This is a genomic window from Prosthecochloris sp. (assembly GCA_015482705.2).
Lineage (GTDB): Bacteria > Bacteroidota > Chlorobiia > Chlorobiales > Chlorobiaceae > Prosthecochloris.
Genome location: JADMLA020000018.1, coordinates 1 through 57671, shown reverse-complemented (window position 1 = coordinate 57671; position 57671 = coordinate 1). Strand labels below are relative to the sequence as shown.

At 46.3% G+C, this 57671-nt stretch carries 58 protein-coding genes, 1 tRNA gene and 1 other RNA gene (1 of these 60 running past the window's edge); 36 read left to right on the top strand and 24 right to left on the bottom strand.

Features of this window, described 5'->3' with window-relative positions:
• The 4 genes in view from QZ209_RS03355 to QZ209_RS03340 are tightly spaced (at most 57 nt apart) and all read left to right on the top strand, a layout consistent with a single transcriptional unit that may run on beyond the window.
• Positions 1-139, top strand: the 3' end of a protein-coding gene (locus tag QZ209_RS03355) for a hypothetical protein (protein ID WP_294344675.1). 155 nt of this gene lie to the left of the window's left edge; 139 of the gene's 294 nt are visible here — the last part of the coding sequence; its start codon lies off the left edge, out of view; it ends in the stop codon at positions 137-139.
• A gap of 57 nt (positions 140-196) precedes the next feature.
• On the top strand, positions 197-499 hold the full coding sequence (locus QZ209_RS03350; RefSeq protein WP_294344673.1) for a hypothetical protein: 303 nt from the start codon (positions 197-199) through the stop codon (positions 497-499).
• A complete protein-coding gene (locus tag QZ209_RS03345) occupies positions 492-1052 on the top strand; it encodes a glycosyl hydrolase 108 family protein (protein WP_294344672.1) in 561 nt (186 codons plus the stop codon). Before QZ209_RS03350 ends, QZ209_RS03345 begins: the two co-directional genes overlap by 8 nt.
• Positions 1049-1432, top strand: a complete 384-nt coding sequence (locus QZ209_RS03340; RefSeq protein WP_294344670.1) for a hypothetical protein — start codon at positions 1049-1051, stop codon at positions 1430-1432. The genes QZ209_RS03345 and QZ209_RS03340 overlap by 4 nt, the downstream gene beginning before the upstream one ends.
• A 136-nt stretch (positions 1433-1568) precedes the next feature.
• On the opposite strand, the gene lysS is transcribed toward QZ209_RS03340, so the two are convergent.
• Together lysS and QZ209_RS03330 are read right to left on the bottom strand one after the other, a co-directional pair.
• Positions 1569-3116, bottom strand: coding sequence for a lysine--tRNA ligase (gene lysS, locus QZ209_RS03335; RefSeq protein ID WP_294344668.1), 1548 nt, complete (start codon positions 3114-3116; stop codon positions 1569-1571).
• Between the two features lie 59 nt (positions 3117-3175).
• Positions 3176-4108, bottom strand: coding sequence for a phytoene/squalene synthase family protein (locus tag QZ209_RS03330; RefSeq protein WP_294344666.1), 933 nt, complete (start codon positions 4106-4108; stop codon positions 3176-3178).
• A gap of 202 nt (positions 4109-4310) precedes the next feature.
• On the opposite strand from QZ209_RS03330, the gene hflX reads away from it, so the two are divergent.
• The 4 genes from hflX (at position 4311) to QZ209_RS03310 (ending at position 6850) form a co-directional block, all read left to right on the top strand.
• Positions 4311-5612, top strand: a complete 1302-nt coding sequence (gene hflX / locus QZ209_RS03325) for a GTPase HflX (RefSeq protein ID WP_294344665.1) — start codon at positions 4311-4313, stop codon at positions 5610-5612.
• Positions 5602-6021: an rRNA maturation RNase YbeY gene (gene ybeY, locus QZ209_RS03320; RefSeq protein ID WP_294344664.1), complete on the top strand. Its 420-nt coding sequence runs from the start codon at positions 5602-5604 to the stop codon at positions 6019-6021. Before hflX ends, ybeY begins: the two co-directional genes overlap by 11 nt.
• A 77-nt stretch (positions 6022-6098) precedes the next feature.
• Positions 6099-6341 carry a hypothetical protein gene (locus QZ209_RS03315; protein ID WP_294344663.1) on the top strand — a complete coding sequence of 81 codons (243 nt, stop codon included), beginning with the start codon at positions 6099-6101 and terminating at the stop codon, positions 6339-6341.
• A gap of 23 nt (positions 6342-6364) precedes the next feature.
• The gene (locus QZ209_RS03310) at positions 6365-6850 is read left to right on the top strand and encodes a DUF456 domain-containing protein (RefSeq protein ID WP_294344660.1); all 486 of its coding nucleotides are present in this window, start codon (positions 6365-6367) and stop codon (positions 6848-6850) included.
• A 4-nt stretch (positions 6851-6854) separates the two neighbouring features.
• Here QZ209_RS03310 and rnpB read toward each other — a convergent pair.
• The 4 genes from rnpB to rpmG all read right to left on the bottom strand — a co-directional run bounded on the left by rnpB (position 6855) and on the right by rpmG (position 8682).
• An RNA gene (gene rnpB, locus QZ209_RS03305) (RNase P RNA component class A) lies at positions 6855-7328 on the bottom strand.
• 64 nt (positions 7329-7392) lie between these two features.
• Positions 7393-8199, bottom strand: a complete 807-nt coding sequence (locus QZ209_RS03300) for a hypothetical protein (protein WP_294344658.1) — start codon at positions 8197-8199, stop codon at positions 7393-7395.
• Positions 8200-8354: 155 nt separating this feature from the next.
• Positions 8355-8436, bottom strand: a tRNA-Leu gene (locus QZ209_RS03295).
• A 66-nt stretch (positions 8437-8502) separates the two neighbouring features.
• Entirely contained in the window at positions 8503-8682 is a 180-nt protein-coding gene (rpmG, locus tag QZ209_RS03290; RefSeq protein WP_294344656.1) for a 50S ribosomal protein L33, read from the bottom strand.
• Between the two features lie 234 nt (positions 8683-8916).
• Here rpmG and lysA point away from each other — a divergent pair, with 234 nt between their 5' ends.
• Positions 8917-10170 carry a diaminopimelate decarboxylase gene (lysA, locus tag QZ209_RS03285; protein WP_294344655.1) on the top strand — a complete coding sequence of 418 codons (1254 nt, stop codon included), beginning with the start codon at positions 8917-8919 and terminating at the stop codon, positions 10168-10170.
• 93 nt (positions 10171-10263) lie between these two features.
• Here the strand turns inward: lysA and metF are convergent, their stop codons facing one another.
• On the bottom strand, positions 10264-11145 hold the full coding sequence (metF, locus tag QZ209_RS03280; protein WP_294344653.1) for a methylenetetrahydrofolate reductase [NAD(P)H]: 882 nt from the start codon (positions 11143-11145) through the stop codon (positions 10264-10266).
• Between the two features lie 98 nt (positions 11146-11243).
• On the opposite strand from metF, the gene QZ209_RS03275 reads away from it, so the two are divergent.
• The 5 genes from QZ209_RS03275 to QZ209_RS03255 all read left to right on the top strand — a co-directional run bounded on the left by QZ209_RS03275 (position 11244) and on the right by QZ209_RS03255 (position 17803).
• Complete coding sequence (locus QZ209_RS03275) at positions 11244-13421, top strand: ComEC/Rec2 family competence protein (protein ID WP_294344652.1); 2178 nt, start codon at positions 11244-11246, stop codon at positions 13419-13421.
• A 569-nt stretch (positions 13422-13990) separates the two neighbouring features.
• The gene (locus QZ209_RS03270; RefSeq protein ID WP_294344650.1) at positions 13991-15607 is read left to right on the top strand and encodes a radical SAM protein; all 1617 of its coding nucleotides are present in this window, start codon (positions 13991-13993) and stop codon (positions 15605-15607) included.
• Between the two features lie 176 nt (positions 15608-15783).
• Positions 15784-16572 (top strand): HAD-IIB family hydrolase, encoded by a 789-nt coding sequence (locus QZ209_RS03265; protein WP_294344648.1) that lies wholly within the window; start codon positions 15784-15786, stop codon positions 16570-16572.
• Positions 16573-16614: 42 nt separating this feature from the next.
• Complete coding sequence (locus tag QZ209_RS03260; RefSeq protein WP_294344646.1) at positions 16615-17445, top strand: DNA-formamidopyrimidine glycosylase family protein; 831 nt, start codon at positions 16615-16617, stop codon at positions 17443-17445.
• 40 nt (positions 17446-17485) lie between these two features.
• Entirely contained in the window at positions 17486-17803 is a 318-nt protein-coding gene (locus QZ209_RS03255) for a cupin domain-containing protein (RefSeq protein WP_294344644.1), read from the top strand.
• A 17-nt stretch (positions 17804-17820) separates the two neighbouring features.
• Here QZ209_RS03255 and QZ209_RS03250 read toward each other — a convergent pair whose 3' ends face one another.
• From QZ209_RS03250 to QZ209_RS03230, 5 genes are all read right to left on the bottom strand, one after another.
• A complete protein-coding gene (locus QZ209_RS03250) occupies positions 17821-18105 on the bottom strand; it encodes a hypothetical protein (RefSeq protein ID WP_294344643.1) in 285 nt (94 codons plus the stop codon).
• Between the two features lie 14 nt (positions 18106-18119).
• Complete coding sequence (locus QZ209_RS03245; RefSeq protein WP_294344641.1) at positions 18120-18692, bottom strand: NUDIX hydrolase; 573 nt, start codon at positions 18690-18692, stop codon at positions 18120-18122.
• A 3-nt stretch (positions 18693-18695) separates the two neighbouring features.
• Positions 18696-20105 (bottom strand): ABC transporter permease, encoded by a 1410-nt coding sequence (locus QZ209_RS03240; RefSeq protein ID WP_294344719.1) that lies wholly within the window; start codon positions 20103-20105, stop codon positions 18696-18698.
• A gap of 207 nt (positions 20106-20312) precedes the next feature.
• Positions 20313-20930 carry a 50S ribosomal protein L25/general stress protein Ctc gene (locus tag QZ209_RS03235; protein WP_294344639.1) on the bottom strand — a complete coding sequence of 206 codons (618 nt, stop codon included), beginning with the start codon at positions 20928-20930 and terminating at the stop codon, positions 20313-20315.
• Between the two features lies 1 nt (position 20931).
• Complete coding sequence (locus tag QZ209_RS03230) at positions 20932-21927, bottom strand: ribose-phosphate pyrophosphokinase (RefSeq protein ID WP_294344638.1); 996 nt, start codon at positions 21925-21927, stop codon at positions 20932-20934.
• A gap of 139 nt (positions 21928-22066) precedes the next feature.
• Between QZ209_RS03230 and lpxD the strand changes: the two genes are divergently transcribed.
• Positions 22067-23149 carry a UDP-3-O-(3-hydroxymyristoyl)glucosamine N-acyltransferase gene (gene lpxD / locus QZ209_RS03225; RefSeq protein ID WP_294344636.1) on the top strand — a complete coding sequence of 361 codons (1083 nt, stop codon included), beginning with the start codon at positions 22067-22069 and terminating at the stop codon, positions 23147-23149.
• A 110-nt stretch (positions 23150-23259) separates the two neighbouring features.
• Here the strand turns inward: lpxD and QZ209_RS03220 are convergent, their stop codons facing one another.
• On the bottom strand, positions 23260-25920 hold the full coding sequence (locus tag QZ209_RS03220) for a glycoside hydrolase family 15 protein (RefSeq protein ID WP_294344634.1): 2661 nt from the start codon (positions 25918-25920) through the stop codon (positions 23260-23262).
• 255 nt (positions 25921-26175) lie between these two features.
• Between QZ209_RS03220 and QZ209_RS03215 the strand changes: the two genes are divergently transcribed.
• The 6 genes from QZ209_RS03215 (at position 26176) to QZ209_RS03190 (ending at position 30716) form a co-directional block, all read left to right on the top strand.
• Positions 26176-26538 (top strand): NirD/YgiW/YdeI family stress tolerance protein, encoded by a 363-nt coding sequence (locus QZ209_RS03215; protein ID WP_294344632.1) that lies wholly within the window; start codon positions 26176-26178, stop codon positions 26536-26538.
• 60 nt (positions 26539-26598) lie between these two features.
• Complete coding sequence (locus QZ209_RS03210) at positions 26599-27084, top strand: DUF4405 domain-containing protein (RefSeq protein ID WP_294344630.1); 486 nt, start codon at positions 26599-26601, stop codon at positions 27082-27084.
• A 9-nt stretch (positions 27085-27093) separates the two neighbouring features.
• The gene (locus tag QZ209_RS03205; protein WP_294344629.1) at positions 27094-27762 is read left to right on the top strand and encodes a response regulator transcription factor; all 669 of its coding nucleotides are present in this window, start codon (positions 27094-27096) and stop codon (positions 27760-27762) included.
• A gap of 5 nt (positions 27763-27767) precedes the next feature.
• Positions 27768-29204 carry a HAMP domain-containing sensor histidine kinase gene (locus QZ209_RS03200; RefSeq protein WP_294344627.1) on the top strand — a complete coding sequence of 479 codons (1437 nt, stop codon included), beginning with the start codon at positions 27768-27770 and terminating at the stop codon, positions 29202-29204.
• Positions 29205-29271: 67 nt separating this feature from the next.
• Positions 29272-29814 carry a hypothetical protein gene (locus QZ209_RS03195; protein ID WP_294344625.1) on the top strand — a complete coding sequence of 181 codons (543 nt, stop codon included), beginning with the start codon at positions 29272-29274 and terminating at the stop codon, positions 29812-29814.
• A 5-nt stretch (positions 29815-29819) separates the two neighbouring features.
• Complete coding sequence (locus tag QZ209_RS03190) at positions 29820-30716, top strand: hypothetical protein (RefSeq protein ID WP_294344624.1); 897 nt, start codon at positions 29820-29822, stop codon at positions 30714-30716.
• Positions 30717-30932: 216 nt separating this feature from the next.
• On the opposite strand, the gene QZ209_RS03185 is transcribed toward QZ209_RS03190, so the two are convergent.
• Entirely contained in the window at positions 30933-31622 is a 690-nt protein-coding gene (locus QZ209_RS03185) for an OmpA family protein (protein WP_294344622.1), read from the bottom strand.
• A gap of 254 nt (positions 31623-31876) precedes the next feature.
• Between QZ209_RS03185 and QZ209_RS03180 the strand changes: the two genes are divergently transcribed.
• Positions 31877-32785, top strand: a complete 909-nt coding sequence (locus QZ209_RS03180) for a hypothetical protein (protein WP_294344620.1) — start codon at positions 31877-31879, stop codon at positions 32783-32785.
• A gap of 43 nt (positions 32786-32828) precedes the next feature.
• Here QZ209_RS03180 and QZ209_RS03175 read toward each other — a convergent pair whose 3' ends face one another.
• From QZ209_RS03175 to QZ209_RS03135, 9 genes are all read right to left on the bottom strand, one after another.
• Entirely contained in the window at positions 32829-33317 is a 489-nt protein-coding gene (locus tag QZ209_RS03175) for a phosphate-starvation-inducible PsiE family protein (protein WP_294344619.1), read from the bottom strand.
• A 69-nt stretch (positions 33318-33386) separates the two neighbouring features.
• Entirely contained in the window at positions 33387-34619 is a 1233-nt protein-coding gene (locus QZ209_RS03170) for an ABC transporter permease (RefSeq protein ID WP_294344615.1), read from the bottom strand.
• A 91-nt stretch (positions 34620-34710) separates the two neighbouring features.
• Positions 34711-35964 (bottom strand): ABC transporter permease, encoded by a 1254-nt coding sequence (locus QZ209_RS03165; RefSeq protein ID WP_294344614.1) that lies wholly within the window; start codon positions 35962-35964, stop codon positions 34711-34713.
• A 6-nt stretch (positions 35965-35970) separates the two neighbouring features.
• Complete coding sequence (locus QZ209_RS03160) at positions 35971-36657, bottom strand: ABC transporter ATP-binding protein (protein WP_294344612.1); 687 nt, start codon at positions 36655-36657, stop codon at positions 35971-35973.
• 6 nt (positions 36658-36663) lie between these two features.
• Entirely contained in the window at positions 36664-37920 is a 1257-nt protein-coding gene (locus QZ209_RS03155; RefSeq protein ID WP_294344718.1) for an efflux RND transporter periplasmic adaptor subunit, read from the bottom strand.
• 15 nt (positions 37921-37935) lie between these two features.
• A complete protein-coding gene (locus QZ209_RS03150; protein ID WP_294344611.1) occupies positions 37936-39297 on the bottom strand; it encodes a TolC family protein in 1362 nt (453 codons plus the stop codon).
• A gap of 386 nt (positions 39298-39683) precedes the next feature.
• Positions 39684-40238: a hypothetical protein gene (locus QZ209_RS03145; RefSeq protein ID WP_294344609.1), complete on the bottom strand. Its 555-nt coding sequence runs from the start codon at positions 40236-40238 to the stop codon at positions 39684-39686.
• A gap of 68 nt (positions 40239-40306) precedes the next feature.
• A complete protein-coding gene (locus QZ209_RS03140; RefSeq protein WP_294344607.1) occupies positions 40307-41389 on the bottom strand; it encodes a D-alanine--D-alanine ligase family protein in 1083 nt (360 codons plus the stop codon).
• A gap of 279 nt (positions 41390-41668) precedes the next feature.
• Positions 41669-42076 carry a CoA-binding protein gene (locus tag QZ209_RS03135; RefSeq protein WP_294344605.1) on the bottom strand — a complete coding sequence of 136 codons (408 nt, stop codon included), beginning with the start codon at positions 42074-42076 and terminating at the stop codon, positions 41669-41671.
• Between the two features lie 197 nt (positions 42077-42273).
• Between QZ209_RS03135 and QZ209_RS03130 the strand changes: the two genes are divergently transcribed.
• Positions 42274-42861, top strand: coding sequence for a DUF4136 domain-containing protein (locus QZ209_RS03130; protein ID WP_294344603.1), 588 nt, complete (start codon positions 42274-42276; stop codon positions 42859-42861).
• Positions 42862-42895: 34 nt separating this feature from the next.
• On the opposite strand, the gene QZ209_RS03125 is transcribed toward QZ209_RS03130, so the two are convergent.
• Positions 42896-43684: a biotin/lipoate A/B protein ligase family protein gene (locus tag QZ209_RS03125; RefSeq protein ID WP_294344602.1), complete on the bottom strand. Its 789-nt coding sequence runs from the start codon at positions 43682-43684 to the stop codon at positions 42896-42898.
• A 173-nt stretch (positions 43685-43857) separates the two neighbouring features.
• Between QZ209_RS03125 and panB the strand changes: the two genes are divergently transcribed.
• The 13 genes from panB to QZ209_RS03060 all read left to right on the top strand — a co-directional run.
• Positions 43858-44694 carry a 3-methyl-2-oxobutanoate hydroxymethyltransferase gene (panB, locus tag QZ209_RS03120; RefSeq protein ID WP_294344601.1) on the top strand — a complete coding sequence of 279 codons (837 nt, stop codon included), beginning with the start codon at positions 43858-43860 and terminating at the stop codon, positions 44692-44694.
• A 70-nt stretch (positions 44695-44764) separates the two neighbouring features.
• The gene (gene pssA / locus QZ209_RS03115) at positions 44765-45538 is read left to right on the top strand and encodes a CDP-diacylglycerol--serine O-phosphatidyltransferase (protein WP_294344600.1); all 774 of its coding nucleotides are present in this window, start codon (positions 44765-44767) and stop codon (positions 45536-45538) included.
• A 49-nt stretch (positions 45539-45587) separates the two neighbouring features.
• On the top strand, positions 45588-45842 hold the full coding sequence (gene purS, locus QZ209_RS03110) for a phosphoribosylformylglycinamidine synthase subunit PurS (protein WP_294344599.1): 255 nt from the start codon (positions 45588-45590) through the stop codon (positions 45840-45842).
• Positions 45843-45854: 12 nt separating this feature from the next.
• Positions 45855-46556: a phosphoribosylformylglycinamidine synthase subunit PurQ gene (purQ, locus tag QZ209_RS03105; protein ID WP_294344598.1), complete on the top strand. Its 702-nt coding sequence runs from the start codon at positions 45855-45857 to the stop codon at positions 46554-46556.
• Between the two features lie 69 nt (positions 46557-46625).
• Complete coding sequence (locus QZ209_RS03100) at positions 46626-47951, top strand: MFS transporter (RefSeq protein ID WP_366515738.1); 1326 nt, start codon at positions 46626-46628, stop codon at positions 47949-47951.
• A gap of 156 nt (positions 47952-48107) precedes the next feature.
• Complete coding sequence (locus tag QZ209_RS03095) at positions 48108-49415, top strand: YihY family inner membrane protein (RefSeq protein WP_366515737.1); 1308 nt, start codon at positions 48108-48110, stop codon at positions 49413-49415.
• A gap of 162 nt (positions 49416-49577) precedes the next feature.
• Entirely contained in the window at positions 49578-50777 is a 1200-nt protein-coding gene (gene dnaX / locus QZ209_RS03090) for a DNA polymerase III subunit gamma/tau (protein ID WP_294344597.1), read from the top strand.
• A gap of 2 nt (positions 50778-50779) precedes the next feature.
• On the top strand, positions 50780-51361 hold the full coding sequence (locus tag QZ209_RS03085; RefSeq protein WP_294344596.1) for a DNA polymerase III subunit gamma/tau: 582 nt from the start codon (positions 50780-50782) through the stop codon (positions 51359-51361).
• 85 nt (positions 51362-51446) lie between these two features.
• A complete protein-coding gene (gene aspS / locus QZ209_RS03080) occupies positions 51447-53252 on the top strand; it encodes an aspartate--tRNA ligase (protein WP_294344595.1) in 1806 nt (601 codons plus the stop codon).
• Between the two features lie 512 nt (positions 53253-53764).
• Positions 53765-54475 carry a DUF6345 domain-containing protein gene (locus QZ209_RS03075; RefSeq protein WP_294344594.1) on the top strand — a complete coding sequence of 237 codons (711 nt, stop codon included), beginning with the start codon at positions 53765-53767 and terminating at the stop codon, positions 54473-54475.
• Positions 54476-54496: 21 nt separating this feature from the next.
• Positions 54497-55468 carry a hypothetical protein gene (locus QZ209_RS03070; protein ID WP_294344593.1) on the top strand — a complete coding sequence of 324 codons (972 nt, stop codon included), beginning with the start codon at positions 54497-54499 and terminating at the stop codon, positions 55466-55468.
• A 416-nt stretch (positions 55469-55884) separates the two neighbouring features.
• Positions 55885-56925 carry a hypothetical protein gene (locus QZ209_RS03065; protein WP_294344591.1) on the top strand — a complete coding sequence of 347 codons (1041 nt, stop codon included), beginning with the start codon at positions 55885-55887 and terminating at the stop codon, positions 56923-56925.
• Between the two features lie 100 nt (positions 56926-57025).
• On the top strand, positions 57026-57671 hold a 646-nt coding region (locus tag QZ209_RS03060; RefSeq protein WP_294344590.1), incomplete at its 3' end, for a hypothetical protein.

Sequence of the window (57671 nt, the reverse complement as noted above, 5' to 3'; positions counted from 1 at the left end):
ACAAATCAAACTTGACGACGAAACCCGCGTTATTTTTACCGGATCGGATGTTCTTATCAGTCAGATTGAAAAGCACAAAAAGCAAATACCGTTTTTGACAACAATAAAAAAAGTAGACAGGTTTTATATGTTCACATGACCGCACTTTTCATTTGCGCTGTTTTTTCATAATTGCCCCCGCACCTGACGAGGGAATATGTCAACGATTAAAATGCATTTACAAAGCCAAAGTCCTGTTGGTCCTATCGTAATAACATTTGGGATTACAGGTACAACGGTATTCAATGAAATAACGCAGCTTATGCCTGATTTGGTTACCATTGCTGCGGGATTTTGTGGTATAGTGGTATCGATATATTCATCTTTGCTATTGAGAATAAGAATACAGGCGGAAAAAGAAACAATAAAGACGGAACGGCTGAAGCAAGAAAAAATAAGAACAGAAATGGAAAAGAATTGCCCATTGAGTGCACACTGTAAAACAACCGCAAATGGCTGATTTTCTGAGAGCATATATCGAGACAATTGGAGATGAGGGTGGTTTCACGCTACATCGCGTGAGCGGTGACTCCGGAGGTGATACCTTTGCCGGCATAGCGAAAAACTATCATCCAAAATGGCCGGGATGGCAGCTTGTTTATTCCGGAAAGGGACATACACAGGAATGCCGTGATCTCGTCAGGGAGTTTTACAAGCGGAAATTTTGGGACACCTTCCGGGGTGATGAGATCAAACATCAATCTGTTGCAGAAACAATCTACAATTTCGGCATGAACAGCAGCATCAAGAAAAGTGTGATGTACGCTCAGTTTTGTCTTGACTGTGAGCCGGACGGGGATTTAGGACCAATAACCTTGTCTGCAATAAACGAGCTTTCCGGGCTCGAGATCGAGCTGTTTGTTTGTCAGCATACGTTGATGCGAGTTGGGCACCGCTTGAAACGCATCACGCAAAAACGGAACCAGGTGAAATTTATACGAGGCTGGCTGAAGCGCGACTTGGAAGAGGCTGAAAAATATATCAACATCAAACAATATTTTGGAATACGATGAGCATATTCGGGAAAATATTCGGGGCTGACAACATCATCGAAAAAGGACTTGACTTAATCGATGGATTTGTCTACAGCGGTGAAGAAAAAGCAGAGGATCGCAGAAAATACGAATGGCAAAAAGTGCAAAGTAAAGTTGAGCTACTTAAAGCATACGCACCGTTTAAAGTCGCTCAAAGGTTTCTTGCAATATTGTTTGCAACAACTTACATAGCGTGTTTTGTGCTCGTCCTTATTATGAATTTTTTCGGTAAAACTACAAATGACGTGATGGAAATAATGGCAACATTCCGCATTGGTTTAATAATGCTCACAATCGTGGGCTTCTACTTCGGCGGCGGGGTTGTCGACAGCATCAGGCGCAAAACAGAGCAACCATAGCCTAAATAGCCGCTACCAAAATATTTTTTCAATAAAAAAGCCCGAGTTATTTCGGGCTTTTTTTGTTTATAATGATTCATATACGATCCATAAATAATAAAAACTGTTTCTAAGTATATATAAAATAGCGTCTTATCTATTCCGGTTTCATGTGGGGGAAAAATATGACATCCCTTATGGAATCCTGCCCCGTCAGCAGCATGACAAGCCTGTCGACACCGATGCCCAGGCCGGCGCAAGGAGGCATGCCGTATTCAAGAGCACGAAGGAAATCATCATCGACAACCATCGCTTCATCGTCACCGCGCTGGCGCAGTTTTGCCTGGGTTTCAAGCCGTTCCCGTTGTATAACCGGATCATTCAGTTCGGAGAACGAGTTACAAAGTTCTTTACCTCCTACAATAAGCTCGAAACGCTCGACCAACCCATCTTTGGAACGGTGTTTTTTTGCAAGGGGCGACATCTCTGTCGGGTAATCTGTGATAAACGTTGGCTGAATCAGTTTCGGTTCGACAAATTCTCCGAAAATCTCATCGATGATCTTGCCGGAGCTGATTTTAGGATCGAGCGAAAGACCGAGATCCTTTGCCATGTTTCTCAATTCGGTTTCAGATTTTCCCGCGATATCGACAGAGCAATATTCATGTATCGCATCGGCGATCGTCAACCTTCTATAGGGTGGTTTCAAACTTATGGTATTACCGAGAAAACAGGTCGAGTCACTGTTGTTTATCGAGAGGTTTGTCTTGTAAATCAGTTCTTCGACCAGGTTCATCATCCAGTAATAATCTTTGTAGGCGACGTAAAGTTCTACCTGGGTAAACTCCGGATTGTGAAAACGGTCGATGCCCTCGTTGCGGAAATCCTTGGCGAATTCGAAAACTCCGTCAAATCCCCCGACGATAAGACGTTTGAGATAAAGCTCATTGGCGATCCTGAGATAGAGCTCCATGTTCAGCGCGTTGTGGTGAGTCGTGAACGGTCTTGCTGCCGCACCCCCGTAAACTGGTTGGAGGATTGGCGTTTCAACTTCGAGGTAGCCTCTGTCGGTGAAAAAATTCCGCATGGAAGAAATGATGGCGGAACGCTTCACAAAGGTTTCTTTGACTTCCGGGTTGACGATCAGGTCGACGTAACGTTGCCTGTAACGCATTTCCTTGTCACTGAATGCATCGTAGGTGACTTTTTGCCCATCAACCTCTTTTTCCTTTGCGATCGGGATAGGTCGTAACGATTTGCTGAGCAGTTGGAACTCTTCAGCGTGAATTGAGATTTCACCGGTTTTTGTTCGGAAAGTGTACCCTTTTATACCGACAATGTCTCCAATATCGAGCAGTTTGAAGACTCTGTAAGTTTCCTGACCCACTTCATCTCTTTTGATGTAGATCTGTATTTTACCTTCTTTATCGAGAATGTGGAAAAATGAGGCTTTTCCCATTTTTCTTATGGTCATTATCCTGCCTGCAACCGAAACGGTTTCGGGTTTGTCGTCCTGGTAGCCATCGATGATTTGCTTTGAATATTCGGTGACATCGAATCCGTACGGGTATGGTTCGATTCCCTCTTCGGTAAGTTGGTTTCGTTCCTCGATGCGCCTTTTCATTTGATCGTTCAAAGCGCGTAACTCTTCATTCTGATCAGCCGATGTGTTTTGCTGTCTCTTATGTTCTTGTGCCTCACTCATGGAAAAGGGTTGTTAACTTATTTTTTTGATAATACGTTGTCAAAAGTGATCGTAATGGCTTAACCGGGGGCGTTCATTTTGTACCAGAGCGTAGGGATGGTCCGAAGTTTCTGGTAGAAGGACCTGTAAGCCCTCTGGGAGAAAACATCGTAATTGTTTTCTTCAATGGCTTTAAGGATGTTGCAGTAGTTCAGACTGCTGATTTTTACTGCAAGCCTGCTGTCTTTTTCCAGCATGGGAATACCCTTCTCGGATGCTGCGTAATAGCTTCGAGCTCGTGAAATCTGAAATTGTATCAGCTCGATAAAATTTTCGTTTATCTGTTTTTGCATAAATTGTTCCTGTGTATACTCGAAGCGGTCGAGATCTTCAAGAGGAAGGTAGATTCTGCCTCGATCCACATCTTCACCGATATCACGCAAAATATTGGTGAGCTGCATGGCTATACCGAGTTCGATCGCGTGATCAAGTGCTTTTTTATCGCGGTACCCGAAAATCTCCGAGCACATCAGACCGACAACCGAAGCTACCTTATAGCAGTAAACATAGAGATCGTCGAATGTTTGAAACGGCTTGAAATCGATATCCATGGCTACTCCATCCATAAGATCCAGAGGCAGCTCAACGGGGATATGGCATTTTTGCAGAGTATCATGCCAGGCAATCATGATCGGGTCGTTATGGGGGGCACCCCGATAGCACTCGTTCAGCCGGGTTTTCCAGTCAGCCATCATGGAGCTCAATTCAGCCTTGGTCAGCGTACCGTTTGTCAGTTTGTCTTCTGCCAGATCAACCAAGTCATCAACTGTTCTCAGTAACGCATACATTGCATATATTGGATTGCGTCGTTTTTTCGAGAGAAAAAGCGTTGCGAGGTAAAATGTTTTCGCATGATGCCTGGTTACCTGACGGCAGTACTGGTAGGCGTTTGCAAGCGTAAGTTCTTTATCAGAACCACTCACTGTTGTTGTTCCATTATAGCTGTAACTCATTGAAATTTTCTGCTTTGGAAAGCGTGGTTTTCTCCGTCAACCGGTAAAAGCAAAGAAAAGAATGTGTAACTTTTTAAATACTGACTAAGTTATAAGGAGTGTTGGCAAGATAAAATAAAGCTCTTAATATAGCAATATGTAAAGATGATCGGCAGGAGTTCCGTTCATCGGGTAGTTTAATTTTTTCACTGTTTATCTGATATTGGATACCTATACCTCCCAGGAAGTAACGAAAGAACGAGCGCTGCTTGTCGGTATAAGTTCTATTCCACAATTGACCAGACCGGTCGTCGAAGAGTATCTGGATGAGCTCGAACTGCTCGCAGATACTGCAGGTGCAGAAGTAGTCTCTCGCGTTATTCAGGAGCGAAAACAAAAAGATCCAGCATGGTTTCTCGGCAGAGGCAAAGTCGAGGAAATGGAGCATCTCGTCAAAGGCGGATCGATCGATATTGTTATTTTCGACGATGATCTTTCTCCCGTTCAGGCAAGAAATCTTGAACGTGTTTTCGGTTGCAAGGTTCTGGATCGAACCGAACTGATTCTGCAGATTTTTGCCATCAGGGCTCAATCAGCACAGGCGAAAATGCAGGTTGAACTTGCTCAACTTGAATATCTGCTTCCCAGATTGACACGCTTGTGGACACACCTTTCAAAACAGAAAGGGGGAATCGGAACAAAAGGGCCCGGTGAAACGCAGATCGAAACAGACCGTCGGCTTGTGCGCAAGAGAATCTCTTTCCTGAAAAGAAAACTTGGCGATGTTGCTCTTCAACATGCAACACAAACGAAGGAGCGTGGAAAGATTCCGCGCGTGGCTCTTGTCGGTTACACGAATGCCGGAAAATCAACCCTGATGAACAGGCTCTGTCCCGATACAGGGGCTTATGCCGAAGATCGATTGTTCGCGACCCTCGATACAAAAACCCGCCGTCTCCAGCTGAAGATCAACAAAGTTGTGTTGCTGTCCGATACAGTTGGATTTATTCGAAAGCTTCCACATCGGCTTGTTGAAAGCTTTCGGTCGACACTCGACGAAGTTTTACAGGCCGATTTTCTGTTGCATGTGATCGATGCAAGCCATGAAGGATTTGAAGAACAGATGAGAATCGTCACCGGGACACTTCAGGAGATAGGGGTAGAGCATGGGAACATTATCAATGTTTTCAACAAAGTCGATGCCGTAAAAGATAAAGAAGCCCTTCGTTCGCTTCGCCTGAAATATCCGGAGGCTCTGTTCGTCTCGGCCAAACGGGGGATCAATCTCATGCTTCTCAAGGATGCTATAGGGGATTACGTTTCCAGAGACTATCGATTACGTACTCTCAAAACACATGTTTCAAACTACAAACTGATCGGGTATCTGTATGATAATGCTGAAGTTATAGGTAAAAAGCATGTTAATGAGGACGTTATTTTAAAATACAGGGCGCATTACAAAAACCTCAAACAAATCGATGCCCGGATTGCGGCGGCCGAAAAGGATAGCAGTCATGTCGCTTGAGCTGTACAACACCACAAGAAAGGAAATTCCGCAGAAAAAGCTTGAAGTTATTATCGAAAATGTTATCGAGTCGGAGGGTTATGCCTTGGGGTCGGTTATCGCAGTGTATTGCGGTGACAGGATGATACATCGAATCAACAGGGAGTTTCTTGGACATGATTACCCTACCGATACGGTGACGTTCAAATATAATACGATGATAGGGGAGATTGAGGGTGAATTCTACATATCTCTCGATGTCGTTGCCAAAAATGCCAAGTGTTTTGGAACCGGTTTCGAAAACGAACTGTTTCGTGTCACCATCCACTCGGCGTTGCATTTGACCGGTTATGAAGACAGTGATGAGGATTCCAGAGCCGCGATGAAAGAAAAAGAAGATTATTATCTTGATCGACTGAGTTTTCAATAAAGGTGAACCCGGTTTCTCTAACTATTTTTTAATCTCCTATGTCTTCAAGGTTTAACGATGTTTCTCAGGAGAACGTTGTGACTGTTATTTTTGAACAGGAGACAACGCTTGGCAATTATGAAGTGCTTTTTCAGAAATGGCATGCCAACGGTATCGCCGGCAACAGCTTCATTTTTGTGACCGATGATATTGCCGAGTTGAACGATAACGAGCTTGAAGAGCTGATTCGGACGTCTTCTTTTTTCGAGGATACTGCTGATATTGCACTGAGACGTTCAACAAGGTATACCAGTGTCAATTTCAACATGAAGAGGATTTAACGAAACGTGTGGATTAGCCAGATATGGATGGTACGGTAGTCCTCTTGATTTTTTCTGTGATTCTGGTTGTTGCCGGTGTTGCCGGCCTTTTACTGCCGGTACTTCCCGGTATCGTACTTGTATTTGCAGGACTTGCCGTGGCAGCATGGGCTGAAGGGTTTGTTTATGTTGGTCAGGGTACTCTTTTAGTGCTTTTGATTCTCTGCCTTCTGGGATACGGTATTGATTTTCTGGCAGGGGCTCTTGGGGCGGGAAAATATGGTGCCGGTAGATACTCGGTTATCGGGGCTACCATCGGGGCTGTAGGAGGGGTTTTTTTTGGCCTGCCCGGAATTATTCTTGGTCCGTTTATTGGAGCGGTTGTCGGTGAGTTATATGTACGGAGAGATCTTCATGCGGCAGGGCGTGCAGGTTTTGGCGCCTGGGTTGGCCTTGTTGTCGGTACGGCTGCAAAAATAGCCATCACGTTTATAATGATAGGAGTGTTTGTGCTGGCAAGGTTTTTATAAAAAAACTGAAACCAAAGCTGTAAGCCGAATTCTGTTCTCTGCCTTGCGGCAAAGCTGCAGTCATTTATCTAATGCAGCTCACCCGGAAACTCTCTCGTGGACACCTCTGTTAACTTCCTCTGCGCCGGGAACACACCCTGTTGTACTCGAGCGGTTCGTGATAACTAAAAGAGGTGTCCTTGCAGAATTGAACGGACCGTTCTTTTTCCTTTCGGAAAAGTTTCTCTATTCAGCCTTGCATCGGGGAGGTTTTCATAGCACATGTCATTACTGGCATGCCTGGTGGTCTCTTACACCCCCTTTTCACCCTTACCCCGGAAAGCCGGGGCGGTATACTTTCTGTTGCACTTTCTGTAGCAGAAGTTTGCACCGCTGCTCCCCGTCTTGAGCGAAAACTCTCGACAGGCACCCTGTCCTGTGATGTTCGGACTTTCCTCCGCATATCCTTGAGATATGCGGCGACTGCACACTTTGGTTTCAGTAAACAAATTTACAATAAGATACAACCTGTTTTCCAAAACTTCCGTTCAAATTTCAATCGGTTATTTCTCGGAAGCGGCTTCATCAAAAAGCCTTTCATGGACGACTATACGTCCGCATGATTCGCAAAGATAAAAACCACCCTGTACAATGATGGTGTGGCGATTGGTCGGAACCCTGGTATTGCAGCCTGAACAAGCGTGGCGATGAAGCTTGACAAGTGCATTCTGGATGTTTCCTTTTTTCAAATGATCGTACTTGGAAAGCAAGCGCTTCGCTTCTTTTTCAACGATTTTTCTCTGCTCGGCAATTTGTTTTTTCAGAGAACTGACTTCTTCAGAGGTTTCAACGACAATACTTTCCAGCTCTTCTTTTTTCTGTTCGACCTGTATTTTCAAGTCTTTGAGCTGCTGTGAAAGAACATCATCCGGCATCATCTCTTCGGAAATTTCGTCATAACGGTTTTCTGCAATCAACTGGCGGCCCTGATCTTGTAATTCATTTGCCTTTTCTTCATGATGTTTTATATCCTGAAGCTGGATTTCCGCCTGTGCAATTTCTTTTTCTTCATACTCGATCTGCTTCGAGAGTGCATCGTATTCCTTGTTGTTCCTTGCCAGGGTTTGCTTGTCCTTGAAACTCTTGATTTTTGACTTGCAGTTCTCGATCGTTTCAGTGAGATTTTTGCGGGTTTTTTCTCGTTCTGCGGCAGTTTTTTCTCGGGCTTCGATCTGACGGGAAGTGAACGCGATATCCTCTTCCAGGGCCTCGATTTCTTCAGGAAGCCCTTTTTGCAAGCTTTCTATGCTTTCGATCTGATTATCGAGGTGTTGCAGACGAACAACCAGATTGATTTTTGTATGGTCCACTACAGCTGATATTTAAGATTTTGAAAAAATAAAAAAGCACCTCACTAAAAAGGTGCATGATATAAAGTCGAATCTTCTATGGTCAGAGAAAAATTGTAATTCTTATCTCCACTAAATTCGGTGTTGAGCATAGTCAATTTTTTTCAGCTTTTTAGTGCCCGAAAGGAGATTCGAACTCCTACACCTTGCGGCGCTCGCCCCTGAAACGAGTGCGTCTACCAATTCCGCCATTCGGGCAGTATTTTTTGGCTTCCCACGTTTATACTAAATAAAATCTTTTTACGGATTTTGCCAAAAAACCGCTTACTTGATTTCCTTATGCGGAGTGTGCCGTTTGAGGTAAGGATTATACTTGTTGAGAATCAGACGCTCCGTGTTGTTCTTCTTGTTTTTTGTCGTTGTGTACCTTGAAGGAGTCAAGCCTTCTTTTCTTGCTTCGGTACACTCAAGGGTAATGATAATCCTGTTTTCTTTTTTTGCCATCGTTGCCTTGGTCTGGTTAATTATAGAGAGCTGCAAATATAATCCTTCGGATGTGATTTTGCAAAACCAAAATGAGACTTTTGGAATCTGTATTTGCTTGCTTGCAGGATAACAGCTATACTGCATCTGATTTGAAACGTTTTACGCAATCCTCACATGAAATCGAGAGGTTCTTATTTTAAATCAGGGTATGATAACAGCCAATAACAATGCCCATAAAAGAAAATCTGAAACGTGTTAGACAGTAACTTATTTCCCTATTGCAACGGAACACTGCATTGCGAGGGAGTTTCTCTCGAGAAACTTGCAGAAGACTATGGGACTCCTCTTTTTGTGACCAGCCGAAACAGTCTTGTCAATCAGTATAGGGCTTTTGAGAGAGCATTTGCCGGACTGGATCATTTTACCTGCTATTCGGTTAAAGCGAATTTCAACCTGCATGTGATTCGTACTCTTTCTGAAGAAGGGTGTGGGTGCGACGTCAATTCAGGGGGGGAGCTTTTTCGGGCACTTCAGGCCGGTGTCGAACCCGGGAAAATTATTATGGCAGGTGTCGGCAAGACCGCTTCGGATATAGCGTATGGTATCGAGTCGGGTATTTTGATGCTCAAAGCCGAGTCTGTATCGGAGCTGCGCTTGATCAATGACGTTGCTGGAAATCTCGGAATGAAAGCCTCTGTAGGGATTCGTGTCAACCCAAACGTTACGGCTGAGACGCACCCCTATATCACTACCGGGGACAGTAAAGAAAAATTCGGGATAGACGAGGCGGATCTGGATGAGGTGTTCGACCTGTTGAAAACACTGAAACATGTTGATCTGACAGCTTTGGATATGCATATCGGGTCACAGATTTTCGATGCGAATTTTTATCAAGCGGCTTTGGAAAAGCTTCTCGATGTTCTTGCTGCAGCCCGATCGGCCGGCTTCGATATTCGATATTTTGATATAGGCGGCGGTTTTCCTGTTACCTATGACCCTCAAAAACCTGCAACACCGATCGAGCATTTTGCGGAAAAGCTTATTCCCCAGGTCGAAAAAACAGGCACGACTATCTTGTTCGAACCGGGGAGGTTCATCGTCGCCAATTCAACGGTTCTGTTGACAAGGGTTTTGTATCGGAAACAAAACCATGCAGGCAAGGAGTTTGTGATTGTCGATGCAGGAATGACCGAACTGATACGGCCAGCACTGTATCAGTCTTACCATGAAATTGTGGCTGTTTCACAGCATGACTCCGTTATGGCGGCCGATATAGTAGGGCCGGTGTGTGAGTCAGGTGACTTTTTTGCCAGAGAGAGAACCGTTGACAGGGTAAAAGAAGGCGAACTGCTCGCTGTTTTATCCGCCGGGGCTTATGGTTCGGTAATGAGTAACAACTACAATGGTCGTCTTCGTCCGGCAGAAGTAATGGTTGACGGAGACAATGCAAAACTTATCCGCAAGAGAGATTCATTTGAGCAACTCATCCAGAATGAAGTGCTCTGAGATAATGCTGATGCGCCCGGATCACCTTCCTGTAAGATTCTTGTAATTGCACGGTGGTGATCCGGGGATTCGAACTGTTTTTTTCTGTCGCTCTCAGGTCTTGCCGTTTTCAGCGATGTTTTGAAAGATTCTTCGTGTGGATTCTGCGTTATTGAGCGTATAGAAGTGGATGCCTTTTATCTTGTTGTCGATCATGTCTTCGACCTGCATGGTTGCCCACTCGATACCTATCCTTGCAACTTCATCATCATTGGAAGCTTCCAGTACTCTTTTCAGTAATGGAGCAGGTATACGTGCTCCGAGGGCAAGCTCGGACATTCTGATCAATCCTTTTTTCGTCGTTATCGGCATAATTCCTGGAATAATGGGGACGTTTACGCCTGCAAGGCTACAGCGGTCAACGAAGTCATAGAAATCCCTGTTGTCAAAAAACAGTTGAGTGACGATATAGTCCGCTCCCTGATCGACCTTAATCTTGAGATATTCGATTTCCTGGAGTCTGTTCGGGGTTTGGGGGTGCCCTTCAGGGAATCCGGCGACACCAATGCCAATTTCCGGGAAATTTTCTGCGATAAACTTTACAAGATCTATGGCATGGGGGAAATCTTTTGTCGCTTCCTCATAGGAAGCGCTTCCTGGTGGAAGGTCACCACGCAGGGCCAGTACATTTTTGATCCCATGTTTGCTATATTCATCAAGGATTTGCTGTATTTCTTCTTTTCCTGAACAAATACAGGTAAGATGAGAGACAACGCTAAGACCGGTTTCCCTCTGGATCTTCGTGACGAGATCGTGCGTACGGTTTCGGGTTGATCCTCCTGCACCATAGGTGACGCTCACGTAGGACGGGTTGAATGGGATGAGTTCCGATATGGTATGAAAAAGCTTATCCCAGTCAGCCGGTTTTTTTGGAGGAAAAAACTCAAAACTGAATACGGGCTTGGTGGCTGATTGCAGAATCTCTTTTACTAACATGCAGAGTGCTTTTTTTTGCGTCCATTGTTAAAAAGACAATAATATAGCAAACTAACCAAGTTTAGCGAATCATACCGAATCGTTCTCCGGCTACGGTTATGAAAACAATTTCTGCACCATTTCCAGCACTGCGTTTGCTCATAACCGTCTGCACAGGAATAATTGCCGGAGTATGGTGTTCTTTTTCAGTGTATTTCTGGATTGTCTTCTCCCTCATCTCTTTGCTCTGCCTTTTCTATTCGCTGGTTTCAAAACCGAGACGTCAGGGAGAAGAACACCGTGTATCGTTTTCCGCTGTCATAGCCTACAGTTTTTTTGTCTTCAGCGGCTTTGCTGCATACTCGGACTATGCATTCAGATATGTTGCCTCGGATACCATTATGAGCCAACTTGGCAGGAAAGTACTGCTTTATGGGAAAATTGTGTCCAGGCCGCAAAGATATGAGAACGGAGCTCAATGGATTTTCGATGTTCATGAGGTTTTTTCTGATGGTGAAACCCGAAACGCTTCAGGGAAAATCAAGGTGTTTCTCAAGCTCGATGAAGGTGAAGCGGCGGATATCGAAGCAGGGGACATGGTGAGAATCAAAGGTTCTCCGGTACGGATTCCAGGTGCAGACAATCCCGGTGATTTCGATGCTCATGATCATTACTGGAAACGGGGTGTTCATGCTGAACTTTTCTGTCCAGGGCCGTGGATGATACGTAATTACGGTATCGATGAGCGTGATTTTTTTGAAACTACTCTTGTGCGTCCCGTCAGAAGATACATTTCCGGAAGCATCGATGTTCTTGTTCCCCCGGGACATGAACGGCAGTTCCTGAAAGGTATATTTCTCGGGCAAAGAGAACTGGTCGACAGGGAGGTGTATCGTCGATTCCAGGCTGCCGGGACAGCACATGTGCTTGCAGTTTCAGGTCTGCATGTGGGGTTGATCGTTGTTGCGATGCTTGTGCTGCTGCAAAGGTTCAGAAGTTCCCCTGCCGGTCGATGGATGGTATTTCTCTTCATCGCACTTGTATTACTTGTTTACTGCTCGGTAACGGGAAACGCTCCTTCGGTCAGCAGAGCATCGATTATGGCTGTTGTTCTGATAGGCGGTTCGGCAGCAGGGCGCCGCTCTTTTCCCCTGAACTCACTTGCTGCAGCGGACCTTGTCATTCTGTCGCTCGATCCTCTGGAACTGTTCAGTGCGGGATTCCTGATGACCAATACAGCGGTTGTGTCCATTATTTTGCTTTACCCGGTACTCAGTCGGTTTTCGGCAAGCTGGAACGGTATCAAACGGGTTGTTTTCAGACCGGTATGGAATGCATTCAGTGTGAGCCTTGCAGCAGTAATAGGTGTGGCACCGGTTATTGCCTGGTTTTTCGGGACCTTTTCTCTTGCCGGGCTTCTTGCTAATCTGCCGGTGGTTTTCCTGGTGAGCTGTATGCTGTATGCAATGCTGCCGGCTTTTGTCTTGAATCTCGTGCTACCGGGTTTAGCGATATATCCAGCATCGAGTGCCTGGTTCTTTGCGAAAACCACGCTCGGTGTAACGGAATTTTTCGGTTCACAGTTCTGGGCTGTTATGCAGACACGCCCGGATGTATTCGGTATCACTGTTTACTATGTGACTATTCTTGCTTCACTGTATTTCCTGCACCGTCAAAAACCTGCTTTTGTCCTGACCGTTTTACTCTGCGCTGCGAACTACGTTGTCTGGACACCGGTTTTTCGGACAGGAAGCCCTCCTCATCTTGCTGCGGTTACAGTCGGGAAAAACGTCGCTTTGCTTTGTTCGGCTTCGGGTTCGTCGATTCTGCTCGATGCAGGATCGAAGCTGTATCATCAGAATGCAATCAACCGGCAGATGCATCGCTCTGGAATTGAAAAACTCGATGCAGCCGTACAGTTTTCATCGCAAGATTCGCTTGTCGCGGCCATCGATGCTTCACACCATATGTTATCCAGTGACAAGTGCCTTTCTCTGGCGGATTTTGTGATTGCCCGGCCACATATGAATCTCCTGAAACTATGGGTAAGTGACGGATCATCGATTCTTTTCGCAAAGAACATCGATACGCTCTTGCGTCTTGAGAACGCCTCCCCGGATATGGTCATAGTCAAGTTGAATCGTTTTGGGATTGAAGAGTATCTCGGGCTTGAAAGATGGCTTGATACAGTTCGGCCTTCCGAGTGCATTGCTTTGTCTTCCTTCCGGCTGAATGAGAGCGAGCAGGGATTGCTGAGATATTTGGATGAAAAACATGATGAGGTGAAGGTCTATTGAACAAGTGTTATTGCCTTGAATAAGAATGATAAACCTGAAACAATCGATTGTTTTGCTTGATTTTTTCGTCAGTTATGGCTAAACTGCGACATACTGCTGAAACAGAAAGAAGGCGAAAGCTATAAAATCAGGGCTCCTCTATGTATTGTCATGAGCGGTTCAAGTGCATGGTGTGCGAAGCACAGCTGCTGAATTGTCCCGATTTATCGGGATCGATCAAGCGCTTGAATCGTGGATAAATAAAGAGAGGAGCCCTTTTGCGTCATGGTTTCATCAAGTCTTGATCGAGCTCTGTAACAGAGCTTATTGTTTTTCATCAGTACCCCAGTGTTGCCCGACAGCGCCGAATTCCATTGATCCGTTAAGGATTCGGCGAAGAGCATTATCCGTCTCTGGTCCGGCAAATGATTACAACGGTTGGTCGTTCGGGCTGGAACAGTGACTAATCGCCTGGTATTGTCAAAAAGGCAGTTCAACTGGCGGAGCTTTGTTCCCCGTGGCTGGACGCCACGTAGTCGTTCTTATGTAACAGGATTACTCACAGTAACCAAGAAAGAAGGAGGGGACGTATGAGGGAAGATAATTATCCCGCGATTGAAAATCTTCAGAAACATCCGGGTTATGTGTCTGCGAAATGTTCTCAAAATGGTCAAGCCGAGGTGTTTTGTCTGCGAACCGGAGAAAGGACCGAGGTTGCTCCTCCTGTTGCAGACTGGTATTTGAGAAAAGAGCCTATTGTTCAGTCAGACGGTTATTTTTCACCGCAAAATGGTTTTGACGACAGCCATTTTTACAGGGTTCCCGAAGTTTCCACTTGCAGAGTATCGGATGCACTGGCCTCTGATGAAATCGGTGGATTGAAAGCAAAACAAGGAAACTGTATCAAGGTTGTTCCGGTTTCCGGGGACGTTACTCTTCTACACAATACATCACTTTTACATGAAATAGCCTCTGCTGATTGTCAGATGAAAGACAACCCCATGATGGCTTTGGGTCGTTTGTATGCCCAGGCCTACGATTTTCTTGTGCAGGATGAGTCCTATAGGGACGTATATGTGAAGTTGAAGGGAGCGTATGGTGATTTTGTCGAAGAAGACGACTATATGGCTTTTATCTGTGATCTGGAGACCATGGGATTTTTGGAAAAATGCCTTTTATCCCGTCTTTCAGAGGAAAACCTGGCTCGCTTGAAGAGTAGAGCGAGGGTGTGGGATCTCAATATAGCACGTATTCAGAACTTGTTGACCTATACGGAACTTCCTTTGTATACGTTGCTCGAGCTGACCTATGAATGCAACCTTGCTTGCGAAATCTGCTATACGAACCATCTTTCTCAAAAGGTGAATGTCTTGTCGGATGAGCGGTTTCTCACCGAGGTTCTGCAACCCGTTATCGATTCCGGGGTGAGCTACGTGACTATTTTGGGTGGTGAACCGTTGCAGAAGCCGGAATTGTTATACGAGGCTGTCCGGAGGTTGCGCAAAAACAACGTGTACGTGAAGGTGATAACGAATGGTACGCTGATCGGTAAAGAGGAGGCCTCCATGCTGGCCGAGGCCGGGGTTAACAAGATCGAGGTGAGTTTTGACGGTTTTTCTCTGGAAAAAGACAACGCTATACGTGTCGTCAAAGAAGGATGTTCAAAAATGAATGTTCATCTGGTGGCTAAGGAAGCCATTGCATATTTGAAACAGGCGGGTATTCCCCAAGTTGGCGTGTCGGTAACAGTGAATACGCACAATTACGATGAGGTCATGAACGACATGGTTACCTTTGTAAAGGAGACTTCGGTCAATAAAATCTACTTTTCCGTCTACTACTCGGACAAGCCAGAGGAAAGTGACTTGGAAATCAACCCGGACCAGAAAAAACACTTGCTGGAAAAGTGTAATGAATGGACTAATTTTCTTTCATCTGAAATCTATGATTTCGAAGCGGTTGTATTGGGTTCCGATACAGCATGGAGGTGTTCATGCGGTCGTTCGAGTGTTGTCGTGAATCCTTTCGGGGTATTGCGAACATGCCCGTTCACAAGCAATACGGACGATCGTTTGGAGTATAGAAATCCTGAAAGTTTTAGAGATATATGGTCCAACTCGGATTTGTTCTGGACGATTAGGGGACTACCGAGACATGAATGCTCGACGAGGCTGTATAGAGATACCGGTTCATATCAGAGGAGTTGATGATGCCTTTAGTATTATTGTGGGTAAGAAAAACAGGAGAAGGGTTTGTATTGGTTTTCAGGTGATACGAGCTGAGCAGCATCTTTTTTCGAAGATCGTTGATCGAAAGTATTGCCAATCGGAGAGGGATCCTGCTATAATGGTGATTGCCGATGATCGAAGGATATGATGGTGCTATGATTAAACTTGTCGCGTTGGATATAGATCATACATTGACTGATGCGTATGGTGTTATACCTCGAGACGCTGTATCCGAGATACAGCGGGTTCAAGCAGAGGGAGTGCATGTTGCCCTTATTTCCGGACGGCCACCTCAAGGCATAGACGAAGTGGCTCGATTATTCCCGAAAGGGGTGTATCGAGCCAGTTATTTTGGGGCGGTCATACATGATGAATGCCAGCAGGAGTTGAGAAGACTTTCTCTCGATGTCGATGTCGCTTTCGATCTTGCCAGGTTTGCGGATCAACGGCGTTTGAGTCTTACGATTATTCGGGATGATGTCGAATATCATACACAGAATGAAGTGAGAAAAAGTTTTACCCCTCGTGTCAGCATTGAACATGCGATGCAGGTTGTCGATTCCGAAAAACCGCCTGTACTGATGGCTGCCAATGGAGCCGATGAAGCGTCTGCGCTTTACCATTACTGTCTTGAAAAACATGGAGCTTCAGTATCTCTTATGAGACATCTCGATACCGACGAAAGCTATATTTCCGCATTGGTCGTTCACCCCGAAGCTGAAAAAGGGAATGCGCTTCATCTGATATGCCGGTCAATGTCGATAGAGATATCTGAAGTCATGGCTATTGGCGACAGTGAGAGCGATATGAACATGCTGAAACATGCCGGGATTGGCGTTGCGGTACAAAACGCTCGAAAGTCTGTACGGGAAACAGCGAAATATACCTCTCCTTTGCCTTACGGCGATGGTGTTCGATGGGCATTGGAGAATCTGCTGAACTAACCGTTTACGTGGTAGTTGAAAAATAAAACACAGGAGGTCGATATGTTCGAGTTACCTGAGTTTATGACCTTGGCCAGGCAGATGAATGATTCGTTTAAAGCCAAGACGGTTCAAAAGGGACAGCTTGGTAACAGTCCCCATAAGTTTGTCTGGTACAACAGGACCCATGAGGAATTCGACCGGTTGACGAAAGGAAAAATCGTAGGGAAAGCTTATGCAAGAGGAAAGTGGCTGTTCATTCCCCTCGAGCCAGACTATGTATTACTGCTTGGTGAATGCGGGGGCAAAATGTTGTTTCATCCTTCCGGAGCGAAGGTTCCGAAAAAGTACCATCTGTATATCACTTTTGACGATGATTCTTTTTTTACAGTGACCACTCAGATGTGGGGGGGGATGGAACTGTACGAAAAAGGTGAAGAGCGGAACAGTAAGTATATCAGGGGAATGAGAACGACTCCAATGGAGCCGGAGTTTACCTTTGGGTATTTCTCTGCATTGATCGATGAGCTTATCGATGGAAAGAAGCGGAGTGCCAAAGCACTGTTGACACAAGACCAGATCATCCCCGGACTGGGTAATGCGATTGCCCAAGACATTCTTTTCAGCGCCCATCTTGATCCAAGGCATTTGATTGCTGATTTTACTGTAGACCAGAGGCAAGATTTATTCCATGCAATAACCGATACGTTTGTTGAGGTTACAGAGATGGGAGGACGGTATGATGAATATGATCTCTACAACAATCCGGGAGGTTATATTCGCAAAATGGATAAGAATGCGGTTGGCCATCCTTGTCCTGAATGTGGGGCTACGATAGAGAAGTTTCAATACCTCGGTGGAGCCTGTTATGTTTGTCCGAACTGTCAGAAATGAAGTTTTGAGGCAGATGTGAAAGTGTATCTTTTGTTTCGTTATGATTGGAAATATTTTTTCTCCTTTGCCAGAAGACGTGTCGCAGGAAGTTGTTGAAGACCTGGTCCGGTCTTCGAATGTTCGTATCGAGAGGATTGTTTCATATGGTCATTCTTCACCTGAAACAGGCTGGTATGACCAGGGTGAATCCGAATGGGTGATCGTTCTTGATGGATCGGGAACTCTTTTATTCGAGAATGGAATGGAGATCGCTCTGCGTGTGGGGGATCATATCAATATTCCTGCACATACGAGGCATAGGGTACTCAGGACCGATAAAGACAGGCCGACTGTCTGGCTGGCGGTTTTCTATACATAAACGTTTTTGAGCTGAATTCATTGTTCACTCTCGATCAATGAAAGCTGATTGTCGATGTTGAACCCGGAGTCCTCGATGATTTTTTTTACTTCGGGAGAGCAGTTGGCGGGTTTGAGCTTGTGTAGAACCCGTGCGATCGTGAATATCTTTCCCTCGATCGGCAGGAATTTGTTGATCACGATGATGTTGTCACTTCTCAAGCGGCAGTCACCACCAAGAAAATTTCCTTTTTCGTATCGTACCTTGTAACCATTGTCCATGACGGTTTTTTCCAGGAGCTCCAGTTTCTTTGTTTTCTTCATGTTGCATGCTCCTCTTACTGTGGTGATTGTCGTGAACAGAGGTATTTGATAATCGGGGCAGCATGAAGGGCCTGGATTATTTCCCCCTCTTCGACAAGGGCTTTCAGCTCCTGAATCGTCACTGGGTGTACCGTTATCTCTTCGGTCTCGTCGAGCTGTTGTGTCGAGATTTGGGTGACACCGGTTGCCAGGAACGTGTGAGTGATATTTGTCTGCAAGGCAGGGTTTGCTGACAGTTCCATCCATTTTACCCAGATTCCGCCACCATACCCTGTTTCTTCGAGTAGCTCCCGCTTTGCTGCTTCGAGCAGAGATTCACCCGGCTTGTCATGAACTCCTGCGGGTAATTCAAACGAAACCTTTCCAATACCGTGGCGATACTGTCGGATCAACACAATATCGTCGTTCTGTGTTATTGCTATAATGTTCAGCCAGGGAGGGTATTCCCAGATGTAAAAGTCATCGATATTTTTTCCGTTCGGAAGCCTTACCGAATCCTTCCGCATCGTCAACCACGGTTCTTTATGCAGGTAGTGAGACTCGATCACTTCCCATGGTTCCGGGTCGGTATGTTTTTTCATTGTCATCGATTACCCGCGCATTCTTGGGTCGAGTGCATCACGAACGCCGTCCCCGATCAGATTGAAGCACACGACGGTTGTTAAAATTGCAACACCGGGAAAGGTTGAAATCCACCAGTGGTTGAGCAAGCTGTCGCGTCCCTCGTTGATAATGTTGCCCCAGCTTGGAGTTGGAGGTTGGACGCCGAGGCCGAGGAAGGAAAGCCCAGCCTCGGTCAGGATGATACTTCCGATTCGCAGCGTTGCCGCTACAATTACCGGTGTGAGAGTATTGGGGACGAGGTGCCGAAAGATAATTCGCAAGTTTGAAAGACCGAGCGATTTTGCGGCAAGAATGAATTCCTGTTCTTTGAGTGAAAGGACTTGGCTTCTAACGATTCGGGCGACGCCCATCCATCCTGTAAAAGAAAGTGTGATCACTATCAGGAAAATGGAGTTCCCGAAGGTCGCAATGATGATGAGGATCAGGAACAGAGCAGGAAATGCTATCAAAATATCGACTATACGCATGAGTGTGTTGTCGACAATTCCTCCAAAATATCCTGATGAGACGCCGACAATAGTACCGAGGGTAACGGAAATCAAGACGACCAGAAAACCTATCGATAACGAGATTCTCGATCCGTAAATTACCCTGCTCAATATGTCTCTTCCATACTGGTCTGTCCCTAGTAAAAAGGAGCGTGTGACGATGAAGCCGGGTTTACCGCCAGTGTATTCTTTGCCTCCTGCAAGCGCTTCGATAGGTATACTTTTTTCTCTTGGCCCTTGCTGATAAAAGATACTTTCACCCTCGAACCGGTAGCTATCGATGAATCGCAGTTTATGAGGTTCGTTACGGGTTTTCAGCACCTGAAAATCACCTATAAGGGTATTGGTGAGCCTTTCTTCCAGACTGTTTCCCTTGCGCAATGGAATGGTTACACCTTTTTTTTCTTCCAGTACAAGCGCATCAATACTGGCCAGTGGCGGTTTGTAAGCGGTAACGAGAAAGTCCTGCTGTTCAAACGGATTGAACGGTGAAACAAGCGGAGCTAAAAACGCGGTTGAATAAAGGATGAAGACTACGACCGATGCCTGGAGGGCGATGGTGTGTTTCTTGAAAGATTGCCAACCGATTTCGCGGAGGCTGAGCTCTGCGTCGATACGATTCTGTGCGGCAAGAACTTTTCTCAATGTTCGGTTGGAGAAGAATGCAAGAGTCAGAGGCACAAGGATGACATAAAGTGAAGCTACCCAGAATTCAAGCATTTCAACGGTAACAACCTGCCGGAAATTTTCCTGTGAAACCGCCAGAAGAGAAAGACCGGTAAAGAACGAGTGCAAACTGATGAAGACGAGCTCATAGCGCCATAGAAAGACAACAAGAAAAACGATTGTGGAGACGAGAAAAAAAAGTCCCGAGCCGATCTTTTGCATACGGAGAAGACCTAATCCCGGTACGAGTTGATCGAGTAATGGAAGCTGCTTTTTTGGAGGTGTTTTTTTCACAGGCTTTACTGGCTTTATGCTTTACAACTTCAATATTGACTTTTTCCGCCTTTGAAAATGTTTTTTTTCCACAAAAAAAGCTGCTTTTTATCCAAAAAGCAGCTTTTTGTCACTGTTTGCAATAAGAAAGTTGTTTTACTCGGCAACTTTTTCTTCTGCACTTTCTTCGGCTTCTGTTTCAGTCGTTCCTGTATCGATCTTCGGTGCGAGAATTGAAACAACCGGAGTTTCAGGATCGCCGATTATCTCAAACTTGCCGCTGTAGGTTTCAGCCGGAATTTCGTTGATGTGCATTGTCTGACCGAGTTCCAAACCTGAAATGTCGATAGTCAGGTGTTGCGGAATATTTGAAGGTGTGCCTTTGACTACCAGTGCATGCTGGATAATCTGCATTTTTCCACCGGCAACAACACCTGGAGACTCTCCGGTAAAGCTTGTCGGCACCTCCATTTCAAGAACTTCTCCTGCAGAGAAAAACTGAAAATCGGCGTGTATGACCCTGTCGGTGACCTGATCGAACTGGACATCCTTTAAAAAAGAACGTTTGGATTTGCCATCGGGAAACGTCAGATCGACGATGTGTGACTCCGAAGAGTGCACCAGTTTGTCGAGAGAGAGTTCATTGACACAAACATGAACGGTTTCTTCACCTTTATGGTAAACAACCGCAGGAACCTTCCCTGCTTTACGTAATTTTTTTACTTCGTTTTTGTTACAAGTACGAGGTTCTACATTGAGTACTATACTTTCCATGCTATTCCTTGATCTCTTTTATCGCTTGAGTATGATTGTTGGTGATTTTTGAAATATTTTTGCTGTCGAACAGGCAACTGACCGAATCGTCACCCGAAATTCGTTTGATGGCTTCGCCGAACAGGTTGCTCACTGTCACGGTTTCGAGTTTTGGTGATGGGTCGTGACCGGTTACGACGGAATCGGTGATAATGACTTTTTCAAGTACGGAACCGTTGATGCGGTCGATAGCCGGACCGGAAAGAATGCCGTGCGTAGCTGCAGCGAACACCTTCCTGCCACCGGCATCGTGTATTGCTTTCGCGGCATTGACCAGAGTGCCGGCCGTATCGATCATATCGTCGACCAAAAGGACATCTTTGCCTTTTACATCACCGATGATGTTCATGACTTCAGCAACATTTGCTTTTGGGCGCCGTTTGTCAACGATGACCAGGTCGGTTCCAAGGGCTTCCGCAAAAGCTCTTGCCAATTTGACACCGCCGACATCGGGTGAGGCAACGACGAGATTGCCGTTGAGGTTCATATTCAGAATATGGTCGATAAGAACTACACTCGAGTAAAGGTGATCGAACGGGATATCGAAAAAGCCCTGAATCTGTGCTGCATGCAAGTCCATGGTGAGTATGCGGTTCGCGCCGGCTACCGTCAGCAGATTTGCTACGAGTTTCGCGGTGATCGCTACTCTTGGCCGGTCTTTGCGATCCTGTCTCGCATAACCATAGTAAGGGATCACGGCGGTAATTCTTGCTGCCGATGAGCGCCTGGCGGCATCGATCATGATCAGCAATTCCATCAGATTGTCAGCCGGAGGATTGGTCGACTGTATAATGAACAGATCGGAGCCTCTTATAGACTCGAAGTAGTTGACCGAGATTTCTCCGTCTGAAAAATTCTCTACCTTTGCGTTGCAAAGGGACGTACCGAGATACTCGGCAATTTTTTCGGCCAAAGCTGTATTGCTTCGTCCCGCAAAAATTTTAATCGGATTTGCCATGGCTCCCTGCTTTTTCAAATGAAACAGATTATATTAAGGCTGTGTTTGAGTTCCTCCCTGCGATTCAAAACGCGTGCCGTGGACCTTTCAGAAAACCTCAATGCCGACGAATATAATAAAAATTGGCAGAACTTTAACAATGAAGATACACGAGATACAAGCACACCTTGAACGTTATTTTGACAAGGTTGAGCTTGTCGGTAGTAGTAGCATCACTATTGACGGACCGGCTAAAATAGAAAGTGCTGTAAAAGGAACGGTGAGCTTTGTCGCCAATGAAAAGTATACCAGGTTCATAGAATCGACCAATGCCTCCTTACTTATTGTCGGTGAGCAAACGCCAACTGAACAATATAGCGACAGCCTGAATTTCCTGAAAGTAAAAGATCCTTATACCGCGTTTGTTTTTGTGCTCCAGATGTTTTCAGCGCCACGGGTGGTCGCTTCCAGTGGGGTTTCTCCTTCTGCGGTTATCGGAGAGAATGTCATGCTGGGGAAAAACGTTTCTATCGGAGAGCATGTGGTTGTCGGTGATCACTGCATCATTGGGGATAATACGGTAGTTGGACCCAATACCGTTCTTATGGAGCGTGTGGTTACCGGTCGGGATTGCATGCTTTATCCCAATGTTATCTGCTACGACGGAACCATTCTTGGTGACCGTGTTACGATACACAGTGGTACGGTTCTCGGAGCTGACGGATTTGGGTTTGCTCCCCAGCCGGATGGAGGGTACATCAAGATTCCCCAGATGGGTATTGTCGAAATACACGACGATGTTGAAGTAGGGGCGAACAATACTGTTGATCGAGCGACCATGGGGAGTACGGTTATCGAAAAGGGAGTGAAGATAGACAATCTTGTACAGATCGCTCATAATTGCAGAATAGGAGAGAATACGGTTATTGCTTCGCAGGCGGGGATTTCAGGAAGCGTGATCATTGGTAAGCATTGCATGATAGGCGGGCAGGCTGGATTTGCCGGTCATCTTTCCCTGCCCGATAAAACTCATGTGGCAGCGAAAGCAGGTGTATCGAAGTCCCTGCGGAAAAGCGCGCAAACATTGAGGGGAATACCGGCTCAACCTATTCGTGATCAACTTCGCCAGGAGGCTTTGCTGAGAAGCCTCGACAAAATGAAGAGGAAGCTCGATGCGCTCGAGGAGGAAGTGAGGGAGATGAAGGAAGGTAAAGGTCAAATGGCAGAAGCCAAAAATACGTGAGTCGTCCTGAAAAGAGTTGAAACTAAAGGGAGGGGGGCGACAACTCAACGAATAACGGTTTAGTTACTTTCTTTTTCTTTTGACTTCAGTTGCTCATATGCAGCAGAAAGTCATTCGAGGGTACTGTTCAGATTCCAGTTGTAGGGTAGGTATTCAATCGTCAGGTTTCCCTGATTAGAGGTAAGGAACTCAGCGGACTCATCGTCGGTATAGCGTGCAAGATAGTTAAGCAGTTCTTCTTTATTTTTCCCGAAATCATGTTCGTACCATTTGAATATCTCTGAAAGACGAGCGGTATTTCTCTCTCTGTCTGTTTCAAGGCCTCCTCGATTGATGAAGCTTCTTGTTGCTATATCGAGCTGTTCGTCGATGTATTCCGGATCGTAGAATTCTATGGGTGGACAGGAGCTCGATGCGCAGACAAGTGCAAAGTGGATTCTCGGATCGAATGTTTCAACCATGAACGCAAGTCGCGAATCAAAAGGCGAGAACGGCCGAAGCGGGAATGCGGGATGTGGACGGTTTTTTCGGAGGATACCGTGTTCTATGTCGTCTGGAGTGAATAAGGTTTTACCGATGGTATAACCTATTCTTCCGAAAAAGTTGATGATCTCGAGAACCGAGTTTCTGATGTCGAATTCAATGACACCATGGATGATGAGGATGTTGTAGATATTGATCCAGAAAGCTTTTTTTTCGTTATCACTTCCGAGTGATTCAGGACTGAACGATCTGAGGCTTGCGGCAAGCTGCAGGTACTCACGGAATCGTTCCGATTGTTTCATGGCTCGATAGTTGACTCTTCCCATGCTGACGTTGAAGTAGGCCCCCTGCATCCGGCCGAGAAGTTGTTTGAGGCGGGCTGCAATTTCGGCATCGGTTGCAGCTATTGTTTGCGGACCGTCGTTCAATATTGTCTGAAACGGTATGAGTTTGCGTAGTCTGTCGACAAGTGTCGTTTGGACTTCTTTTTCCAATGAGCGTCCACGTGAGCTCAGAATGGCCACAACGGCATTGATATAGCCTATATGGCTGAACGCCTGGGGGAAATTGCCGAGCATTTCATTGGTTTTGCTGTCGAATTCTTCTGAAAAGAGCCCAAGGTGGTTGGCCGAGCGCCGGGTTTCTTTCATTAGTTTCTCGGCTTCTTCTACCCTGTTCGAGCGGGCAAGGCATTCGATAAGCCAGAAATTGCAGAGAACGAATTCCCCATCTTTTCCCTTGAGTCCGTCATCGGTTTTATAACGGCTCATGAATCCATTGTGCATCAGCTCAGCAATGCAAGCATTGATTGTACCCTGCACACGTTCATCTTCTATGGGAAGAAAATTGACCAAAGGTAACAGGAGTAGGCAAGCATCGAGCTCTTGAGATCCATAGCGCTGAACAAAACTTTGCTTGTTTTTGTCGAAGCCTTTCTCAAGGATGTCTTTTTTGATGGCCTCCCTTTCTTTTATCCAGTTGTGTACGGGAGCTTCGAATCCATATCGTTTTGCGATAATGATACCTCTATCGAGAGCGACCCAGCACATGACCTTGGAGTAAACGAAGTGGTAAGGACCGTTTCTGACTTCCCAGATGCCTTCATCGGGTTTTTGCCAGTTTTTAATAGCCATGTTACAGATGTCACAGAAAAAGGGCCACAATTCTTCATCTATTTTTCCTGCATAATCGGATAGCCTGAGTGCCGCATCCATAACTTCTCCATAAATGTCCCACTGGTTTTGTCTGTGTGCGAGGTTGCCGATGCGAACCGGTTTTGAGTTTTTGTAGCCTTTCAGATGGTCGAGTTCTTTTTCCCGCAGCGTTTCTTCACCACGGATTGAATACATGATCTGTATGTTCTCACTTTCGTGCCGACGGTACGTTGAATGGAGCCAGTGGATAAAACTGTCGGCTTCCATGATGTGCCCGAGTGAGAAAAGAGCCTTGAGGGTGAATGACGCATCACGAAGCCAGGTAAAGCGGTAGTCCCAGTTGCGTTCTCCGCCGATTGTTTCGGGAAGCGATGTTGTCGCTGCCGCGGCAATGGCTCCTGTAGGGTGGAATGTGAGGAGTTTGAGGGCCAAAAGAGAGCGGTTGACAAGAGCTGTATACTCACCGAGAAATGCGCAATGCTCACCCAGGCAGTTATGCAGCCAGTTCTTCCAAAAATCGATGTTTTCCTGCAGCCTGCAGGAAGGAGGACCTGTTTGGGTATAATCACCGTATATCAGGACAAAACTTGCGTTTTCTTTTCCGGAAAGAGAAAAATCGATCACGACGCTCCCAATGCCGCACTCCTGAAGGATGCTTTCCTGAAGGGAATGAGTGAGCGTAAGAGGGTGTTCATGACTCTGTGCCTTTATTGTATTTCCCTGGCAGGTTATTGCCGGTAGGGTACTTGCATAGTTCGGTCTCGGAACAAAAACAAGCCGGAACTCGATGCTGCCTTTTCGCATTTCGAGACAGCGGTCTATCCGGTGTTCTTTCGAGGTAACCAGGTGCTCGGTTTCTACAGGGATGAAGTCATAAAGAACAGCTTCTCCGGTATCGGTAGTGAATTTACAGACAAGCACGTTTGTGTCGTCAACATATGATTGTGATGAGGTGAAGGTTCCTTTCGGCCGAATACTGAAGTAGCCGCCTTTTTCATCATCCAGGAGGGAGGCGAATATTGTTGGAGAGTCGAGGGACGGCATGGAACAGTAGTCGATCGAGCCGTTTTTGGAGACCAGGGCTGCTGAGTGCATGTCGCCTATGAGTCCGTATTCAGAAATGTCCAGGTACATGTTTTTAGGCTGCTTGTTTGAGGAGTATGTCTGCAATGAGGATGTATGATCAAGCACATGGGGTTACCCTTAAAATACGCAAAAAAGTTCAAAGGTTTTCTCGTGCCTTTTTTTAAGCCAGATTTAAGTTTGTATTCAGGATGGTTTAAGGGAAGCACCCGTACATTTTTAATGGTGAGTGCCTCTATCAGAGCAATAAAGAGGAGCGTTGGCGATCGAAAGAAGTATCCATAATTATTTTCTGGAAGAATAATCATGATGAAAAAAGGATTGTTGACCATGTTATTGTCCATGACAGCAGCGACAGTACACGCGGAATATATCGGACCCCGCAAAAGCTTTCCGAAGCCGATTACCGTAGCGGAAGCAAAACAGTTGAACGATGACGCAAGACTCACTCTCGAAGGATTCATTACCGGCCACCTGCGGGGTGATCACTATCTATTTCGTGACGACACTGGAGAAATAAGCGTTGAAATTGAAGATGAGGTCTGGAAAGGAATCGAAATAGGTGCTGATACCAACGTCATATTGTACGGTGAGTTGGAGCACGAATTCGGATCACTCGAGGTTGAGGTTGACCGTTTGGAAGTGGTGAAAACCGGTTCTCGGCGGTAAGTGGCTTGAATATTCAGCACGTAAAAGTAAGGTAAACGTATATTCAAAGGAGGACCCGCTATGAATACGACAGTGAAAAACATTGCTACCCCTTTGGTCGCCGGGGCGTTTATTATATCGGCTTCGACCGGACTGATGATCTTTTTCGATTTTGAGCCTGGTATCGTTGAACCTGTTCACGAATGGATGAGCTGGGTTCTGGTGAGCGGTGCGTTACTGCATGTCCTGGTAAACTGGAGAGCGTTCAAAGGCTATTTGCAGAGAGTAACAGGGAAGGCGTTTATCGTTGGCGCGGCTTCAATTGCATTGCTGTCGCTGTATCCCTGGGTTGAAGAAGGTGAAGACGGAAGAAAAAAAGCGGTCAAGTCGCTGGAAAAAGCCTCGCTCGTGTCGGTTTCAGGTGTTCTTGACACCGATGTCGAACAGATGCTTGCGAAGCTTTCCGGCAATGGTGTCGAGGTTATGGGTCCTGAAAGTACGCTGGAAGAGATAGCGGTCCAGAACGATATTGAAAAGAAAGAGCTTTTCGGAATTATTTTCGAGTGAAAAAAAGTTATGCGGATTCTCATTATCGAAGATGAACCGGGGATCGTCGGCTTTCTCAAGGAGGGGCTCGAAGAAGAGTACTTTGCTGTCGATGTCGCCGACAACGGTCGTGAAGGTCTCGCAATGGCGCTGAGCAACGACTATGACCTGCTTCTCGTCGACTGGCTTCTCCCCGGTCTCAGCGGTATCGAAATATGTCGGCGGTTCCGAAAGGAAGATACCGAGGTTCCGGTTATTTTTCTTACCGCAAAAGACACCGTCGATGACGTGATTTTCGGGCTGGAAGCAGGAGCGAGCGATTACATAAAAAAGCCTTTTGCATTTGAAGAACTGCTTGCGAGAATACGTGTACAATTGAGAACACCACTTTCAAAGAGTGCTCCATTGCATGCAGGGGGAGTGGAGATGGATCTTGCAGCCCACAGGATTGCATACAACGGCTCGGAACTTTTTCTGACTCCGAAAGAGTTCGCCCTGCTTGAATACCTGTTGCGAAACAAGGGGTGTGTCTGTACCCGGAGCCGTATCATCGAACATGTATGGGACATTCACTTCGATGCGGATACATCGGTCATCGATGTCTATATCAACTTTTTGAGAAAAAAGCTCGATAAGGGAGGCTGTACCGATCTTATTGAAACAGTGCGGGGTGTTGGATATGTCATCCGTGAAAAATGAAGAGAATGGGCAATGGCGTAAAGGGAAAAAAGGTTTGGCGTTACGGCAGGGAAATCAGTATTCGCGACAGGGTGGCGGGCCTGTATCTCATGGTGACCGCATCGTTGCTCGTCATGGTATTTGTTCTCGTGTACGTGCTGGTCGAGCATCATGTCTACAGCCATATCGATGAAGAACTCGAGGAAGTGGCTGACAAGTTTGTCGGATGCCTTCGGGTAACCGAATGTGGATTGGCGGTTGAAGACCAGACCGAGTGGATGGAACGTTCACTGATCACCGTCGACTTTTCTCCAAAATTCGTTCAGGTTGTCGCTGCGGGAAATTCGTCCGGGATCGTAAAAAAATCGTTCAATCTTTTCAGCGATACGCTTCAGTACAATCCGGTTCTCGACAGAGTAGCTTTTTATAACGCAACCATTGTCGATGCTTCGGTCCGGCAGGTTCAGGTTCCTGTCTTTCATGGTGATAAGTCCCCTGTCGTGGCATGGGTTCTGGCGGCTGTTCCTCTCGAGGAGTCGCTCTTCATCCTCTCCGATTTGCGGACGGTGCTGTTGGTTTCCCTGCTTGCGATGCTGTTGATCGTCTTTGCCGCCACCCGTTTTATTGCGGGAAAGAGTATCGCTCCACTTGAAAAGGTTATTGAAACGGCAGAAAAGATAACTCAGGAAAATCTTGACGAACGTATTGTTCTCCCGCAAAGGAGGGATGAACTTTATCGTCTTGCATCGACCATAAACGACTTACTCAACAGACTGCAGGCGGTTTACACCAGAGAAAAGCAGTTCACAGCCGATGCTTCTCATGAGCTGAAAACCCCTCTTGCGTCGGTGTTGGGAACACTCGAGGTTCTGATAAGAAAGCCTCGTAATCCGGTCCACTATGAGGAGCGGATCGATTTCTGTATCGATGAACTGAGACGCATGTCCGGGATGGTGGAACAACTACTGCTCCTGGCACGCTACGATAGTGCTTCCTTTGTGCCCGAAGTCACTGTTTTTGATGCCCGGCAGACGGTTATGAATGTTTTGAAAAGGGTGGATGAACAGGTGAAGGAGAAAGAGCTGCAGGTGGTTTTCGAAAACACTGGGAACACAATGGTTCAAGCGGATGCATCCATGCTTGAAATCATGATTGGCAATGTTGTTTCCAATGCTGTCAAGTTTTCCGGTAAAGGCGAACCAGTGGCCATTGTCATCGAAAGGAAAAACTCTTGGGTTATCTGTTCGGTGAAGGATAGGGGGCCGGGAATATCTGCGGAAAAAGTCGATCGCATTTTCGAGCGTTTCTATCGGGTTGACGAATCAAGAAATGCAACAATAAACGGAACGGGTCTCGGTCTTGCCATTGTGAAAAAACTTGGGGATTTGCAACAAATTACGGTGAGATTGTCGAGTAGGAAAAATAAGGGTACAACGGTGACTCTCGAGATTCCGGCTGCCTGAGTTCAATAGCCCATGGACTCTCTCCTAACACAGAGAGTCTCCCCCATACGTTTAGACGGAGATGCACATGCTGGATTCATTGCTGATACGACGTGTCCTGCCGCTGCTGGTTTCTTTTATTACGCTGGTTGTCATGGCGGCTTTGCTCGACTTTTTCCTGCATGTCGCAGGCTTGGTCTGGGTCGGCCGCTACCTTGGGATAACAGGCACGCTTTTTCTGGTGTTCTCTTTTGCGTATTCTGCCCGAAAACAGAAGGTTGTTCGTTCAGGGCCGATGGGAGCGTTTCTCAGGTTTCACTGCAGAAGCGGGTGGATTGGCACTCTGATGCTTCTTGTACACTCTGGGATACATTTCAATGCATTGTTACCGTGGGCTACGACACTGTTCATGTTGATCGTCACTGTTAGTGGTCATATAGGGCAGTACATTTACCGGAAAGCGAAAGATGAACTAAGGCTCAAGGGAGGAGAGGATATCCTTTACTGGGATTCTCTCGCCATCAATGCTTTGGGACAGTGGCGGAAGATACATATGCCGCTTGTTTCTCTGTTTCTCGGACTTGCTCTCATGCATATCCTTTCAATTATGTTTTTCTGGAACTGGAGATAGGCGTCATGAAACAACTCTATATTTTTTTTCTCATTTTCAGCCTTTTGCTTGTTGCGGTTGTGCTGTGGCCGGGTTTTCTCATCAACCCAGGTCCGCTTTCTCCACAGCATGACACGCTTCGCGGGCAATGCCTCGGCTGCCATACCCCATTCTTTGGGACACCCTCGTCGAAATGCAGTTCCTGTCACACGCCGGGAGAGATCGGTTTGAAGGGCGTTTCAGGGCAAGAGCTTGCCGAAGGACCTGATTCAACGATCGCTTTGTTACACGAAGAGCTTGCAAGTTTATCATGTATCACGTGTCATAACGATCATAGTCTGCCCGGGAAGGGACCTCTTATGGCACGTATGGATCATGGTGCAATGACTGCGGAGCGGCAAAATAATTGTAAAGCCTGTCATGCTCCTGACATGCCGGATGATGTGCTTCACAGGCAAACGGGGGCGGGCTGTGGGCAGTGTCACGATACGAATCGCTGGGAGCACGTAACATTCGATCATGAGAAATGGCTGCTTGCGGATCTGGGGCGTTCAGGGAGTTGCGTCGGTTGTCATATAACGGATCGTCCTCGTGACCTGCTGCACAGGGATGCGGGCGATGCCTGCATTGACTGTCATACTACAACCGCCTGGCAACCGGTGAATTTCGATCATGAGAAATGGTTCAGATTTGACCGTTCTCATCCTGCAAGGTGCGGTACCTGTCACGATAACCCCGAAAATTATAGGCAATATTCCTGCTATGGATGCCACGAGCATACGAGGCGCGATATTGCAAGAGAGCACAGGGAGGAAGGTATTGGGGAATTCAGTAATTGCGTCGAGTGTCACCGGAGCGGTAGCGAGGAAGAAGCGGAACAACTATGGAAGAAAAAGAGAAGTGGTTACTCCTCTTCCGATTGATCGAGTATCATGAATGACGATACCATGCCAAATTCATCAGTTATAAGAAAGTCACGCCGTCCCGTGAAATAGATGTTCGGATTTCAAAGTGATGCAATGGTCATACTGTTGTCGATTGTACGATGGACTTCCCGTGTAAGACCCTTGAAACAGTTGTTTTAGATTTCACGGGTTTTACACGGGGATGACTCGAAATAGAGAACTCGAAAGGAAATTCTACATTCTCAGCTCGCCGGTTTCTGCCTGGTCGATGAGATTATCGTTCGCATAGATGAGAACCTCGACACGACGGTTCAGGCGGCGGCCTGAGGCTGTTTCGTTCGACGCAACAGGGCGTGTCTCACCGAAACCGACGGTTGAAATACGAAAAGAGCTTACATTGTAGGCGCGAAGAAGAGACGCGACAGATTCCGCGCGTTTTTCAGAAAGCTGCTGATTGTATGATTCACTACCCTGTGAATCGGTGTGACCTTCGACAACGATGTTGGTATCGTCATATTTGTTCAGAATATTTGCCAGCTTCTGAATATTGTATCTGCTGGTGGACGTGAGCGTCGAAGAGCCGGTTGTAAACAAGAGGCCTGTATCGAACACAACCCTGATTCCTTCGCCGACACGTTCTACCATAGCACCTTCAACCTGATTGTCGATTTCTTCTGCCTGGGCATCCATATAATCCCCGATAAGAGCGCCTGCAGCGCCGCCGATCACAGCTCCTAGAAGAGCCCCTTTGCCCCAACTTCCTGTCTGACTACCGATAATACCGCCGAGAACAGCACCTGATGCCGCTCCAATACCTGCGCCTCTGCCTGCACCAGTGGTGGTGGTACATCCCCATGTAGCTGTAGACATGGCAAGAATCAGAACAAGAGCAAGAGGTTTTGTTAGTTGTGTTACTTGTCTCATCGCTTTTTCGAAATTAAATGTTAAAAAAACAAGGATGAATGTTCTGATGGCTCCCATCAGTCATGTAGAGAAAGTTATAATACAATAGTAGTATGAAATAGTCTAAAAAATTCCCTGTTTTTCATGAGCAATACTATTAACTGCTGCGTGTAAGGGGGACAGTGCCGTCATGGTGCTTTAGCGCGGAATTTTACGTAGTGTGTGGGTGTTCTTTTTTCAAACGACCGCTACTTTTCAACAACAAATCAAAGACGATGCTTCAAGCAAAGGAAGAATGGAAAGCTGCCGCAGAATCAAGGCTTCCTCCTCCTGAGGAAATAGTGCAGAGGAATCGTGCCATTACGTCTCATTATGCTCGCTTGTATCTCGATCATCATGATATTTTTAAATGGGCTGGAATGGCAGCATTCGCTTCGAGCCAGGTTGGCATCGCTCTTGCCTTTGTAGAAATGATGCAGACACCAGCGAGAATCATGGCCCATGATACGGATAAAACGCAAGAAAGCGATGCAAACAATGTTCTCGAGGAAATAGGCAGACTTTTCGCCGGAGCTGCGAGGATATTCTTTTTTTTTCCGTTTTCAGTCTATGATTTTGCGTCACGGAATATTCTCCTGAACGATCTGGAAGAAATCCGAAAAGGCAACAACGCCATTTACAATGATATTGCCTGGGCGCACATGGCATATCTGGATGGAGGGCTTGAAGAGGTCGAGAACAATGTGGCTGAAAATGAGCATGAATTTTTGCTTTCCGGCTTTCGACTGATCGATCAAGGGGTGGGTCTCATGAAGTCGAACAAAGGTTCCGGCAAGGCCGATGCACTGATCAGGGAAGGCAACATTCGACTGCTCAAGCATGAGCAGATCAATACGCTTGGTCCTATCTTCAAGGCGATAAGTCCTCAGGGGCGTGTTGTTGTCTCGTTCGGCAGCGAACTGAATTTTGGAGATGCAGCTCCTCCCGGTAACCCGTCAAGAGCCTCTTTTGCCGACCATTTCGGTTACCTTGACATTGTAGTGGGGAATAAAAGTGTGACCAATTCCGAACATCGCTGGCAATGGATCGAAGAATGTGTTCTCCCTGCCTGGTACGCGGTCGATGAAGGTTTTTCCAAATGGGAAGGTACGGCAAGGCGTTTCAGATACATGGCAAAAAGATGAGCTGGAATAGTCTCGGTTATCAGGAACCCGGACGGTAAAGAACTCAGTTTTTTTCGCGAGTTATCAGCCAGTAAGAAACTCCGAGTCCCAGCACGACTGCAGCTATTCCAAGTAGGTAGTCAGAGGTCAGCTTGTCAAGATCGAGAATAATTACTTTTCGGGAGATGGCCATCAAAGCCGTTGCAACAACCAGTTTAACCGGAACGATGTTTGTGCCGAGATAAAGACGGATATTGATGAAAATTTCAATCGCAATGAGGACGGCAAGAAAGGCTCCGAAAGTTTCCAGAAGATCGTTGATGTTGAGTAAGAGAAATGGCGCCTCACTCAGACGTGTGTACAGTACAAAAACAACATCGCCGATTCCCCAGATGATGACCAGTACCATTAAAACTGCAAGAGCTTTGACGGCAAACCGAATGATTCTATGCAGGAATCCTATCAAAGGGTCTTCATGAGCGAACGGAAGTTCCTCGTGATAGGCTATGAATGGAAGGCTTTGGTGTTCTTTTTTGTTTTTGTTCTCTTCCATACGTTCTCTCAGCTTATGCAGCCAGAATGTCCTGGCCATGTTTGGCCACCCAAAGGTTTTTCGGGTGCGCTAACGGGAGCTTAGCGCGTCCACCGGATCGAGCATCGCTGCTTTGTATGCAGGAAATATACCAAAAGAAATGCCGATACCGCTACACACTGCGATTGAAATGAGGATCCAGGTTACAGGAAATATTGGCGGTATATTGAACGCTATCGCTACGATATTGCCGGCGCTCGCTCCTATGAGAATTCCGATCAAGCCGCCCGTCAGCGAAAGAAAAAGTGCTTCGAGCAGGAATTGGCGCATAATGCTTTTTCTTGGAGCCCCGATCGATTTTCTGATACCGATTTCCCTCGTTCTTTCAGTGACACTGACCAGCATGATGTTCATGATGCCGACACCCGCTGTTACAAGAGCCATAAAGCTGATTATAAAGGCACCTATACTTATTGTTCGCTGAAATTCACGGAAAGAGTCAACCAATGCCTCGTTTGTGCGTAGTTCGAAATTGTTCGGCTTTTCAACGGTCAACCCTCTCGCTACCCGCATGGCGCCGATAGCTCTGTCTATGGTTGCCTGGTACTCTTTTTGGGAGGAGGCTTCTATTGTGATACTGATACTTCTTTTAACGTTTATATGAGCGAGATAACGGGTAATGGGGATGATGACCAGGTTGTCCTGGCTTTCACCGAATGCCGCACCTTTTTTCGTAAAGACGCCTACAATTCGGCAAACTTTTCCGTTGACCTTGATTGATTTTCCTACCGGATTTTCTCCTGTAGGAAAAAGGGTGTTCAGAAGATCGTGCCCGATAAGAGCTACATTTCTCGAGTACAGTATATCGTTTTCGATAAGGTTTCTGCCGGTTTCGATATCGAAGCCATTCGCCGATGCAAAATTTACATCGGCTCCGAAAAGAGTGACGTCCGGATTTGTCGAGAGGCTTTCATAGGTCGCCAGATTACCTGACGAGAAAACCTGTATTCCGATATTTTTCGCTTTTCCTCTCATAAGCTTCTTGAAAGCAAGTCCTTCGTTGTAGGTTATATCGGGCCGGTTGACGAATCTGTTTCGGCCGTGTCCACCAAAAAACGTTGCCGGATACTTCTGGATTTCAAACGTATTGGAGCCGAGGCTGGATAACCCGCTAGCAACCGAACGGTCTACTGCTTGCAATGCAGTCATCACCGCGATAATGGAGAAAACCCCGACCGCCACCCCCATGGTCGTCAGCCAGGAACGAAGCTTGTTGGCCTGTAGAGAGTAGGTTGCCTGTAGGATGGTTTCTCGCAGTTTCATGAAGGTAAGTCAAAGGTAACATGGCAAAAGTCAAAACACGAAAGTCCCTGTGTACGATACAATTCAAAAACTCAGCATTTCACTCTCCTGTTTACTCGTAACGCAATGAATCAGCGGGATCGAGTCTGGAGGCGGTTATGGCAGGAGCAAGACCTGAAAAAATGCCGGTCAAAACAGACACAAAAAGACTGATCAGTACCAGCAGTAAAGAAAAACGAATCGGAAACTCTGGCAGCACTTTCTCGATTCCAAGAGTGATCGAAATGGCTATAACGAGTCCGACGATTCCTCCTAAGAGGCAGATGGTGACCGATTCGATCAGAAACTGAAGCAGTATCGTTCTTCTCCTTGCCCCCAGTGCTTTTCTCAGCCCGATTTCCCTTGTTCGTTCTTTGACGCTCACAAAGGTAATATTCATAATGCCGATCGCTCCAACAAAAAGAGACATTCCGGTTATGAAAATACCTGTAACTGCGATACCGTTTTTGATAGGATCCAACTGGTTTTTAAACGCTTTTTGCTCATTGATGGAAAAGTCATCCTGCTTTTCCGGAGGGAGTCTTCTGATCCTTCGCATAATACCTCTAATCTCTTCCTTCGCATCGGCAACTCTCGCTTTTTCTCTTATTTTTATCCGCAAGGTGACGTATCTGCTGCTTCCGTATACTTTTTTGAAGGCAGGTAGAGGGATGATGATCTGGTTGTCAAAGCTGAAAAGGCCGAGGAATTTTCCCTGTTTTTTAAAGGTTCCGATAACGCGGAACTTCTGGTTCTTCAGTCGGAGTGTCTTACCGAGTACCGGTTCGTTTGGAAAGAGCCCGCTTGCAATATCGTCACCGATGACACAGACCATCGCTCCACTTTCCGATTCATGGGGAAGGAAAAATCTACCTTGAGACAAATCGCCTGAGGCGGTTCTGAGGTATTCCGCGTTTGTGCCAAGTGCAAAGACCTGCTGCAGATTTCTGTCCTTGTAACTTGCCGAGGCCCTGTACGTTGACATTTGAGGAACTGCTATTTCAAGCATGGAGTCGGGAGTATCGGCAATGATGCGATTAACCTGTTGGGTATACTCCGTTTTGAGGTCGGGCCGATTTCTGTAGCGCCACCATTGCCCCATCGTGCCCCATGAACCTTTCTGTACATAGACGACATCATAACCAAGCATGGAGAGGCTTTTCTCGAAACCCGCATCGATTCCGCTGATCGCCGTTCCCATCATGGTTATGGAAACAATGCCGATAATGACACCGAGAGCGGTGAGAAACGACCTCGTTTTGTTGCTTCTTATCTGGTCGGCAGCCATCAGCAGGCTTTCGTATGTTTCCTGGCCAAAGCTATTCATCAGCTCTCAATGACTCTTGTCGCTTTCGATTCTGCCATCGCGCAATCTAACGATACGTCGGCAATGGCTGGCGATATCTTCTTCATGCGTTATGAGGATGATAGTGTTGCCTGCCTTGGACAGTTCACTGAATATTCCCATAATATCCCGGCTTGTCGTGGTGTCGAGATTACCTGTCGGTTCGTCGGCGAGAATCAATGAAGGGTTGTTGATCAAGGCCCTTGCGATCGCCACTCTCTGTATCTGGCCGCCTGAAAGTTCCGAGGGTTTGTGGGTTATCCTGTCGCCAAGGCCCACTTTTTGCAGCGCTTCGAGCGCACGTGCCGATCGTTCTTCCGCATCGATTCCGGCATAGATGAGCGGAAGCTCGACATTTCTCAGGCAATTGAGGCGAGGCAGCAGGTTGAACGTCTGAAAAACAAAGCCGACTTCCTGGTTCCTGATTCGGGCAAGTTCATCGTCATCGAGTTCCGCTACATTCTTTCCGTTGAGCTCATAGGTGCCTGATGATGGAGTGTCGAGGCAACCAATGATGTTCATCAGGGTTGACTTTCCGCTACCCGATGGTCCCATTATGGCGACATATTCACTTCGTTGAAACGAAATATTGATGTTGTCGAGAGCCTTCACCTGCTGGTTTCCCATTTCGTAAAACCTGCAGACAGCTTGCATGTTGATGACGGTATCGGTCATGGGCGCTCATTCTTTTTTCAGCTTCACCGTACTGCCATCCTGAAGGAGCTTCGTTATTGCCGTGTAACTGCCGGAAACCACTGCTTCACCCTCCTGTAAACCTTTCCGGATCACAATATGAGTATTATCCGTCGTCCCGGTTTCGACTGGACGAAACTGGACGACTTCTTTTTTTACGATGAATACACCTTGACGACTGCGGTTGCTGTTTCTTGTTTGCTGGAGTTCGGATTGATTGTTACCTGCGTTTGCGCGACTGTTTTTATCCGGTAAAGATTCTCTTAGAGTGACGCTTTGAATAGGTACGACAAGAGCATTCGGGACGCGCTCGGTTTCTATATCAGCAGTAGCACTCATGCCTGGTTTCAGGAGTCTGTCGTGATTTAAAATGCGGATCTTGACCGAAAAGTTGGTGACCTCTTCTTGGGTACCTTCGGACTCGGTTATGGCGGAATTTGATATTTCCCGAACCAGTCCGTCGAATGTTCTGTTACCGAAAGCATCGACATTGACGATGACCCTGTCACCTCGTTTGACGTTGACTATGTCGTTTTCATTGACTTCGACTTCAACCTGCATACTGTCGAGATTTGCTATTCTGAGTACGTCGGTTCCCTGGAATTGTCCTGTTCCGACAACTCTTTCACCGCTTTTGCTGTTCAGCTCGATAATCGTACCGCGGATTGGGCTGGTCAAGGTTGTTTTCTCGAGCTGTTCGAGCGACTGGTCAAGAAAACTCTTGTTCTGTTTGATGGTGAAAAGAGAGGCTTCATACGTTGCTTTGGCTGCCTCTGCGTTGGTTTTCGTGGACAGATAATCGGTATCGGAAATCAGACGGTCTTTGTGGAGAACCGATGCTTTACGTAAGTCATCTTCAGCCTTGAGTTTTCTCGCTCTTGATTCGAGACTTTTTGATTTCGAAAGGTTGAGCTGGGCTCTGTTCTGTTCAACCTGGTTGATGTAAACATCCGGTTCGATTTTAAATAACAGTGCACCTTTTTCAACAGTTTGGCCTTCTTTGATCGGAAGCTCGATGATTTCTCCGGATACGTCGGGCGAAATGGTCACTTCCAACTCCGGTTCGATCTTACCGGTTGCCGTAACATAATGGACAACCTCCTTTCTGAATGCTTGTTCAACCGTTACTTCGGTTTTTTTCTGTAGTCCTGAAAACCATAAACCTATACCGATAATCGCTATCAGGATAATGACGATGGCAAGGACGATACTGTTACGCCGTTTCTTTTTTTGACTTTTTTTCATCATTGATGGACGGAATTACTCAACGGTAAGAATGCCCGTTGCAAAATCAAGAATATTTTTTTGCAGAGCAAGATTGTATATCGCTTGCGAGTATTCGGAGCGAGCACTGACAAGCGTTGCTTTGGCTGTACTGGCTTCTACAAAACCTGCAGAACCGAGGTCATATTTTTTCTTGACGGTCTCATAGGCTTTTTCAGCAGCCCTGAGACCCTGTTTTGCTGTTTCAATCTCTGTAAAGGCAGCACTGTAATTATCGACAGCGAGTTGAATGTCGATTGCTATATCATGTTCAAGGTCTGCGGTATCCAGTTCCTCGTTGAGGTAATTGACTTTTGCCTGTTCTACGTTGTAGCGGGTGAGAAAGCCATCAAAAAGAGTCCAGTTCATCGTTATGCTCAGCGAGTAACCTACCAGGTCGGATAGCTGGTCGGAAAGAGGCGGGTAATGCGGATTGCCGGCAGTGGTTTCATAGTAAGGGTATCCTAACGTATTCAGACTGAATGCAAGGTCGAGTTTCGGATAACGCTGTGACGAAGCGTTTGTCACATCCCATTTTGCAGCTTCGGTTGAAAAAACGGCACTTTGCAAATCTGTTCTGTTTTCGAGCCCAAGTGTAACAAGACTGTCCGGATCAATCGAAGAGGGAAGCGATGTGAGTGCATCGATAGGAATGTCGGTAACCGCAACTTCTTCTGTATTGTCGATGCGGAGCTTTCTGACTAGTTCCAGTGTGCTGCCGCGGAGTGTGTTTTCGGCTCTGATAACCGATAGTTCATCATTTGCCGTTTCAGCCTGCTGTTGATAGTAATCTGTGACGGGTTTTAAACCGATCTCGTATTGACGTTCAGTCAGCTGAAGCTGGTCTTGTGATGACAACAGATTTTCACGGGCTATTTTTAAAAGTTCGGTGTCAAGAAGCACCTGGTAATATGACTGTGTAACATCATAGGCGATTGTCTGGCGAGCCCGGAACAACGAGAATCCCGAAGCTTCGCGAAGGTTTATCGCCGACTGGAGGGAGGCGTAATCCTTGAAGCCGTTGAACAGGTTCAGTGAGGTTGTCAGATTGAGATCGACACTTTCATTTCTTGTTGTTACAATCGATCCGCTTGCCGGATTGGAATAGATTCTTGATACGGAAAGAGGAGTGTATCCGGCTGAAACGGATACTTTGGGGAGAAATTGTCCGTAGCTTTTCAGCAAATCGACACCCTGGAGTCTGAGAGAGTTTTCAGCTTTTTTTACTGAGGAAGAGTTTTGAAGAGCTATTTCCACACATTCCTGCAAGGTGAGCAACCTCTTTTCTCTCTCTGCACCGTGTGTTATGCTTTGATAGAGTGTTATCAGGCAGGTTGCCGTAATAAAAAAAAATTTCAACGATCGGGTCAATGATGGTATCGGTCTCACTGTTGTCAGCGTGGTTAATCAAGATCGTAACTCGGGAGTAATATAAGGCTAAAATTCGGATCACAATATCCTAACCCGAGCGTTCAGACAAACGTTTGATAGCTGTTACGTTATTAAAAAAATACTAAAAGATAGGGACCGGGTTTTGTTTCCTCCTTTTGCAAACTTTTTTTACACCATGTGTTCTTCGGGCCGATAGTTGCTTCCTGTTGCAGGAATGTCGTTTTTCCCAGTCGAAATCTTTGACGGCGATGGTAACACGATTCTTGCGTTATGGATGAAGAGTTTTTCGGTTCGTTACCGTGTTTTTTAGCAGAGCTTGACGGAATAATCGGGAGCGGTAACGGAAAGCTGTCTCACATTTTGTCAAGGATCGAGGAGATTGCCTGCTTGTAGGTTTCCGCCTTGGGGGGATTGAGCTGCATGAGGTCGGTATAGATTTTTATCGCCTTTTTATAGGCGCCTTGTTCCGTAAATATTGTTGCAAGGCTTTCTGTCGGGACAGGTATGAATTCTTCATCTGAAAACGGTTGTTTCTGTTCTTTCATCGGGGTAGGTTCACTGGTTTCAGATGCCTTCGGCGGTTCAAAATCAGCCAATGCAACCGACAGCTCTTCAAGCTCGGCGGTCAGCTCGTCGGAAGGTGCTTGCAGAAGAAGAAAATGCGCCTCGATCAATTCCTTCCAGGCTACTTCGTTGTGCGGTACGATCCTGCAGCATGTTTTCAGGGAGTTTAGTGCTTCGCGAAAACGTTGCGTTCCTATCTGGGCTCTGCCAAGAAGAAGATGGAACGTATAGGAACCCTGAAAGTTGTCGCGTTCAGCTTCGAGTTTTTTCATGCCTGCAGAATACTCGCCTCTTGAAAGATCGAGGGAAACATCGGCAAAAAAAAGATGTGGATCGGTTACCATAGTATTCAGTTAAAAAAGCGAATAGTAAAGGGGGTGATCGATGATCGAAAGACTATACAAAGTTACGGTTATGACACAATTTTTTCCAAAGCGAGCTGCAGCAGGTTGTCTATAAGTTCGGTAAATCCTATACCACTGTTTTCCATCAACATAGGGTACATGCTGATGCCGGTGAATCCGGGAATTGTATTGATTTCGTTGAAAATGAGCAGGCCACTATCGTGTTCAATAAAGAAGTCGGCCCGGGCCATACCTGAGCAACCGAGGGTTTTGTAGATTTTGATTGCCGATTCTTTCAACGATGCATGAATCTTTCCATCGATTCTGGCTGGAATATGGAGCTTTGCGGCGTTATTGATGTACTTGTCCGTGTAATCATAAAAATCACTACCGGGTTCGATTTCGCCAGCGCAGGTCGCTATGGGGTTTTCGTTGCCGAGAAGAGCAACCTCGACTTCGCGTCCGTTGACGGCTTTTTCTATGATGATTTTTTTGTCAAGGCAGCAAGCTGTTTCGATGGACTCTTGTAAGGTATCCATATCGTTGACTTTTGAAATACCCACCGAGGAACCCAAATTTGCGGGTTTCACGAAGAAGGGGAGTGAGAAATGTTCTTCAACCTTGGTGAGAATAGCAGAAGGTTTGGAGAGATAATCACTGCTCGAAACGGTGATATATTCCGCAACGTTCAGCCCGGCTTCAGCCGCACAGATTTTTGTCACCGCTTTATCCATGGTTATGGCTGAAGCCTGGACACCACAACCGGTATAGGGGATCCCGAATATTTCAAGAAGGCCCTGGACCTTGCCATCTTCGCCGTATGTTCCGTGCAGTACCGGAAACGCCACATCGATGCCTTTTTGTCGGAAATCGAATCTGAAAAGGTCGTTTTCACGGTTTGCCGTCATATTGTGTAACTGATGTCCGGTTTCTTCGAGAGAATGCTGTTTCAGCATGCTGGACATATCGAGGTCGAGAATTTCCCGGGCTGTTCGGCCCATGAACCATTGGCCGCATTGCGAAATGTAGAGTGGAAATATCGTGTATTTGTTTTTGTCGATATGTGCAGTAATGGCTTTTGCCGAAATAATCGAGATTTCGTGTTCAGAGGATTTCCCACCGAAAAGAAGTGCTACTACGCTGTTGGACATGTTTTGCTGGATCCTTTGGTTGATCGGGCCAAAGCTTTTTTGCCGGAACGGGACGTTTGAATCTAACTTTTAAAATATCGATAACGTACACATAAAGTGATCGTATTCGTTCAGGTAAGGCGGTAACTCTGTACCATGTAAAAAAAGAAAAAGAATACCCATCTCTCATACGTGTTCGGCAATCGTGCAATGCTGACCATTATATGTGAAGAATAGATAAAAGAAAGCTCAAACTTTAAAAGTAAAAAATGAAAAAAAGCCGTTTTGTTATCGGATGGTTTATCTTCCGGTCAGGAGATTGTGTTCGACAGCTATGCAACGGTTTTGTATGACTTCAAGTCCGGCTTCTTTTGCTTTGTCGGAAGCTGCATCATTGGTTATGCCGAGCTGCATCCAGATGACTTTCGCCCCGATTTCGATCGCCTGATCGACAATCGGTTCAACGTCTTCCGGTTTTCGGAAAATGTCCACTATTTCAATAAGGTTTCTTTTTTCGGCAGGTATTTCGAGCAGGGATGGGTGGCATGGTATGCCAAAAATACTGTGCAGGTTGGGATTGACGGGATAAATGGTGTACCCGGCGTGGATAAGGTATTTCGTTACGCTGTGGCTGGGCTTGCCACGTTTTTCGGAAACACCGACAACGGCAACGTGCTTGTAGACTTCAAGTATTTCACTGATAGTCATAGGGTGACGTTTATCTGCATGGTTGATGGGTTACAGGAAATATAACGATTCAGGAGAAGTCTGTCAGCGGAAACCGGAAAAAAGCTGTCAAAAAGCAAGAAAGAACAAGGGAAACTTACAGGTACGGGTGCGTGTTAAGTTTTCATTGTTTTAACGTATCGTTGCAGAGAGGAAAAAACATTGAGGGAGGTGTGGTTATGGAAAACATTCGTTTTTGTTTATACCTGTTCATTGTGATGTTTTTTCTTTCAGGATGTTCGGCTTTTTCTGTTGTGTCGGATTATGACCAGAAATATGATTTCACGTCTTTTCAACATTACAGGTGGCCTGCGGAAAGCGAGGGAATAAGAAAGGGGGATGTGCTCGTCGAGAATCCACTGGTGTACAAGAGAGTTCAGTCTGCCGTTAATGAGCAGCTTCGTGCAAAAGGTTTCAGGCTTACAGGTTCAGGGAACGCAGATTTTATAGTGTACGCCCATGCTGGTGTGAAAAAGCAAAAAACCTACCATAACAGTTTCGGTGTGGGAGTGCCCTATGGCCCATATCGATGGTATCGGCCTTGGTGGGGTCCTTATGGGGGATATACTTTTGTGAGCTACTATGATGAAGGTTCTCTGGTTATCGATATTATCGATGCTCGGACAAAAGAGCTTGTCTGGCGTGGAGTAGCAACAAGGATCGTTCGGGATTACCGTAATGCGGAAGATATGCAGCGAGATATCAATGAAGCGGTGGCAAAAATATTAGAATCTTTCCCGCCCGGAGCATCACCGGAGGCGAAGTAGCTTTGCCGATCATGGGCGTCGGGCAATAGCGATATCAGAACAGGCTTGTAATTTCATCTTCTTTGAGTATTTGTACGTCGGTTTCATGTGTTTTCGATGCTGAAGCTATCACGGCATTGCTGATCGTTGTAAAATCAGGAATATGGCCGGTTAGTTCGAACAGTGAGACTGTTTTGCTGTCGAGGTCCCGGGTGATGCGGGACAATGTCTCTTTATCCCGGCATCGAAGGAGCTTTCCGATCAATTTGTGCTTTGTGGAGAGCAGCAGTGAGCCATGCTGCAGGATAGTCCTGTCCGATCGCCTTTGTGCAGATCCTACAAGTTTTCTCCCGTCCACATGCAGTTCGTTTCGGGCTGATGCCGTGAAGCAGCTCATCGATTCTGCAGAGCTATAACGTTTTCTCATGTCAGGGGTTGTGCGGCAGAATGCTGCTTCGATCCCAAGGATCAGGAGTGCTTCGAGAAGAACTTGGTGAACCATTTCATAGATTGCAGCATTACTTCTGCTGGTTTCGGCGAAAAAAGCGTAGGTGAATTCGTCGATATGAAGCACCGCTCTGCCGCCTGTCGGCCGTTTAACAATGTCAATGTGCTCCGTTCGGCAAGACTCCTCGTCAATTTCAGAGGGGTTTTGTCCGTATCCCAGAGATAGTGCCGGAGGATTCCAGGCATAAAAGCGCCACAACATACTCTCCTTGCCGAACTCCTTCTGAAATTTACCGGTTCTGAACAATTCCAGGAGTTCTGTGTCAAAAGCCATATTCCATGATCCCTGACGGGCTCCTGTTGATACGGCGTAGACAGGGGTGTGTGACGATTTCATGGCTTATGCTTTTTCTTTTGAAACAATGATGGTTTTAAGGAATCAGGATAGCATATGTACGCCATATTCCCAATCGGTTACAGAGAAAGCTGAAGATATTTGTAATAGGGCCTTTTGGGTGTGTTCTTTTTATTATTTTGGGCTGTCAGGATAACAATTATAAAGAAATATCAATGAGTAACAGAGAAAGCGTCAAAAAACTTCCGCATGTGACAACCCGAAGGCTTCTTGAGATGAAGGAGCAGGGGGAAAAGATTGCCATGCTTACCGCATACGACTATACGACAGCCAGAATTCTCGACCGTTCGGGTGTTGATGTCATCCTTGTCGGTGACTCGGCCAGTAATGTTTTTTCCGGGCACGATACGACGCTGCCGATTACCATTGAAGAGATGATTTACCATACCAAGGCTGTTGTCCGTGGCGTACAAGCGGAAACCAGCAGGTCGATGGTAGTGATTGACATGCCTTTCATGAGCTATCAGCTTTCAAGTGAAGAAGCGTTGCGCAATGCAGGCAAGATCATGAAAGATAATGAATGCGATGCCGTTAAAATGGAAGGTGGGAAGGTCATTGTCGATACGGTAAAACGGATTACCGATGTCGGCATTCCTGTCATGGGCCATCTTGGTTTGACGCCCCAGTCCATTTACAGATTCGGCAGTTATAAAGTGAGGGCACGTGAAAAAACGGAAGCGGAAGAGCTGCTTCGTGATGCAAAACTTCTTGAAGAGGCTGGTGCTTTCGCACTGGTTCTTGAAAAAATTCCTGCTGATCTTGCCGGTGAGGTAACCCGGTCGATATCCATACCGACGATCGGGATCGGAGCTGGTCATATATGCGATGGGCAGGTTTTGGTTATCAATGATATGCTTGGGTTGAATACGGAGTTTCACCCGCGCTTTGTCAGGAAATATGCTGACCTTGACAACATTATTCATGATGCAGTCAGTCGCTATGTCGACGATGTCAGGAATGGGCAGTTTCCTTTGGAAGAGGAGAGTTATTGAGCGGTTGAAATGATATGCACAAAAGCGTTCTTTATGTCACCTGATACGAGGATGCTTTGACAGGTTACTTATGAGAAACGAAAAGAAAAAGGACAACTTCCGGGAACGAAGAACAGGGCTTCCTTTGGTTTCGCGTTCATTTGTTCCTGCTGTATTGACGGTGATGAACATGGTCTGTGGGTATATAGCCATTGTCATGTCAGGGTCTGACCGGTTTGTGGTGGCTGGTTGGTGTATCGTTCTTGCAGCTTTTTTCGATGCAGCTGATGGATTTGTCGCAAGAATGACCGATACCACTTCGAGGTTCGGCATCGAGCTCGATTCTCTTTCCGATCTTGTTTCTTTCGGAGTTGCCCCCGCATATTTGGTTTACAAATTCGGTTTGGAGGATATCGGAGCTGTTAAAGGGATAATTCTCAGTTCGATGCTCGTCGTAGGGGGGGGATTGAGGCTTGCAAGATTCAATGCAGGCGTGCTTGGTTGCCGTAAAGACTTTTTTTGCGGACTTCCGATTCCTGCCCAGGCTCTTACGGTTGCCGGTTTTGTTCTCTGGATGGATGCCGAGAACATTCTGAACCACTATCAGCTTCAAAATGCGTTGTCATTGCTGACTGTTGTTCTTGCTTTTCTTATGATCAGCAGGGTGAATTATGACGCTTTTCCTGAACCGACGTTCGAGACTGTCAGGGAAAAGCCCTTACAAACAGGTTTTTACCTGACCATTTTCTTTTGCGTTCTTATCTATCAGGCAAAAGCTTTATTTCTGGCCATGTTGTTGTATATTCTGCTGGGTGTTCTGAGGTCTCTGTCTCTTTTTTTCAAGCAGATTGTTTTACAGAGATGAACAGAAGGATTTTTTCTACAAAAAACTGAAAAGGAAAAAGAATAGAATTATGGCGTACAAGGCGAAAATCAGGGTTACACTTCGGCCTTCGATCCTGGATGTACAGGGAAAAGCTGTACAGCATGCCCTTGAGAATCTCGGATACTCTACGGTTGATTCCGCAAGAATCGGTAAGTACATCGAGGCGACGATCAATGAAGAGGATCATGTCGAGGCAGAACGTATCGGCGATGAGATTTGCCGAAAGCTTTTAGCGAATCCCGTAATGGAAGACTATTCGATTGAACTGGAAAAAATCAATTAAAGTAATTCGAGAATGGATACTGTTACCATAGGCATTGTTGTTTTTCCCGGTTCAAATTGTGACCATGATACTGAATTTGCAGCAGCTTCCTTTTCGAAGACAACAACCCGAATGTTATGGCATAAAGAGCATGACCTGCAGGGAAGCGATGTCGTTATTCTGCCTGGGGGATTTTCTTACGGAGATTACCTCAGGGCTGGATCGATAGCGAAATTTTCACCTATTATGCAAGAAGTTGTGACGTTTGCACGCAAGGGTCGTCCTGTACTCGGTATCTGTAACGGTTTTCAGGTACTTCTCGAGTGCGGACTTCTCGAGGGAGCCTTGTCGAGAAATCGTGATAAAAAGTTCATCTGTCGTCATATGCATGTAAAGGTTGAAAACAACCGAACCATGTTTACCTCGCTCTACAATGAAAACGAGGTGCTCAGTCTTCCTGTTGCTCACGGTGAGGGTAATTACTATGCTCCCGAAAAGACCATAGACAGCCTCGAAGAGCATGAACAGGTTGTCTTTAGATACAGTGATGCAGAAGGGCACGTAACCGAAGAAGCCAACCTCAATGGCTCGGTTTCGGCGATAGCCGGTATTTCCAACAGGGAGAAAAATGTTCTCGGCCTCATGCCTCACCCTGAAAGAGCCAGTGAGACGCTTCTTGGATCAAGCGATGGGTCAAAAATGTTCGAGGGGTTGATCGAACATGTTCTTGGTTGATTTCCCTTCTTTTTTCTATCGCTTCTTTCATTGTCGATCGGTTGGCGAAACTAAAACATTGCAGTGCAGATGATCCCCTTGAAAAACCGTTTTGCTCGGCTTGAAAAGAGCACTCGAAACTTCTGGGGCGTTCAAAAAAAAACATTGTTTTCGTGGCTTCTGTTTGATTTTGCCAATACGTCATTCAGTGTCATGATGGTGACGTTCGCCTTTCCCCTTTATTTTAAAAATGTCATATGCGAAGGTGAGCCGCAAGGAGATGCGCTGTGGGGGGCGAGTCTCGGTATTTCGATGCTGATCGTCGCTGTTATCTCACCTGTACTGGGGGCAGCTGCCGATTTTTCCGGGAAAAGGAAGCGCTTCCTGTTTGTTTTCACTCTGTTTTCTGTCGTGGCTACTGCGTTGCTTGGTTTTACAGGGCCCGGTACAGTGATTGTCGCTGTCGTTCTTTTTGTTGTGGCAAATGCGGGTTTTGAAGGCGGCCTTGTGTTTTATGATGCCTACCTTCCCGAGATAGCATCTGAACGAAGCATTGGAAGAGTTTCGGGATATGGTTTTGCCATGGGCTATCTTGGAGCGTTGGCGATTCTGCTTCTTTTATTTCCATTGCTCAAGGAGGGTATTGTCATCGAAAACATGCAGAATGTCACCTTGAGTTTTTTTCTTGTATCTCTTTTCTTCGCTGTTTTTGCAGCGCCTCTTTTTTTTGTGCTGCGGGATGAGAAAAAAAGGGCCGTCAATATGCATTTCGTCGGCAAATCGATCCGTGAGGTCAAGTACACCATATTACATATCATGAATTACCCCGACCTCGCTCGTTTCCTGCTGGCATTTTTCTTTTACAACGATGCGATTCTGACAGTTATCGGTTTTTCATCGATTTATGCACAGAATACACTTGGCTTTACCTCCGGTGAGCTGATTGTTTTCTTTATGGTGGTGCAGACAACGGCGATCTTTGGCTCAGTTATTTTTGGAGTGATTACCGACAAGATAGGGCCGAAAAGGACCATTGTCCTGACGCTTATTATCTGGTGTGTGGTAATCATGATGGCGATTGCAACCACGGACAAACTGTTCTTCTACTATACGGGCCTGCTTGCAGGCATGTCGATGGGGTCTTCAAAAGCAGCCTCCCGTTCCATGATGGCGAGGCTTACGCCTCCAAAGCATGTAGCCGAGTTTTTCGGTTTCTATGACGGCACGTTCGGCAAAGCTTCGGCAATTGCGGGACCGGTTATTTTCGGAATGATTTCTTCTCTTGCGGGTGACCAGAGAATCGCTCTTGCCTCGCTTCTGCTCTTTTTCGTCATCGGGCTTTTTCTCATACTCGGTGTACGTTCCCGTGCAACGTATACCGAGAATGCCGCTATGGTGGATGGGGGGGAATATTGAGAAAAATAGTGTAGATTTATACACCTGCACAGAATGATTCTGCACGTTATCATGAAGGATCATATCGAGTAACAACGTAACCGGTTTGAGCTGCACTGTCGTTATGAAACGCTCAACGGGATTGCGCGCTATCACCATAGGGGCAACGGCCGGCGTATGGAAACAATTGGTAAAAACATGAGCGGTTTTCTGGTGGAGAAAGTGATGAAATCCTTGGGGTTTTTTCGTTCTTTTCTGCCTTTCATGTGGAAAAACTTCATGCAGGATCGGATTTTGTTGAGTGCAGGTTCTCTTGCTTTTCAGTCTCTCCTGTCACTTGTCCCGCTCATGGCGGTAGTGCTGTCTGTTTTGAGTGTTTCCCCGGTTTTCGAGAACTTTCAGCGCTATGTCGAAGACTTTATTCTGCAGAACTTCGTTCCTGCTTCCGGTGAAGTGCTCAAGGAGTATTTTTTGGAATTTCTCAGTAAGACTTCGACAGTGCCCACTGTCGGTGGTATTTTTCTTTTTATCATAGCTCTGTTTCTCATATCGACGGTTGATCATACCATCAACCAGATATGGAACGTGCACGCTCCAAGAAAAATCCTGCAGGGCTTTACCCTGTACTGGACTGTTCTTACACTCGGGCCGATTATCATAGGTAGTGGTTTGGTGGCGAGCTCCTATGTCTGGTATACGGTTTTTACCGAAGGTCACTTGCTTGAAATGAGAACGCGAATTCTCTCCTATCTCCCACTACTCAATTCTTTTCTCGCTTTTTTTCTGTTGTACATGCTTGTCCCTAACCATAGGGTGAAGTTTCTTCATGCTGCCGCCGGTGCATTTCTTGCGACACTTTTGTTTGAACTTTCCAAAAAATGGTTTTCGTTTTATGTGACCACGTTTGCCACGTTCGAACATATCTACGGTGCATTGTCAGTGGTTCCCCTGCTTTTTTTCTGGATATATCTTATCTGGGTCGTAGCGCTTTCCGGGGCTGAATTTGTCTATTGCCTCGGCGCGATGCGGCCTGTTGTGAAGACCGGGTCAGAATTCAAACCCCTCGAAGGCATACGAAATATCATTTCCGTCATGATGTATATATGGCAGGGGCAGCAGTCAGGCGAGTATGTCAGTCTAAAAAAAGACGCGACTGTCGGTGATGGTATTAAAGGCCGAAAGCTGCGGGATATTGTGGATGTTCTGATGGAAAACAATTTTATTCATGTAACGGCAGAGGGAAAACTTGCTTTGAGTGTCGATATACATGAGACTACACTGTATGATCTTTACCGGGTTATTCCGCATGAAGTAGCTGGAGAGCATGCTGTGAACAATCAGGAACGCGAACACAGTGCTCCTCTGGCACAGCTGGAGGGGCGCATTGTAGAGTGTCTTGAAGAACATATGAGTGAGCCTCTCGTAACGTTCATGAACAGGGAAGGCGGAGCTGTAGTTGGTGAAGTCGATAATGAAATGATGTGATGGTTTTTTTACGCGTGGTGTTTACCCTGTTTAATCGATATTACACTATGTTAGCAGGCAGAATAGGCGGTGGCATTCTACAAAATTCTTGGGGTTGGTGTTATATTCCATTTTCCTATGCACAGAACTATTCAAAAACAATATGAAACATCCGATGTAGGTATGAGTTATCAGGTAATAGCCCGCAAATACAGGCCTAAAAAGTTTGCCGAGATTACGGCTCAGGAACATATTACACGTACAATCCAGAACTCTCTGCGTCTTGGCAGGGTTGGGCACGGCTATATTTTTTCAGGTTTGCGCGGGGTAGGGAAGACAACGGCGGCCAGAGTTTTTGCAAAGGCAGTCAATTGCAGTAGAATGATCGAGGATCCGGTTTATCTCAAGGAGGTGACCGAACCTTGTGGAGAGTGTGAAAGTTGTCGGGATTTTGAACAAGGTACCAGTCTCAATATTTCAGAGTTCGATGCTGCTTCCAACAACAGTGTCGATGATATCAGACTGCTCAGGGATAATGTTCGTTACGGACCGCAAAAGGGACGATACAGAGTATATATTATCGACGAGGTTCATATGCTGTCGACGGCTGCCTTCAATGCGTTTCTGAAAACCCTCGAGGAACCTCCTGCCCATGCTATTTTCATTTTTGCCACAACCGAATTACACAAGATCCCCCCGACGATCGCTTCACGCTGTCAACGCTTTAACTTCAAACGGATTCCTCTTGAAGAAATAGAAAAACAGTTGCAAGGAATCTGCGAGGCGGAACGCATCGATGTTGACAGTGATGCCCTGCAGCTTGTCGGGCGTAAGGCACAGGGGTCTATGCGTGACGCCCAAAGCATTCTGGATCAGGTTATAGCTTTTGCTATCGAGCAGGATGAGGAGCGCAGCATTCATTATGACAAGGTTGCGGAACTTCTTAACTATATCGACGATGATCAGTTTTTCGCGGTAACCAATGCTGCTGCCGAAAACAATCCGGCAACAATGCTCGATGTTGCCAGGTTTGTTATCGATAATGGTTACGATGAGCAGGATTTTCTTGAAAAACTCATCGAGCATCTGAGGAACTTTCTCATAGTCTACAACCTGCGTTCAACCAGATTGATAGAACGTCCTGAACCTGTCAAGGAGCGTTATCAGCATGATGCTGCCTGTTTTAGTCCTCAGGTTATCATGCGTATGATCGATTTACTGCTTCAGGCGCAGAAAGAACTCAAGTTCCAATTTGAATACCAGTTCCGTTTCGAACTCGTTCTGCTCAAACTCGTAGAGGTTGTCCACCCAGCTGGCGCAGCATCGACTGCAGTTTCCTCGGAAAGTGCACCAGAAAAAAAAAAGCCCATGATCGGACGGTAGTTTTGCCTGCCTCTTCGCAGAGAAAGCCCCGTTCTGAACAACCATCTCTAACGGATTCCAGGCCTGAATCCCCTCCTAAGACCGATTCTGCCGCAACGGTTGACTTTTCATCATGGCAAGACAAGTTCTCTAAATTTGCCAAAAGCGAAAAGCGTCGTCCTGCACCCCCTATTCCTGAAATCTCCGATGGTCGGCGGGATACGTCACAGCCGTTTGACGGAGTGGCTGAAGTTCAAAAATTCAGGGTTGAATGGAAGCAGTTTCTCGATGTTCTGTTGAAAAAAAATTACAAGGTTATCGTTACGCATCTTCGTTCCTGCGAGTTGGCTTCATTTTCTCATGGTGTTCTTCACATGAGTTGTTTTAAGCGATTTTCCTATGAGGAGCTGCTGCATGATGCCAGTCTTCTGGCTCATGAACTGGAAGCGTTTTACGGTTTGGCGGTAAAACTGCATATCAGTTACGATCGAGAAAAAGATACAGGCAAGGAGCAAACGATATTTACCCTTTTCAGGGAACTTTCCGAAAGCAATGAAATCGTGAAGTTCCTTGTCAGGGAGTTCGGTGGAGAGCTTGTCTATTAAGCGCCAAACAGAAGGCTTCCATATTCCTTAAAAATTCATCATATTCAGGTCTTTTCAATTTGTCAACAATGTTCTACCCATTACCATGAGTGCAGCTGCAGGAACCAGGGATGATTTGCAGAACCGTTTTCGTACGCATTATTGCGGACGTTTACAGACAGAATTCGAAAACCAGACGGTAACGATCGCCGGATGGATTCATAGAAAACGAGATCACGGAGGATTGATTTTCATCGATCTGAGAGATCATACCGGTATTTGTCAGTTGATCGTTCAGCCGGAAAAAGAGGCGTTGTTCAGTGAGGCCGAAAAACTGCACGCCGAGTCGGTTATCTGTGTTAGCGGTGTCGTGGTCCGTCGTTCCGAAGAAACGATAAATCCCCGTCTCGCTTCCGGTGAAATCGAGGTTATTGTCGATGGAGTCAGCGTTGAAAGTGATGCAGCTCCACTGCCTTTTCCGGTTGCCGATGAATTACAAACATCGGAAGAGCTCCGCTTGAAATATCGTTTTCTCGATCTGCGCCGTGAGAAAATTCATGAAAATATCAAGTTTCGCAGCAAACTGATCAGTGAGGTGAGGCGTTATCTCGAAGACCGTTCCTTTCAGGAGATACAGACACCGATACTTACCTCGAGTTCGCCGGAAGGTGCCAGAGACTTTCTGGTGCCCAGCCGGTTGCATCCCGGGAAGTTTTATGCTCTGCCCCAGGCCCCTCAGCAGTTCAAACAGTTGTTGATGGTGTCGGGATTCTCACGCTACTTCCAGATAGCTCCGTGTTTCCGCGATGAGGATGCCCGTGCGGATAGGAGTCCCGGTGAGTTCTATCAGATCGATATGGAAATGGCGTTTATCGAACAGGATGATCTTTTCGAGATTCTCGAGGGGATGTTCAAACACCTGACTGAAACCATGAGTGATAAGCGAATCACCCAGTTTCCATTCCCGAGAATCAGTTACCGTGACGTCATGAACCGTTACGGTTCCGACAAGCCCGATCTTCGCGTTCCGCTGGAATTACAGGATGTCACCGATCTTTTCGTCAAGTCATCGTTCAAGGTCTTTGCGGGTAACACGAAGCAAGGCAGCTGTATCAAAGCTATGGTGCTCAAAGGACGGGGTAATGAATCCCGGCAATTCTATGACAAGGCCGAGAAGAGAGCAAAAGAACTCGGTTCTGTGGGTCTTGCCTACATTCAGTACAAGGAAGAAGGACCGAAAGGACCGATTGTCAAGTTCCTTTCCGATGATGAAATGAACGAGCTGAAGGAGCGTTTACAGATCGAGACCGGCGATGTGGTATTCTTCGGTGCCGGTAAATGGGAGCGTACCTGCAAGATCATGGGTGGAATGCGGGAATATTTTTCCGGTTTGTTCGATCTCGACCGTAATGAGCTTTCTTTCTGTTGGATCGTTGATTTTCCAATGTACGAATTCGATGAGGCTACAAAGAAAATCGAGTTTTCCCACAACCCGTTCTCGATGCCACAGGGAGAAATGGAGGCGTTGGAAAGCATGGATCCACTCGATATCCTCGCTTATCAGTACGATATCGTCTGTAACGGTATCGAATTGTCCAGCGGTGCAATCAGAAACCATCGTCCCGATATCATGTACAAAGCGTTCGAGATTGCCGGGTACGAAAAAGCCGAGGTGGACAAGCGGTTCGGTCATATGATCGAGGCTTTCAAAATGGGTGCTCCGCCCCATGGTGGTATCGCTCCCGGTCTCGATCGTCTGGTGATGATCCTGCGCGATGAGCAGAACATTCGCGAGGTGATCGCTTTTCCGATGAACCAGCAGGCCGAAGATCTCATGATGGCTGCTCCTGCCGAGGTTTCGCCGCTCCAGCTCCGCGAACTGAGCTTGAAGCTCGATCTGCCGAAAGAATGAGCTGTCAATTCCCTCGAAAGTCATGCTGCCCCGTGTAATCTAACAATGAATATTACACAGGGAAACGCGGCGTCCAGTCTCCCTAAAAAGTCATGTCGGATCTGATCCGGCATCCATACTGACTTTCATTGAATGACGGATCCCCGGGTCAAGCCCGAGGATGACTACAGAAAGACTCATTGTAGGTCTCATGAGACAACCTCCATAGGTTTCCGGCAATAATTTCTTTATCAAAAGGAAGTTATGTAATTTAGCTGTATAAAAGACATGCCGCTCTCATGTGTATGTAAAGAGGACATGTCTTTTAGCGCAGAAAGGTTCAATTGGATCTGCTCCGGGTCGGTTGTATCGTTGTTTTTCTTTCTTGTCTCGAATACGTAGATGCCCTCTTATGTTTTTTTATACCGGCAGAGGGAGGCCGTTCCAATCCTGACATGTTTCTGCTAATGTTCCATGAGCTTTACGTTCATTTGTTTTTCAGGCAGGAAACCGTTAAACGAAGGAGGTGCAGTATGTTGAAGGATTTTTTTGAAGTCCGTTTACGCATTTCAGGGTTGTTTTTATCGTTGCTGGTGTTGTTTCCCTCTTTTTCCTATGCGCTCGAGGAAGGTGGTTATGTTTGTCGCGAAGAAAACGGGGCGGTCAATGAAACATGGAATTTTCTCAAACATTTTTCTTACGATCAGTACTACTGGGCGGTGCCGGAAGTGTTTACTTCCTGGGATGCCACCTACGTCGACAACATGGATACGGCGTTTTTCAGTGGACATGGCGGTAATTTTTTAATCACAACGCTCAGAAATTGCTGTGATCCTGTGAATTTTGCCGGGGGTTCCGTTTCTCTCGGCGATCTCGACCTCGAGTTTTTAACTATCGATGCTTGCAGTGTTGCACCTTCTCCTATCGAGCGTGCCGATTGGTCAAGCGGTTGGTGGGACGTGTTTCACGGGCTGCACCAAGTGCTGAGTTTCCGTACGACAGGATGGTATGACGGTCGGGTGGAGGATCAATACGCGAGAAATCTGCTCTCCGGCCAGAAATACATAGATGCGTGGTTCAATGCGGCTAACTCAGTACGTTCAGGAACCTATCCGGGTTATTGTGCCGTGATCTGGGCATACCCTCAAGACGGCTATACCGGTACCGGTAACGATACCTATTACAGTCAGGCTTCCGACCCTCCGTATAACCTGGGTATCATGGCCATCACCTATCAATATTAACCAACCGTGGAGGGTATCACAATGAGATGCAATCAGTCAGGTTCGCTTTTCAGGGTTTTTGTTATCGGCCTCGTTACCCTTTGGGGCGGTTCTTTATTTGCTGCGGAAGTTGTTTTCAAGACTGAAGTTCCAAAGCCTCAAAAAACATCGATCTACAAAATGGAAGACCCTCGCCTGAGCAAGGAAGAGGTGTATGATCGCTGTGCCGGAATTCTGAAAGTATCGGGGTTCGAATCTTTTTCCACGGAAAAGTTCAAGCCGGTGGAAGATCGTTACGCAATGTTCGGTGACGAAATCATTTGCAGTATGAATATGAAAGGAACCGAATACTTCTATTCGGATTTTGCCGCATTGAATCTTACCGGAAAAACAGGTCGTCTTTTTTCTGACGAAGAAGCAGTCAAGCTTTCTCGGGACTATCTGGAAAAAACAGGTTTAATGCCGGCCAACGAGAAAGAGCTGAAAATAGATCATGTCGGCGGGATCATGCAGATGCTGAGCAATGCGGAATCGCCTGAGAAGAAAGCGGTTGTTGTTTATTTTTACCGTGAAATCGATGGTTTGAGGGTAAGGAATTTCGGCTCTTCCATTACGGTAACGTTTGCTGAAAAGGAGGTTCCTGCCGGAGTACAATATCGCTGGCGTGAAGTTGCTTCCAGAGACAAGGTTGGAAAAAGAGGTTTTCTTGACGCCGGGGAGATCAAAAAACTCATCAGAGATGACATCGATCGCGTCTACGCGAAAGACGCTGGAATAACCATCGATAACATCGAGCTGGTGCTCTACGATAATGGAGGAGTTTATATCCAGCCGGCCTATCTTTACGAGGGAACGAGTCGTTCGTCGGCTGAAGGAGTGGCCGATATGCCAGTCGCTGGATATGTCGCGGCACTGAGCACACTATATGAGCCGATACATCACCCTGCCTATTCACTACAACTGAAAACCCCGACGACTCGGCAGGTGATCCGCCATGACGAAAAAGATGACTGAACATTAGGATTTCTCTGTTCGTTTCTTTTCCAATCAGAAACGCACGTCATAAGAACCGGTGATGCAGGATTGAAAGCGATCTGCATCACTGGTTTTGTCATTTAACAGTAATTTTCTGCCTGCTTTGGCTGTAATAACGACATGCAGTGATCGTTGTCTCCCTACGGGAAAATCGGCAGAAAAGGAAAACAGTGAAAAAATATTTTTTTGTTGTTTTTTTGCGGGAATTCTCTGAATTTACAGCAGGCTCTCAAGCGCATTCATTTCTCAGTACCTCAGTACCCCCCGAACGCATCAAGGAAGTTCCCGGTTGGTTAAGCGAACCGCAACATGAGTTTGTGCTCTTTCACTATCAACCCATGGCATTCCTGAATTCGATGTTGCCGGAATGCTTAGGCAAACAATGAATATTTACCATGCAAAAAATACCTGAAAAAATCCTGTCGTGGAAGTTCGAGTACGATACGGAGGCAAAAACCATGCAGGCGGTAAGTGCCAATGAAACATATACAGTCCCGATTGGGGCTTTGGTTGTTTTCCGGATGGTAATTACCGTAGACGACCAACCTGCAGAAGTTATCGAATCCAATTGGCAGGTCATAGGGACCCAGATTGTCGGCGGTTCTGTCATTCAGACACTGCAAACAGGGGCGGCAGAGACCCAGATCAATCCGAACATTCCCGGTGGTTACGGCGGAGATCCTTCATTGATGGGGACAGCCTGGGTCGATGAGGGTCCGATGAACATCACCATCACAGGAACCTTCGTTTTTCAAGGCTTTAGCTATCCTTTCGAGGCGAACGGGCAGGCGATCGTCGTGGCACCGGGTTTTTCGACAGAGGATAGTGTGGTGGAAACCGCCGATCAGGTTCAATTGGACAAAGATGTCTTGTCGATGCAGATGGCTACGCCTGATCCTCATGTGACGTATAGCTGTTCGCCCGAGTTGGAAGGGGGAGAAATCGGTTTTTTACAAACCGTTTACGGTTACCGATACCGTGGAGTACAGAGGGGCGTTGCTACACAACGAGGTGGATTCGACCATAATTTTATCGATGCCGTCGATGCCGATGATCTGTTCTACCATAAGGAGATTGCGGGGGCGGATGGAACGCTGAATACCCAGGACAATCCCGGGGTTGAACTGGTACATGAGGGTGGTTTTGTCTGGTATCGCATGGGCATGATGCCAGGAACTGAAAACTATACCTTGCTATTGGCCTATAAAGCTCCGGAAAACGAAGCGGTGGTCGAGAGCTATATTGTGATCAAAAATTACAATCAATGGTACTGGGCTGGTGAAGCCTATTACGATGATGAGGTTCCCGACGATCCCTGGACAGCAGATGCAGAAAAAACGGATTACAGTTACAGAACAGCCTGGACTCCGAATATCTGGACTATGCCTCTGTGGGAAAACAATTCTGAACAGGCTAAAGAGTGGCATAATATATAAGCCTCAAGGTGTATGGTCCATATGGAGAAAAGCTGGCTTTGTTGTAAGTGGAGTGTCGAAACCACTATAAAAATAACGTATCAGGTGAGATCAGGAAAGAATGAATATTTCAATCAAGGAGGAAAAAATGAAGCAGGTAAACGTTATGCCGGAGATTGTGAAAGATCAGAGGGATTTTGCAGCCCAACTGGCTGAAGCAGTGGATTTTTTTGCCGATCAAAACTTGCCGGAATCCCCTCGGTATCTACTGGAAGACAACCCTTATGCAGATAAGGATGGTCTTGTCCAGTTTGTTTTTGGAGCTCCACTCGAAGATGATCCTGTTGTGATGGCAAATCTCGTCGAGCAGAAGAAATATCTGATTGCGATGACTTCCATTGTCACCGATTATGTTAACCGGTATGCAGAGGCATACGGAGAGGAGTATAAAACGGATATAGAGTTGTGGACGCTGGCGATGTCGAAGATTCCATTGATGGGTCCCAGCAAGGTCGATGAACAAACATATTCGAGACATATCCGGGGGATAGAAATCGCCAGGGATTTCATTGATTTCATTCTTGAAATCGTTGCTTCCGAAGGCAGCTCGGCACTGGGCAGCTTTACAAAATTTCTAGAGAATCAGGGGGATGCACTGCGGATCGGAATTGAAAAAAACAAGGATTACTACAGGACGATAACGATCGGCGTTGCTTTGGAAGTCTTCAAAGTGGGTGAGCAGATTGTTTACACGCCGAAACTCAAGC

Bases quoted from the DNA above. Each gene is read 5' to 3' on its own strand.
- QZ209_RS03130 (WP_294344603.1), top strand. From the start codon at position 42,274: ATGGAAAACATTCGTTTTTGTTTATACCTGTTCATTGTGATGTTTTTT.
- QZ209_RS03170 (WP_294344615.1), bottom strand. From the start codon at position 34,619: ATGAAACTGCGAGAAACCATCCTACAGGCAACCTACTCTCTACAGGCC.
- purQ (WP_294344598.1), top strand. From the start codon at position 45,855: ATGGATACTGTTACCATAGGCATTGTTGTTTTTCCCGGTTCAAATTGT.
- QZ209_RS03145 (WP_294344609.1), bottom strand. From the start codon at position 40,238: ATGGTAACCGATCCACATCTTTTTTTTGCCGATGTTTCCCTCGATCTT.
- QZ209_RS03125 (WP_294344602.1), bottom strand. From the start codon at position 43,684: ATGAAATCGTCACACACCCCTGTCTACGCCGTATCAACAGGAGCCCGT.
- QZ209_RS03250 (WP_294344643.1), bottom strand. From the start codon at position 18,105: ATGAAGAAAACAAAGAAACTGGAGCTCCTGGAAAAAACCGTCATGGAC.
- QZ209_RS03205 (WP_294344629.1), top strand. From the start codon at position 27,094: ATGCGGATTCTCATTATCGAAGATGAACCGGGGATCGTCGGCTTTCTC.
- QZ209_RS03185 (WP_294344622.1), bottom strand. From the start codon at position 31,622: ATGAGACAAGTAACACAACTAACAAAACCTCTTGCTCTTGTTCTGATT.
- panB (WP_294344601.1), top strand. From the start codon at position 43,858: ATGAGTAACAGAGAAAGCGTCAAAAAACTTCCGCATGTGACAACCCGA.
- QZ209_RS03215 (WP_294344632.1), top strand. From the start codon at position 26,176: ATGATGAAAAAAGGATTGTTGACCATGTTATTGTCCATGACAGCAGCG.
- QZ209_RS03070 (WP_294344593.1), top strand. From the start codon at position 54,497: ATGAGATGCAATCAGTCAGGTTCGCTTTTCAGGGTTTTTGTTATCGGC.
- rpmG (WP_294344656.1), bottom strand. From the start codon at position 8,682: ATGGCAAAAAAAGAAAACAGGATTATCATTACCCTTGAGTGTACCGAA.
- QZ209_RS03310 (WP_294344660.1), top strand. From the start codon at position 6,365: ATGGATGGTACGGTAGTCCTCTTGATTTTTTCTGTGATTCTGGTTGTT.
- pssA (WP_294344600.1), top strand. From the start codon at position 44,765: ATGAGAAACGAAAAGAAAAAGGACAACTTCCGGGAACGAAGAACAGGG.
- QZ209_RS03330 (WP_294344666.1), bottom strand. From the start codon at position 4,108: ATGAGTTACAGCTATAATGGAACAACAACAGTGAGTGGTTCTGATAAA.
- QZ209_RS03230 (WP_294344638.1), bottom strand. From the start codon at position 21,927: ATGGCAAATCCGATTAAAATTTTTGCGGGACGAAGCAATACAGCTTTG.
- QZ209_RS03075 (WP_294344594.1), top strand. From the start codon at position 53,765: ATGTTGAAGGATTTTTTTGAAGTCCGTTTACGCATTTCAGGGTTGTTT.
- QZ209_RS03140 (WP_294344607.1), bottom strand. From the start codon at position 41,389: ATGTCCAACAGCGTAGTAGCACTTCTTTTCGGTGGGAAATCCTCTGAA.
- QZ209_RS03345 (WP_294344672.1), top strand. From the start codon at position 492: ATGGCTGATTTTCTGAGAGCATATATCGAGACAATTGGAGATGAGGGT.
- QZ209_RS03350 (WP_294344673.1), top strand. From the start codon at position 197: ATGTCAACGATTAAAATGCATTTACAAAGCCAAAGTCCTGTTGGTCCT.
- QZ209_RS03210 (WP_294344630.1), top strand. From the start codon at position 26,599: ATGAATACGACAGTGAAAAACATTGCTACCCCTTTGGTCGCCGGGGCG.
- QZ209_RS03265 (WP_294344648.1), top strand. From the start codon at position 15,784: ATGATTAAACTTGTCGCGTTGGATATAGATCATACATTGACTGATGCG.
- QZ209_RS03155 (WP_294344718.1), bottom strand. From the start codon at position 37,920: ATGAAAAAAAGTCAAAAAAAGAAACGGCGTAACAGTATCGTCCTTGCC.
- QZ209_RS03195 (WP_294344625.1), top strand. From the start codon at position 29,272: ATGCTGGATTCATTGCTGATACGACGTGTCCTGCCGCTGCTGGTTTCT.
- dnaX (WP_294344597.1), top strand. From the start codon at position 49,578: ATGAGTTATCAGGTAATAGCCCGCAAATACAGGCCTAAAAAGTTTGCC.
- QZ209_RS03180 (WP_294344620.1), top strand. From the start codon at position 31,877: ATGCTTCAAGCAAAGGAAGAATGGAAAGCTGCCGCAGAATCAAGGCTT.
- aspS (WP_294344595.1), top strand. From the start codon at position 51,447: ATGAGTGCAGCTGCAGGAACCAGGGATGATTTGCAGAACCGTTTTCGT.
- QZ209_RS03065 (WP_294344591.1), top strand. From the start codon at position 55,885: ATGCAAAAAATACCTGAAAAAATCCTGTCGTGGAAGTTCGAGTACGAT.
- QZ209_RS03340 (WP_294344670.1), top strand. From the start codon at position 1,049: ATGAGCATATTCGGGAAAATATTCGGGGCTGACAACATCATCGAAAAA.
- QZ209_RS03260 (WP_294344646.1), top strand. From the start codon at position 16,615: ATGTTCGAGTTACCTGAGTTTATGACCTTGGCCAGGCAGATGAATGAT.
- QZ209_RS03200 (WP_294344627.1), top strand. From the start codon at position 27,768: ATGGGCAATGGCGTAAAGGGAAAAAAGGTTTGGCGTTACGGCAGGGAA.
- metF (WP_294344653.1), bottom strand. From the start codon at position 11,145: ATGTTAGTAAAAGAGATTCTGCAATCAGCCACCAAGCCCGTATTCAGT.
- QZ209_RS03270 (WP_294344650.1), top strand. From the start codon at position 13,991: ATGAGGGAAGATAATTATCCCGCGATTGAAAATCTTCAGAAACATCCG.
- QZ209_RS03220 (WP_294344634.1), bottom strand. From the start codon at position 25,920: ATGTACCTGGACATTTCTGAATACGGACTCATAGGCGACATGCACTCA.
- QZ209_RS03235 (WP_294344639.1), bottom strand. From the start codon at position 20,930: ATGGAAAGTATAGTACTCAATGTAGAACCTCGTACTTGTAACAAAAAC.
- QZ209_RS03135 (WP_294344605.1), bottom strand. From the start codon at position 42,076: ATGACTATCAGTGAAATACTTGAAGTCTACAAGCACGTTGCCGTTGTC.
- QZ209_RS03240 (WP_294344719.1), bottom strand. From the start codon at position 20,105: ATGCAAAAGATCGGCTCGGGACTTTTTTTTCTCGTCTCCACAATCGTT.
- QZ209_RS03275 (WP_294344652.1), top strand. From the start codon at position 11,244: ATGAAAACAATTTCTGCACCATTTCCAGCACTGCGTTTGCTCATAACC.
- QZ209_RS03245 (WP_294344641.1), bottom strand. From the start codon at position 18,692: ATGACAATGAAAAAACATACCGACCCGGAACCATGGGAAGTGATCGAG.
- QZ209_RS03165 (WP_294344614.1), bottom strand. From the start codon at position 35,964: ATGAATAGCTTTGGCCAGGAAACATACGAAAGCCTGCTGATGGCTGCC.
- purS (WP_294344599.1), top strand. From the start codon at position 45,588: ATGGCGTACAAGGCGAAAATCAGGGTTACACTTCGGCCTTCGATCCTG.
- QZ209_RS03190 (WP_294344624.1), top strand. From the start codon at position 29,820: ATGAAACAACTCTATATTTTTTTTCTCATTTTCAGCCTTTTGCTTGTT.
- lpxD (WP_294344636.1), top strand. From the start codon at position 22,067: ATGAAGATACACGAGATACAAGCACACCTTGAACGTTATTTTGACAAG.
- QZ209_RS03160 (WP_294344612.1), bottom strand. From the start codon at position 36,657: ATGACCGATACCGTCATCAACATGCAAGCTGTCTGCAGGTTTTACGAA.
- QZ209_RS03100 (WP_366515738.1), top strand. From the start codon at position 46,626: ATGATCCCCTTGAAAAACCGTTTTGCTCGGCTTGAAAAGAGCACTCGA.
- lysS (WP_294344668.1), bottom strand. From the start codon at position 3,116: ATGAGTGAGGCACAAGAACATAAGAGACAGCAAAACACATCGGCTGAT.
- QZ209_RS03095 (WP_366515737.1), top strand. From the start codon at position 48,108: ATGGAAACAATTGGTAAAAACATGAGCGGTTTTCTGGTGGAGAAAGTG.
- QZ209_RS03175 (WP_294344619.1), bottom strand. From the start codon at position 33,317: ATGGAAGAGAACAAAAACAAAAAAGAACACCAAAGCCTTCCATTCATA.
- ybeY (WP_294344664.1), top strand. From the start codon at position 5,602: ATGTCGCTTGAGCTGTACAACACCACAAGAAAGGAAATTCCGCAGAAA.
- QZ209_RS03255 (WP_294344644.1), top strand. From the start codon at position 17,486: ATGATTGGAAATATTTTTTCTCCTTTGCCAGAAGACGTGTCGCAGGAA.